The following is a 56,958-nucleotide window of genomic DNA, read 5'->3' as shown; positions in this document are numbered from 1 at the left end:
ACCGGGATCCCCAGCGAATAGATGGCCAAGGCCCGCGCGCGTTTCTCGGGTGGATGGTAATCCGCGATGATCGTGTAGGCCGGGGCGACGCCGCCAGCCTCGCCGATCCCGACCCCGACGCGTGTCAGGAAGAGCTGCATGAAATTGGTCGCCAGACCGCTCAAGGCTGTGAAGCCACTCCAGATCACAAGTGATCCGGTCATGATCCAGGTCCGGTTGAACCGGTCGGCAAACCAGGCGATCGGCACGCCCAGCGTTGAATAAAGCAAGGCGAAGGCGATGCCGCCGAGAAGACCGAGTTGCTCATCGGTGAGGCCCAGGTCTTCCTTGATGGGAATGGCCAGAATGGAAATAATCTGGCGGTCGAGGAAATTGAACGCGTAGACCAGAAACAGGAGCAACATGACCAGTTTGCTGTAACCCGCACTCGGCAATGGGGCCGCTTTCGACCCGGCTGGACTATCCGTCATTGTCTCTCCCCTGACATGGCCCGGTCACATCAAGGTGCCGGCTATCTCGATTAAGGCCAAACCTGAACCCTCATTCATGTTTGGTCAAACCCCAATTCCCTCAATCCTCTGCAGGCCGCAGCGTGCGCGAGTCTTGCTCCGCCTCCCGATGTGCCACACAATTGCCACGAAGCCCAACCGAATAAGGGGAAATAGGGATGAGAAATCTGGTTATTGCCGCTGCGCTCAGCGGTCTGGCCCTCGCCGGCTGCAGCCAACCTGCAGACGAAACCGCCACGATGGCCACCACTGCGGCATTCGAACCCGCCGTCATGGCGACGACCGCAGACATCAATGAAGCCGATTTGCGCTACCGCATTTCAACCCTCGCCGATGACGGGTTTGAAGGTCGCGCACCGGCCGCGCCCGGCGGCATTGCAGCCAGTCAGTGGATCGCCGACGAGATGGCCCGCATCGGCCTCGAGCCCGGCAATCAGGGCAGCTATTTCCAGCCGGTTTCGCTGCTGGAAATCACCCTCGACACGGCGCGCTCCGCGTTTGACGTCTTCTTCAATGGTGAACCGCTCGACCTCGCAATGGGCGATGATGTCGTCTACTGGACCAAGCGCAACCAGCCCGAAGTCTCGGTCGATGCCAGCGATCTGGTTTTCGTAGGCTATGGCGTTGTCGCCCCGGAATATGGCTGGGATGATTATGCCGGCGTCGACGTGACCGGCCGGACCGTGGTGATGCTGATCAATGATCCAGGCTTCGCCAATCCGGACGGCGGCATCTTCAATGGCAGTGCCATGACCTATTATGGCCGCTGGACCTATAAATACGAGGAGGCCGCCCGCCAGGGTGCTGCAGCCGTGATCCTGATCCACCAGACCGCGCCCGCCTCCTATGGCTGGAATGTCATCACCGGGTCCTGGTCTGGCTCCCGCCTCTCCCTCGCCCGCGAACCGGGTGAAGGCACATTTGCCGGCGTCGAAAGCTGGGTCACCGAGGATGTCGCACGGCATTTGTTCGAACTGTCCGGTCTCGACTTCAACACACTGACCGCCAGCGCGGCACAGCCGGGCTTTACGGCCGTTCCAATGACCGGCCTGAGTTCAGCCGGCACGCTGTACAACAGCACGCGGACGATGGATTCGCGCAATGTCGTCGGTGTCGTTCCCGGTACCGAACGGCCCGAAGAATACGTGCTCTATACCGGGCATTGGGACCATATCGGCACCCGCGACGTGCCCGATGGCGAAGACGGCATCTATAACGGTGCGGTCGACAATGCCTCCGGGACCGCGGCCATTCTGGAGATCGGCCAGGCCTTTATCGCCAATCCGCCGGAGCGTTCGGTGATGATCCTTGCGGTAACAGCCGAGGAATCCGGCCTGCTGGGTTCGGCCTATTATGGCGAGCATCCGCTCGTGCCTTACAGCCAGACCGTTGGCGGCATCAATATCGACGCCATCATGCCGAAGGGCCGCTCACGCGATGTGATCGTGGTTGGCTATGGCGCGTCCGAACTGGAGGACATCCTCACCGAAGAGGCTGCCGCCCAGGACCGCTATATTGTTCCGGATCCAAGTCCTGAAGCTGGTTATTTCTACCGCTCCGACCATATCTCGCTCGCCAAGCACGGCCTGCCAATGTTGTATGCCGATGGCGGGATTGACCTGATCGAGGGTGGTCGCGAAGCTGGTGAAGCCATCGCGGCTGATTACGGCGCAAACCGCTATCACGGCCCGGCTGACGAATACTCGGCCGACTGGCAGATGGATGGAATGGTCGAGGATGTGACGCTGCTCTACAATGTCGGCGCCCGCCTGGCCAATTCAGACGCCTGGCCAAACTGGTATGACGGCAATGAGTTCCGCGCCCTGCGCGACGCGCAGCGCACACCGTAGACAGCATCGCCAGAACGGCAAAAAGGGCGACCCCGAGGGTCGCCCTTTTTTTGTGCGCCGTTATGGCAAAATCAGAATGTCTGACGGGTTACGATCTTCTGGCCGCGCTGGTCGAGGCGACGCTGATACTTTTCTTCATCGAGCACCGCGCCGGAATGGACGCAGAACACCGCACGCACCTCGGAGATACGGGGCCAATGAATGAAATCGCACAGCACCGTACGCGGCGCCGCACCATTCGTGAGCTCGACACGCCCGAGGCTCTGGGCAAACACCAGATCGCTGCGGAACATACCCTTGTTGCGCAATGTCTCCAGAGTCTGGGCAAAATCACCCCCCAGGAAACGATCCGCCGGTCGGCCTTCAACTGCCTCGCGGGAGACACCGAATAATTCAAGCGCGCCGGCGGAGACCGCTTTGAACACACCCATTGAATCGGTGACGAATTCGATACCCGGGTTGAGCGTGACGAGATCGATCCAGGTCGGGGCCGGCGCTACGACGAAAGCGTCCTGCACCAGCTCCGCCATGCGGCGTTTGACCCGGTCAGGCGGATCCGATTCACCATTCTCCCAGCGCGAGATCATGGCCTGTGTGACCCCGAGATCGGCCGCGAGCGCCGCCTGTTTCAGACGCTTCGACATCCGGAAATTGCGGATGATCGACGGCCAGTTCACCTTGCTGGAAGACCCGCTGAGATTAATGTCCTGTACCAATTGGGCCCCCCTAGGGCTTGTTTCCCGTTGTGATATTCCAAGCTCCCACCTTCGACACCCCGAAGCCGGGCACATCAAATGGCAATACGCGAGTCGACACGGAGCTCACCCCAGCTTGCGCGCGCGTCTTCGTGAAAATGCCGCCAGATCATCCTGGCCGGGCCTTCGCGAAGTGTCGCAATCAGGCTGACGCAATACCCTCAGCTGCACTTTCAACGGTTTCGCCCATCGCGTCAAAGAATCCCGCTGGCTTCCGCCGCAAAATTTGACCGATCGGCACCCTGCCTTACCGGTTCGAGTCGACAGCAGGGTGGCTGCAGACCCAAATCCCCCTATCCTTTCAGAGCCATGACGTCGAAACATCTGGTTGCGCCTCGGCACTGCATGAAATCAGACCGCCCAACACAACCCGGTAGGCTCGCCCCCCATCAAGCCCGGTCTGTACCGCACGCGACAGAGCCAGTATGGTCTGCGCAAGGACCGCTCCTGCTCGGGACGGTCGGCCAGTCAGCACGGCGTATCATGCCTTGGCAGACGCCGGCCAACAGAGCGCGTTGATGAGCGGGTGTGAGTGATTTTCCGGCCACCTGTTGACGCCGGCATAGACGTGTTCACGCAGGGGGAGATGGGCTTGTCGAAGACGAACCGGGAAACGATTGAACAAGTCTGCGCGCGGTATGGTCACCGGGCCGACGCCCTGATCGAAATTCTGCATGATGTCCAGCGAGCACACGCGTGCGTCAGCGATGAAGCCGCCCGGATTATCGCCGGAAGCCTCAATATCTCCCGAGCCGAAATCCAGGGCGTGCGCAGTTTCTACGCCGACTTCTCGACGACGCCGCGTGCGCCGCAGCGGATCCGGCTGTGCCGGGCCGAGGCCTGTCAGGCGGTCGGAGCCGACCAGCTTGCCGCCGAGCTGGATCGTGCCGGGACGCCGCATGAGGCGGTCTATTGCCTGGGCAATTGCGCCCTCGGTCCCGCCGCACTGATCGGTGAGCGCCTGGTCGGACGGGCAACCCCTGACCGCCTTGCCGCCGCCAGCGCCGGGAGTGGTCAAGATGACTGAGTCCCTTACCCTTTTCCTGTCACGCGATGCTGCGGCCCGTTCGGTCGGGGCCGATGCGGTCGCCCAACGCCTGCAGCAACTCGCTCAGCAGCACGGCACCACCCTCGACCTGGTCCGTACCGGTTCACGCGGCATGCTCTGGCTGGAGCCCTTGATGGAGATCGAGCGCGATGGCGTCCGCCATGGCTTCGGACCGCTCGGGCCAGACGATGTCGAAACCTTGTTCGAGCAGGATTTCGCCGATGACCACCCACTCGCGCTCGGCCCCGTCGAGGCGATGAGCTGGATGCAGGCCCAGACCCGGCTGCTCTACCGCCGCTGCGGCGTTATCGACCCGCTCGATCTGGACGGGTTCGAGCGGATGGGCGGACTTGCCGGCTTGCGGGTCGCGATCGCGCAGAGCGCCACCGACACGATCGAAGCCGTCACCGCCTCCGGCCTGCGTGGCCGCGGCGGCGCAGGCTTCCCGGCCGGGATCAAATGGAAAACCGCCGCCGAGGCGCCCGCCGACCAGAAATATATCTGCTGCAATGCCGATGAAGGCGATAGCGGCACCTTCGCCGACCGGATGCTGATCGAGGGCGATCCCGGCCTGTTGATCGAGGGTATGGTCATCGCCGGCCTCGCGGTCGGTGCGACGCAGGGCTTCATCTATCTGCGCTCGGAATATCCCGATGCCATCGCGACGATGCGCGCTGCCATTGCCGCCTGGGAAGAGCGGGGCTGGCTTGGCGATGATATTCTTGGCTCCGGCAAGCGCTTCCATCTCACCTTGCGCCGCGGCGCAGGCTCCTATGTTTGCGGCGAAGAGAGCGCCATGCTCGAAAGCCTTGAGGGCAAGCGCGGCCAGGTGCGGGTCAAGCCGCCCATCCCGGCCATTTCCGGCCTGTTCGGCAAGCCGACCATCGTCAATAATGTCCTCACCCTGGCCAGCGTGCCCGATATCCTCGCCCATGGCGCCGCCGCCTATCAGGCGCTGGGCAATGAGCGTTCGCGCGGCACCCAGGCGTTTCAGCTGGCCGGCAATGTCAAGCGTGGCGGCCTGTTCGAAGCGCCCTTCGGGCTTTCCCTGCGCGAGCTGATCGAGACCCATGGCGGCGGCACGCTTACGGGACGGCCGATCCGCGCCGTCCAGGTCGGCGGTCCGCTCGGCGCCTATCTGCCGGCCTCCATGCTCGATCTGCCGCTGGAGTACGAGGCTTTCGCCGCGGCCGGTGCCATGCTCGGCCATGGCGGGATTGTCGTGTTTGACGACACTGTCGACATGGCGCGCCAGGCGGAGTTCGCGATGGAATTCTGCGCCGAGGAAAGTTGCGGCAAATGCACGCCTTGCCGGATTGGCTCAGTCCGCGGCGCCGAAACCCTGGCCAAAGTACGGCGCGGGGAGGATGTCGAGGCCAATCTCGCCCTGGTGGAGGAGCTCTGCACCGTGCTTACTGACGGCTCGCTCTGCGCCATGGGCGGGCTGACGCCGATGCCGGTGATGAGCGCGATCCGCCATTTCCGCGAGGACTTCAAATCCGAGCCGCTACAGGTCGATGAAACGGTGGTAGGATAGCGCCATGGGTAGCCGCAAAGCATCAGATTTCGGAACCCCGGCCCAGACTGGCGAACCGAGCGTCAGCCTCGAGATCGACGGCAGACAAGTGTCCGTTCCGGCCGGCACTTCGATCATGAGGGCCGCAGCCCAGACCGAGGCGCGCATTCCCAAGCTCTGTGCCACCGACAGCCTGCAGCCCTTCGGCTCCTGTCGCATGTGTCTTGTCGAGATCGAGGGCCGCAAGGGCACGCCGGCCTCCTGCACCACGCCGGTCGCCGAGGGCCTGAAAGTCACCACCCAGTCGCCGCGCCTGGAAGCCCTGCGCCGCGGCATCATGGAGCTTTACATCTCCGACCATCCGCTCGATTGCCTGACCTGCTCGGCCAATGGTGATTGCGAGCTGCAGGACACGGCCGGCGAAGTGGGTCTGCGCGAAGTGCGCTATGGCTTTGATGGCGAGAACCATCTCGATGAAGGCGTGGATGCCTCCAATCCCTATTTCCAGTTTGACGGTTCGAAATGCATTGTCTGTTCGCGCTGCGTGCGGGCCTGCGACGAAGTCCAGGGCACGCTGGCCCTGACGATCGAGGGCCGCGGCTTCGATTCCAAGGTCACCGCCAGCCTGGGCGAAAACTTCTTCGACAGCGAATGCGTCTCCTGCGGCGCCTGTGTCCAGGCCTGTCCGACCGCGACGCTGATGGAGAAGACCGTCGTCGAGCACGGCCAGCCGCGGCGTGAAGTGAAAACCACCTGTGCCTATTGCGGCGTCGGCTGTTCCTTCATCGCCGAATTGCAGGGCGATGAAGTCGTCCGCATGACGCCGGACCGGGATGGCGGGGCCAATGAAGGCCATTCCTGCGTCAAGGGACGTTTCGCCTGGGGCTATGCCACGCACCAGGAGCGCATGCTCTCGCCAATGGTGCGCGACAACATCACCGATCCCTGGCGCGAATGCAGCTGGGATGAGGCCATCGACTTCGCCGCCACCCGCCTGCGCCGCATCCAGAAGGAACACGGCACCGGCGCGATCGGCGGCATCACCTCCTCACGCTGCACCAATGAAGAGGTTTATGTCGTCCAGAAAATGGTCCGCGCGGCCTTCGGCAATAATAATGTCGACACCTGCGCCCGCGTTTGCCATTCGCCGACCGGCTACGGGCTGAGCGTCACGCTGGGCACTTCGGCGGGGACCCAGGACTTCAAATCGGTCGAACAGGCCGATGTCATTCTGGTGATCGGTGCCAATCCAACCGATGCGCACCCGGTCTTTGCCTCGCGTATGAAACGGCGGCTGCGTTCCGGTGCCCGGCTGATCGTGATCGATCCGCGCCGGATTGATCTGGTGCGCTCGCCGCATGTCGCTGCGGCCCATCATCTCCAGCTACGTCCCGGCACCAATGTCGCCGTTATCAATGCGCTCGCCCATGTCATCGTCACTGAAGGCCTGGTCGATGAGGCCTTTATTGCCGAGCGCTGTGAGGATGAGAGTTTTCGCCGCTGGGCCGAATTCATCAGCGATGCCAGCAATTCACCCGAAGCCGTCGAGGCCGTCAGCGGCGTGCCGGCGCAGGACTTGCGCGATGCGGCCCGGCTCTATGCCACTGGCGGCAATAGCGCGATCTATTACGGACTGGGCGTGACCGAACATTCCCAGGGCTCGTCCATGGTGATGGGCATGGCCAATCTGGCGATGGCGACCGGCAATTTCGGGCGCGAGGGCGTCGGCATCAGCCCGCTGCGCGGTCAGAACAATGTCCAGGGTTCCTGCGATATGGGCTCCTTTCCGCATGAATTCCCGGGCTATCGACATGTCTCTGACGACATTGTGCGCGGTGCCTTCGAACAGTCCTGGGGCCGCGAACTGCTCGCCGAACCGGGCCTGCGCATCCCCAACATGTTCTCCGCAGCGCTCGATGGCTCATTCCGCGGCCTCTATGTCCAGGGCGAGGATATCGCCCAGTCCGATCCCGACAGCCACCATGTGCTGGCCGCCCTGCGGGCGATGGATTGCGTCATCGTGCAGGACCTTTTCGTCAATGAAACGGCGGCCTATGCCCATGTCTTCCTGCCCGGCACCTCCTTCCTGGAAAAGGACGGCACCTTCATCAATGCCGAGCGCCGTATCAATCGCGTCCGCCCGGCCATGCCGGAAAAACAGGGCTTGTCGGAATGGGAGACGGTGTGCCGCCTCTCCACCGCCATGGGCTTTCCCATGCAGTACAATAATGCGGCCGAAATCATGGATGAGATCGCCACCCTGACGCCAACCTTCGCTGGCGTCAGCTTCGACCGGCTCGACAATGGCCCATCGCTGCAATGGCCCTGCAATGACGCCGCGCCCGATGGTACGCCGGTGATGCATGTCGGCAGTTTTGTCCGCGGCAAGGGTCATTTCATGATGACCCAATACGTGCCGACCGAGGAACGCTCCAACCGGCATTTCCCGCTCCTGCTGACGACCGGCCGCATCCTCAGCCAGTATAATGTTGGTGCCCAGACGCGGCGTACGGCCAATTCGAGCTGGCATGACGAGGATTTGCTCGAAATCCATCCGGCCGATGCGCAAATGCGCGGCGTTGCGGATGGCGATATGGTCTCGCTGTCGAGCCGCAAGGGCGCGATCACGGTGCGCGCCACGATCACCGACCGGGTGCCTCCGGGCATTGTCTACACCACGTTCCATCACCCGGAGACAGGTGCCAACGTCGTCACCACCGAGCTGTCAGACTGGGCCACCAGCTGCCCGGAATACAAGGTGACGGCGGTGCAGGTCTCGCCCTCCAACATGCCGTCAGACTGGCAGGCCGAACGCGAGCGCCGCGCTGGCCGTGCTGCGCGCATCATGCCGGCTGCGGAATAGGTCTGTCGCGTGGTGAGCTCCCCCACTCCTGTCAGCCGGCGCGCGACTGTCTATTCCCTGGCCGCGGGTTCGCGTGACTGGGGCATTGCCGAAGAAGTCCCCGTCGAGATCGGTTTCAACGGTACCGCCTGGACCGTGATGATGGCGAGCCCGGCCGATATCGAAGATCTCGCCATCGGACTGGCCCTGACCGAAGGCGCCGTGGCCAGCGGGCGCGATATCGAGGCCGTCGAAATCCGCCAATGGCCCGAAGGCTTCACGGCCGATATCCGCATCCCACCGGATCTGCTGCGCAATGACCGGATACATCGCCGCGCGCTGGATGGCCGCACCGGTTGCGGCCTGTGCGGTGTCGAACAGCTCGCCGATCTGCACGCGCCGCCAGCTGCCCTGCTGCCCGGCCCGACAATCGACGCGAAGGCCATCCGCGCCGCACTCGACGCCCTGCCCGATCACCAGCATCTCAACCGCGAAACCCGCAGCGTTCACGCCGCCGCCTGGTGCCGCCTGGATGGCGAGATTAGCCTCGTCCGTGAGGATGTTGGCCGCCATAACGCCCTCGACAAGCTGGCCGGCGCCCGCCTGCGCGGCGGCGAGCCTGATGATGCCGGCTTTGTCGTGATGAGCAGTCGCTGCAGTTTCGAACTTGTCTTCAAGGCGGCGCGAATGCGCGCCGCCCTGCTCGCGGCCCAGTCAGCCCCGACCGGCCTCGCCCTCGACCTGGCCAGCCAGCTCGCTCTGCCGATTGCGGCGGCCGGCCCTGACGGCGCCATCGTCTTCTTCAGCCCGGAGCCTGCCGATGAATGATGCCAATCTCATCCGGATGGCCCGCCAGATTGCCGACTTCTATGCGCCCTACACCGAGGCCGAGGCGATCGAGGGTGTGGCCGTCCACATCCGGAAATTCTGGGATCCGAGCATGCGTGATCGCCTGATCGCTCTCTCGCAAACCCCCGATGCCGGGCTCAGCCCGACCCTTACTGCCGCGATCACGCGACTCATCGCCCTCAGCTGACACCAGACTGGATCGGATTGCCCTGATGACCACCGATATTGAAATCGCCCGTGCCGCAACCCTGCAGCCCATCACCGAGGTCGCCGCCCGGCTCGGCATTCCCGCCGATGCCATTGCCCAGTACGGCACCGACAAGGCCAAGCTGACGGCGCCCTTCCTCGCCAGTCTGGCGGACAAGCCGGACGGGCATCTCATCCTGGTCACCGCGATCAATCCGACTCCGGCGGGCGAAGGCAAGACCACCACCACGGTCGGGCTTGGCGATGCCCTGAACCGGATCGGCAAGAAGGCCGCGATCTGCATCCGCGAACCTTCGCTGGGCCCCTGTTTCGGAATGAAGGGCGGCGCCGCCGGTGGCGGTCATGCCCAGGTCGTGCCGATGGAAGACATCAATCTCCACTTCACCGGCGATTTCCACGCCATCACCTCGGCGCACAATCTGCTCTCGGCGATGATCGAGAACCATGTCTACTGGGGCAATGCGCTGGAGATCGACCAGCGCCGCATCGTCTGGCGCCGTGTTGTGGACATGAATGATCGCGCCCTGCGCCAGATCACCACCTCACTCGGCGGCGTCACCAACGGCTTCCCGGGCGAATCCGGTTTCGACATCACCGTCGCCTCAGAAGTGATGGCAATCCTCTGCCTGGCGACCGATCTGGAAGACCTGCAGCGCCGGCTCGGCGATATCATCGTCGCCTATCGCCGCGACAAGAGCCCCATCACCTGCCGCGACATCAAGGCGGACGGGGCGATGACGGTGCTGCTGAAGACCGCAATGCAGCCCAATCTCGTCCAGACCCTGGAGAATAACCCCGCCTTTATTCATGGCGGGCCCTTCGCCAATATTGCCCATGGCTGCAATTCCGTGATCGCGACAAAGTCGGCGCTCAAGCTGGCTGACTATGTCGTCACGGAAGCCGGCTTCGGCGCCGATCTGGGGGCCGAGAAATTCTTCGATATCAAGTGCCGCAAGGCCGGTTTGAAGCCGAAGGCCGTCGTGCTCGTCGCGACGATCCGGGCGCTCAAGATGAATGGCGGCGTCGCGAAGGCGGATCTGGCCGGGGAGAATGTCGCGGCGGTAACGGCCGGTTGTGACAATCTGGGCCGCCATATCGAAAACCTCGCCAAATTCGGCGTGCCCGCCATTGTCGCGATCAATCACTTCACCGGTGATACCGAGGCCGAGATCGCGGCCGTCAAATCCTATGTCGCGGGCCTGGGACGTGAGGCCATTATCTGCCGGCACTGGGCCGATGGCGGTGCCGGGGCGGAGGATCTGGCGGCCAAGCTGGTCGAAATGGTCGAGGGCGGCAGCGACCGTTTCAAACCACTCTATCCGGACGATTTGCCGCTCTGGGAAAAAGTCGAGACCATTGCGCGCGAGATCTACCGGGCCGATGGCGTGAGTGCAGACCCGGCGGTGCGCGCCCAGTTGAGCGCCTGGGAGGCGGCCGGTTTCGGGAATTTGCCGGTCTGCATGGCCAAGACACAATACAGCTTCACCACGGATCCGGAACGGCGCGGGGCGCCCGATGGCCACACACTGGAAATCCGCGAAGTCCGCCTCGCAGCCGGTGCCGGCTTCATTGTCGTGATCTGCGGTCAGATCATGACCATGCCCGGCCTGCCGCGGATACCCTCGGCCGAGAATATCGGGCTGGATGAGGCGGGCAATGTGGTCGGCCTTTTCTAGACGGAAGCGCTGACCGCATCCTCGTCCGGGGCGGTGAACTGCAACTCGATATAGCGTGCATAGAGACCGCCACGGGCGAGCAATTCGGTGTGCGTGCCCTGGTCGACAATACGGCCACCCTCGAGGACGACGATGAAATCGGCCTTGCGCACGGTCGCCAGACGGTGGGCGATGACCAGCGTGGTGCGGTTGCGCGACAGGGTCTCGAACGCGGTCTGGATCACCGCCTCGCTTTCGGAATCCAGCGCACTCGTGGCCTCGTCCAGCAACAGGATCGGCGCATCGCGCAGGATCGCCCGGGCAATCGCCAGGCGCTGGCGCTGGCCACCTGAGAGCGTGCGCGCGTTTTCGCCGAGTTGGGTCTGGTAGCCCTCCGGCAGGGCCATAATGAACTCGTCGGCATTGGCCGCCTTGGCGGCTTCGATCACATCCTCGAGCGAGGCCCCGGCGCGGCCGAAGCGGATATTGTCGGCAACGCTGCCGCCAAACAGCGGCGCATTCTGTTGCACGATGGAGAGCGCATTGCGCAGCTCGGTCGGATCGAGCCGGCTGATATCAATACCGTCGACATTCAACTGGCCGGAGGCCGGATCATAAAGCCGCAGCAGGAGCTGGAACATGGTGCTCTTGCCGGCCCCCGATGGGCCGACCAAGGCCACGGTCTGGCCCGGTTCCACCTTCAGGCTGATCCCCTCAAGCGCCAGCGCGTCGGGGCGCGTCGGATAGGCGAAGGAGACATTGTCGAACGCGATCTCCCCGCGTACCGGTGTCGCGAAATGCTCCGGCATTTCCGGCACATCGATATCGGGTTTGGCCGCGAGCAATTCCATCAGGCGCTCGGTCGCACCGGCGGCCCGCATCACTTCGGTATAGGTCTCGGTGAGCATGCCGACGCCCGAAACGGCGACGAAGGCATACATCACAAACTGGGTCATCGCGCCGGGCGTGATGCTGCCGGCCTGGACCTGGACGGCACCAAACCACAAGACCGCGATCAGGCCCGACAGGATCACCGTGAAGATGATCGCCGTCATCCAGGCACGGACCTCGATGCGGGCAAGCGAGACCTTGAACGTGGTCTCGACGGCGTCGGCAAAGCGGCTGCGTTCCTCCGGCTCACGGGTGAAGGCCTGGACGGTCTCGATCGCCTGCAGGCTTTCGCTGGCGCGGGCCGAGGCATCGGCGAGATTGTCCTGGCTGGAGCGCGACAGGCGCTGTACTCGGCGGCCAAACAGCATGATCGGTCCGAGGATGACCGGCCCGAGGGCGAGCACCATCAGGGCCAGCTGCCAGTTGACCACCACCATCAGGATCAGCGCCCCGGTCGTGGTCGCCACAGTGCGCAAGGCAACGGAGACCGAGGAGCCGACCACGGTCTGGATCAGCGTCGTGTCCGTAGTCAGGCGCGAGAGCACTTCGCCGGTGCGCGTGCTGGCGTAGAAGGTGGGGCTCAGGGATAGCAGGTGATCGAACACATTGCGGCGCAGGTCAGCGACGACGCGTTCACCGAGCCGGCTGATGAAATAGAAGCGCATGGCGCTGGCCAGGCCGAGCAGGGCAGCGACGGCAATCCCGGCGAGGAAATAGGCCGACAGGCCGTCGCCAATCGAGAAGGCGCCGCAGATCGCCGAATCCGAGGCGCCGGCAAAACCGCAATCGACGACGAGGCGAAAGGCGCCGGGCAGGATCAGAGTGAGGGTCGAGGCGAGGACGAGAAACAGGGTGAAGGCGGCGAGCAGGCCAGGATAGGCAAGCACATAGGGCAGAAGGCGGCGCAATGGCTGGGCACTGCGGGCCTTTTCCCGATGCGCCGCATCGCGCTCAAGCTCGGAAGCAAAGCTGGAGCCCCGGTCGGTATCGGCGCGATGTTCGGCGGTTTGCGATGTCTCGGCCAAGGGGATCTCCGGGGTCATGGCGGGGGCGTATCAATCTGGTTCCTGCATATAGGATGTTCGGCGCGCGCTTGCACCGGGCGATACCGTGCGGGATCAGTTGGCCGGCTTGCGGGCGACGATGAAAACCGCGACCGCCTTGTCCGGGCGCCATTGATGCTCAAGCTCAAATCCGGCCTGACGCAGGCTCTCCGCCAGCTGGACCTGGGTGAAGACGCGCAGCATAGGCAACAGGCCCAAGGCGCGTCCGATCGGTGCGATCAGACTGAAAAACCACATTTTCTCGCCCAGACAGGCGGTGCTGGAGATAAACACGCCCCCCGGCTTGAGCAGGGAATGGACGCGGGCAATCGCGGCATCGCGGTCCTCCAGCAAGTGCAGAATGCTCAGTCCGAGCACGACGTCGAAACGCCCGGTCGCCGCATCGATATCCTCGAAGCCAACGCGTTCAAAACTGATATTCCCGACCCCGGCCTCAACCGCGCGGCCCCGGGCAATCTCCAGCATTTCGCCGGACAGGTCGGTGGCGTGGATATGTTTGACATGGGGCGCATGGCTGACCGCCGTCATGCCGGTGCCACAGCCAAATTCGAGCACGTCCGAGTCCGGCGTGAAATGCTGACGCGTGATCTCGAGCTTTTTCTGATAGGCCGCCTCATCGCTGATCGGGTCAGTGGCATATTTCTGCGCCAGACGGTCCCAGAAACGCCGGTCATTGTCCGGTTTGCTTGCATCGGTGGGCATGGAATTTCCTCTCTGAAGCCGCCGGAACGGTATGGTCGGATCCTTTGAGCAACCTGTTTACCCATACAAAAACAGAAGGTATATTGTCGAATACTGCGGCTCTGGTATACGTAAATCGATGAACTGGCCCGCCATTGCCTTCGACTGGAATCAGATCCGCGCCTTTCTCGCTACCGTTGAGGAAGGGTCGTTTTCGGCTGCCGCCCGTGCGCTGGGCCAGACCCAGCCAACCCTGAGCCGCCAGATTTCCGCCCTCGAGGACGCGCTCGGCATCACCCTGTTCGAGCGCGGCCATCGCGCCATGGTGCTGACGGAGCCGGGCCGCGCCCTGCTTGAGCCGGTGCGGGCCATGGCCGAGGCGGCGACCCGCATTTCGCTGACGGCGTCCGGCCAGTCCTCGCAGATCGCCGGCCGCGTCACCCTCACCGCCACCGACTCCATGGCGATGCATGTCCTGCCGCCAGTCCTGCTCAAGCTGCGGCAACTGGCACCGGAGATCGAACTCGACATCATCGCCTCCAATGATGTCCGCGACCTGACCCGGCGCGAGGCCGATATTTCGATCCGCCATGCCCGCCCGGAACAGGGTGAGCTGATCGGCCGGCTGCTGTGCCAGACCCGCGCCTGTCTTTATGCCAGCCCGGACTTCCTCGACCGCCATGGCCGCCCGAAATCCGCTGCTGACCTCGCCCGCTATGACTTTATCGGCTTTGACCGCGATGAGCGCTTCCTCGCCGCCCTCCAGGGGATCGGCCTGCCACTCACCGAGCGCAATTTCAAACTCCATACCGCCAGCGGTCCGGTGATGAACGAACTGATCCGCAACGGGCTGGGTATCGGCGTCCTGACCGAAGAATTCGCGGCTCTCAATCCGGGCCTCGAGCGTGTGCTGCCAGGCCTGCCGGTGATCGAGGTCCCGGTCTGGCTGGTCACTCACCGCGAATTGCATACCAGCCGCCGGATCCGGCTGGTTTTCGATCTCCTGGCGCAGGAACTGGCCCGACCAGAACCTGCATAATCCACGCGAAATTGCCCGATTACCGGTGTGGCGGGCACAATCAATTTGATAAGTCCGGCCCCCAACCCTATCTAGAGATCATGGCCAGCGGCATGAGGCGCTGAGCCGGCAAATTCACCCGCCGCCAAACCATTGGCGCCCGCACAGGAGACAGACATGTCACTCAGGATTGGCGATACCGCCCCCGATTTTACCATTGCCACCACCAAGGGCGAAATCAGCCTGCATGAATGGGCCGGCGATAGCTGGGTCTTCTTCTTCAGCCATCCCGCCGATTTCACCCCGGTCTGCACCACCGAAATGGGCCGCACCTCCCAGCTCGCCGATGAGTTCAAGAAGCGCAATACCAAACCGCTGGGCCTGTCGACCGACACTGTCGCCGAACACGTCAAATGGATTGATGACGTCAACGACACCCAGCACACCGATCTGCAATTCCCGATTGTCGCCGACGCCGATCACAAGGTCGCCCAGACCTTTGACATGATCCATCCCGGCGAGAGCACCACGGCCGCCGTGCGTTCGGTCTTCATCATCGATCCGGCCAAGAAAATCCGCCTGATGATGACCTATCCGATGAGCGTTGGCCGCAATTTCGATGAGATCCTGCGGGTCATCGACGCGCTGCAGACCGGTGACAAATACAAGATCGCCACCCCGGCCGACTGGACACCGGGCGACCAAGTCATCATCCCGCCTTCGATCAATGATGATGCCGCCAAGGACATCTTCCCCCAGGGCTGGACCACAGTGCGCCCCTATCTGCGCCTGACCGACATCCCCAAGGGCTGATCACGCACAAGCCGGGGTGGCGGTCTGAGACCTCCGCCCCGGTGCCTGATTATACTTATGCCATAAACGACCGGAATTGACCGCCGAACGCGCCGTCTTCCGCTCCACCGGCACTAATCAAATTCCTTGTCTGCCAGTCTGTCACTCTGCCATCGCGGAGCGCCCAGCTGCGTGCGGCCTATCGATTTTGGCGCTTTTCGGGATGACAGAGCCTGTCATGGAATGGCAGGGTCTGCCATGGCGGAGCTTTGCGCTATCCCGTTCATCATTTCCTGTTGCCGGACGATTTTCATCCCCGGAACTCGTCCTGGGGAATGTGGTCTTTGGAATTCTGCAGGGGGGAAACCGGTCCGGGCGCCGGGTTCCGGCTGCACGGATATTCTCACGAAGCCAACCATGTCAAAGAGCGAAATTCGCCCGATTATAGCGCTGGCTGGCCGGGGGTGGATTAGTTGAGCGCGAGCCCGTGCCCGTGCCCGTGCCCGTGCCCGTCGTGATTGAAACTTCCCGCCTCCAACCAACACACCATTTTCCCCCGGAGGAGCGCAGCGAATTCCGGGGCCGACCGGAGGGCGGCGAGTACTCTCCAGGCTCTGGTAGGCCCCGGAACACCCGCATGCGCGGGTGCAGGCATGTCCGGGGGAAGAGGTTTGGTGATTTGGGAAATGCGGAACGCCGAAACACCCTCACGTGCAAGACGGGCGGCGGCGCCCGGTCCCCGCCATAGACCTCATGCCGAGATTTCGCCAGCCGGGCTCAACGGCGTCAAGGCGCATGCCCGCGAAGCGGCGCCGGAGGCGGCCTTGACGCCGTTGAGCCCGGCTGGCCCACTCGCAGGCAAGAGGTTTTTGGGGTGGTGTTGGCGGGAGGCAGACTTTCTGCGCCCGCAACACACTACCTCTTCACTCTGACAAAGACTGATTTGGAAATGTGTTACGAAAGAAGGCGTCCGGAGCGCCGTCACACCATCCATGCCATTCCGAGCCGGATCATAAGTTGCGCCGCCGCCACAACCGGAAGAACCGAAAATGTGACATGTAGGAATGCCAAATTCATCCCGAGAACCAGGGCCAGCGCGAGGGTCACTGACACGGCGAGAACCATCGCCACCAACAGACAATACGGCAGGACTTTGCGCCAACTTTTGGTGAGCCACAGCAGAGCCCAGGAAATCGATATGTCGGCAAACACGAAAAGCGCCAGCAGCGCAATTTTCCCGATTGACAGGTCTTCTCCGATGACAAAATTGAGCGCCAAGATGTAGATCATTACCATCACGGTCGCGAGACCCAATAGCTGGACCGAGATCGACGTCGCGCTCGACACTGACACCCCCCCTACTTCCACCGCCCCTGCAATTTCGCCAACGCCGCCCGCCCCGGCGTCAACGCCTCATACGGCAGCGCATTCAGCGGTGTCTTCGGCAGATGATTGGCGGCGTGCATGTCGGCCATGTCTTCATTCACATAGAGCAGGCCGGTGCGGATTTCGCCGGAGCGGTCGCCGAGCAATAGCGTCTCGATGGCCTGGGCGCGGTCGCGCGGGTCGTAGTCGTCGTCGGTTTTGCGCAGTTTGAGGATGCCGCCATCATGCATGGTGACGGTGATGGCGCCGCCCTCGCTGGTGTCGGCGGTGATTTCCTCGTGATGGGCGACGAAATCGGTGTGGACCAGCGGGTGGTAGTATTTGAAGGTGTGGGCATAGCTTTTGGTCGAGCCGGCATGGTCATTGAAGGTGACGCAGGGCGAGATGACGTCGATCAGGGCGAAGCCCTTGTGCATCAGGCCGGCCTGGATCAGCGGCACCAGCTGGGACTTGTCGCCGGAAAAGGCGCGCGCGACGAAGCCGGCGCCAAGCGTCAGGGCCTGGACGCAGGGGTCGATCGGCGATTGCTCGTTGGCGATGCCCTTCTTGGACTTGGTGCCGATATCGGCCGAGGCCGAGAACTGGCCTTTGGTGAGGCCGTAGACGCCGTTGTTTTCCAGCACATAGAGCATGTTGAGATTGCGGCGGATCGCGTGGGCGAACTGGCCGAAGCCAATGGAGAGACTGTCTCCATCGCCGGAGATGCCGATATAGTGGAGGTCGCCATTGACCGCATTGGCCCCGGTCGCAACCGAAGGCATCCGGCCATGGACGCAATTGATGCCGTGGGACTGGCCCATGAAATAGGCTGTGGTCTTGGACGAACATCCAATGCCGGAGATCTTGGCGGCGCTGTGCGGCGGCAGATCGAGTTGCCAGAAGGCCTGGACCAGGGCGGCGGTGACGCTGTCATGGCCACAACCGGCACACAGGGTCGACATCGAGCCTTCATAATCGCGCACCGTCAGGTTCAGCTTGTTGCGCGGCAGATGCTTGTCGATCAGGGGTTTGGACATTGAGGTCATGTCAGGCCTCCTCGGCCACGAGGTGTGCGGTGACGCCCTCGATGATGAAAGCGGGATTGGCGGCCATGCCGGCATAATCAAGCACGGGGATGAGCTTGGTCTTGTCGACCGCAGTCTCGTTGATCAGCAGGCCGCGCAGCTGGGCATCACGGTTCTGCTCGACGACGAAAATCTCGTCATGACTGTCCATGAAGGCCTCGACCTCGGCGGAGAAGGGGAAGCCGCGCACCCGCATGTAGTTGAGTTCAATGCCGCGTTCGGCGAGACGGTCGAGCGCCTCGCGCACGGCGCCGTCACAGCCGCCCAGCGAGATGATGGCGCGATTGGTCGGCTTGCTCGCCTCGATGATGACCGGGCCGGGAACCGCATCGGCGGAGTCTTCCCATTTGCGGGTCAGCCGGTCGAGCACTTCCTTGTACTCGGCCGCATCCTCGGTATAGCCGCCCTTCCAGTTATGCCCCGAACCGCGCGTGAAATAGGCGCCTTTCGGATGCACACCGGGCACGGTGCGATAGGGGATATTGTCGCCATCGCGGTCTTCATAGCGATAGTATTTCGGCAATTCTTCCAGCTCGGCCGCGCTCAGGATCTTGCCGCGGTCGGGCTGATAACTGTCATCCCATTCCAGTTCGGGGATCATCCAGTCATTCATGCCGATATCGAGATCGGTCATGAAGAAGACCGGCGTCTGGAAGCGCTCGGCAATGTCAAAGGACTGCACCGCCATCTCGAAGCATTCCGCCGGATTGGCCGGAAACAGCATGATATGCTTGGTATCGCCATGGCTGGCATAGGCACACAGGGTGAGGTCGCACTGCTGGGTGCGCGTCGGCAGGCCGGTTGAAGGCCCGGCGCGCTGGACGTTGAACAACACCACCGGAACTTCGGAATAATAGGCAAAGCCGATAAACTCGCTCATCAGCGAAATGCCGGGCCCGGAGGTCGGCGTGAAGGCGCGGGCGCCGTTCCAGCCGGCACCGACAGCCATGCCGATCGAGGCCAGCTCGTCCTCGGCCTGGATGATGCAGAATTTCTTCTCGCCGGTCTCGGGATCGACGCGGAATTTCTCGCAGAAGGATTTATAGCCATCCATCAGCGAGGTCGACGGCGTGATCGGATACCAGGCGCCAAAGGTCGCACCGGCATAGACACAGCCCAGCGCGGCGGCCGTATTGCCGTCGATCAGGACATTGCCCCGGGTGGCATCCATCGCCTGCACGCGCAGCGGCAGAGGCTCGGGATAGGTCTGCCGGACATAATCCAGGCCGAGATTGATCGCCGTCATATTGGCATCGATCAGCTTGGGCTTGGAGCCGAACATTTCCTCGACCATGGCCTTGATGATGGACACATCAATCCCGGTCAGACCGGCAACCGCGCCGACATAGGCCATATTCTTCATCAGCACGCGGGTGCGGGCATTGTCGAATTTGGCATTGCACAGGCGCGCCAGCGGCACGCCGATCGCGGTGATATCGGTGCGCGCATGCAGTTCGGGGCGCGGCCAGGTGTCGTCATAGAGCAGAAAGCCGCCCGGCGAGACTTCGGCGAGATCGCGCTTATAGGTCTCGGCATTCATCGCAACGACGAGATCGGCCGCGCCCGAGCGCGCCATATACGCGTCCTTGGTGACGCGAATCTCGAACCAGGTCGGCAGACCCTGGATGTTGGATGGAAACAGATTCTTGCCGACCACAGGCACGCCCATGCGGAAGATCGCCTTCATCAAGAGGCCATTGGCGCTGGCCGAACCGGTGCCGTTCACATTGCCAATCTTGATGACAAAATCATTGATGCGGAGATCCGCCATGGTGTCCACGATGTCCTTCATTCTGCCGCCACCCGTCGCGCTTCGTCATCGACATGCGGGATGAGGATGTCGCCGTCCTGCATGTCCCAGGCGGCCGTCGGGCAGCGCTCGGCGCACAGGCCGCAATGCAGGCAGAGGTCCTCGTCCTTGACCATCACGCGGCCGGTATCCTTCAACGGCGCGGAGACATAAAGCGCCTGGTCGAGATTGTCCGCCGGCGCCTTGAGACGGGTGCGCAGCTCGCCCTCATCGCCATTCTCGACGATGGAGAGACAGTCGACCGGGCAGATATCGATACAGGCATCGCACTCCTTGCACAGGGGCGGATCGAACACGGTCTGGACATCGCAATTGAGACAGCGTTGCACCTCGGTGTGGATCTGCTCGGCGGTGTAGCCCATTTCCACTTCGATCTTGCGATTGCCGAGCCGCGCCTTGAGCTCGACCAGCGGCATCACGCCGCGCTGGCCACGCTCGTAATCATTGGAATACATCCACTCATTGACGCCCATCTTGGCCGATTGGAGATTGACGCCGCGCGGCATGCGGGCCGCCAGATCCGTCTTCTCGCAATGCTTGTGGATCGAGATCGCCGCCTGGTGGCCATGCTCGACGGCCCAGATGATATTCTTGGGGCCAAAGGCACTGTCACCGCCGAAGAAGACGCCGGGAATGGTGGATTGATAAGTGGTGGTGTCGACAATGGGCACGCCCCATTTGTCAAACTCCAGACCGATATCGCGCTCGATCCAGGGGAAGGCGTTTTCCTGGCCGATTGCCAGGATGACGTCGTCGCAAGGGATGATGGTGGTGCCGGTATTGCGCGTTGCGGTGATATTGCCGCGCGCATCAAGATCATACTCCATCAGCTCGAATTCCATGCCGACGAGCTTGCCATTCTCGGTCACGAAACGCTTGGGCGAGTGATTGACGAGGATTTCGACATTCTCGTCCTCGGCGTCTTCCAGCTCCCAGGGCGAGGCCTTGAAGAATTCGCGCGGCTTGCGCGCCATCACCTTGACGTCGTCGGCCCCGAGCCGCAGCGAGGAGCGGCAGCAATCCATTGCCGTATTGCCGACGCCGATGATGAGAACCTTTTTGCCGATCTTCTCGATATGCTCGAAAGCGACACTTTCCAGCCAGTCGATCCCGATATGGATATTGGCGTCGGCCTCCTCGCGGCCCTCGATCTTGAGGTCCTTGCCCTTGGGTGCGCCGGAGCCGATGAAGATGGCGTCATAATCCGCCTCGAGCATGGCCTTCATGCTCTCGATACGGTGATTGAGCTTCAGATCGACGCCCATATTGAGGATATAGCCGATCTCTTCATCGAGCACTTCTTCCGGCAGGCGGAAGGAGGGGATGTTGGAAATCATCAGCCCGCCGGGGCGGTGCATGGCTTCGAATATCGTGCACTCATAACCCAGTGGCGCCAGATCATTGGCGACGGTCAGCGAGGCGGGGCCCGCTCCGATCAGCGCGATCTTCCTGCCATTGGTATGGGCCGGTTTTTGCGGCACCAGATGCGAGACCTCGTCGCGATGGTCGGCAGCGACGCGCTTGAGGCGGCAGATCGCGACCGGCTCTTCCTCGACGCGGCCGCGGCGGCAGGCCGGTTCACACGGCCGGTCACAGACACGGCCGAGAATGCCGGGAAACACATTGGAGCGCCGATTGACCATATAGGCCTCGGTAAACTCCCCCTGGGCAATCAACCGGATATACTCCGGGACCGGCGTATGGGCCGGACAGGCCCATTGGCAATCAACAACCTTGTGGAAATAGTCGGGATCGCCGGTATTGGTCGGCTTCATTGCGAGCTTCCCCCCGGGGCATCGCCCCGTTCATGACTGAGGCCCGATGTCTGGCATCCACCCCTTATTGGGAGACATTCTCACATTGTCTTAGCTATTGGGGTCAAGCAGTTTCGCCCGAAAACGGCCCTGCCAAGCGCAGTATGTATGCGGCTGCGACGCGTTCGCAGGCAATGGGGTCATGACCCGTTGTCACTGACCGCGGCCTTGCGCCTGACCCAGGGGGCGGGTGACCACAAGGCCGGCATTCGTTTCGCCCGCCGAATCCATGCTAGCTTCGCGCCTCAATCCGGCGATCAAGGGCCACAGCATGACGAAACCGACCATCATCCTCACCTATGCCCGCTCCCTGATGGCGCTGACTGTTGGACAGTCCCTGCGGCCTATCGCCGGCAAGCTGATCGGCGTCGACAGCGTCGAATGGACGGTGCTGGGTTTTTCCAAACTTTGCGACGATATCCGCCGCGTGCCGGACTCCAATACCGAGCCGGAAGCCTATGTCGAAGCGCTGATCGCGCTGAGCCGGGAATTTCTCGATGAGGGGCCCGTTCTCCTCATGCCCGTCTTTGAGGACGCGCCACTCCTGTCGCTCCACCGCGACCGTTTCCCCGAAGGCGTCACCATTGCGGCGACATCCATGGCCTCGATCGACCAGGTTCACCCCAAGGACCGCCTCGCCCGCTCGGTAGAAAAATGGGGCGTGCCCGCACCGGCGACCGATGTGGTCGAGGCGCCCTGTACCGGCGCGACAGGGGCGTTCCGCAACACGCCGCCGCTGATCATCAAACCGGCGGAGGGCGTGGGCGGGCGCGGCGTCCTGCTGGTGCAAACCGAAGCCGGGCTTGAACACGAACTGGCGACCCGCAGCGGGACGCAATTGCTGCAAGCCATGGTGGAAGGCGAGGATTATTGCGTCACCGCGATGGCTGACGGCAAGACGGCGTTTGCGATCTCGGCCTACCGCAATCTGGAACAATACCCGCCGCACAATGGCGCCGGCGCGCTGCGCGAAACCGTCGAGGCGACGCCCTTCAAGGCTGCGATGGAACGCCTCGCCGAAGCCTCGGGCTGGACCGGCACGCTGCAGGCCGATTTCCGCTGGAGCGGCGATGCGGCCGACACGCCGATGCTGATCGAGATCAATGCCCGGCTCTGGGCCGGCATCACGCATTCGGTGCATTCCGGCGTCGATTACCCGCTCCTGCTCGCCAGACAGGCGCTCGGCGAGCCGATGCCCGAGCCGGGCCAGCCGCAAATCGGCTATCGCTCCAAACTCCCCTTCCTGTGGCTGGCCGGGCTGACCGGGTCGAGCCTGGATGAGGCGGATTATTTCGCCCAGATCGAGGATAGCTGGAACACGCTGGCGCGCTCTGACCTCACCGTGCAGCACCGGATTGCCCGGCTGTGGCGCGACATGACCGATTTCGAAACCCTCAAGGAGGATATCAGCGCCGCCCTGGAGCGTGGCAAGCGCGCGGAGGGCGCGGAGGCCGATATCAGTGTCGAGGAAGCGGGCACGGCAGCGCTCGGTTCGCTTTTCATCCTCTCGCATCTTCTGCGCCATGGCACTTTGCCGGCCGAAGTGAAAAATGACCCCGATTGAGGACATGACGCATCCCGATGCACACCGCAAACCGCTGATCGGCTTCACCGTCGGCACGCAGGGCGATCACGGCGTCGCCTTTCTGCTGCGGCTGGCGATCTGGATGGCCGGTGGCCGCTCGATCCGCCTGACCCGCCTGCCGGACGCGATGGACGGAGCGATGCCCGACGGGCTGATACTGGGCGGCGGGCTCGACATCCACCCGGCACGCTATGCCGGCGATGAGAGCTTCAAGGCACAATTTGATAACGACCGCGATGACCTGGAATGGTGCTGGATGGACTGGGCCGACACCGCCCGCGTGCCGGCCTTCGGCATTTGCCGCGGCCTGCAAATGCTCAACGTCCATGCCGGCGGCGATCTGCACCAGAGCCTCGACCCGGACATCATCGCCACATGGCCGACCAGCACCATCGGTTACATGATTTTCCGCAAACCCATCCGCATCGAGCCCGGCTCGCACCTGGCGGCAGCCACCGGCTCAACCACGCTCGAGGTCAACAGCCTGCACCGCCAGGCCGTGCGAAACCCGGCGCCCGGCTTCACCGTCGTCGCAAGGGAACGCGCCAGCGACGGCATCCAGGGCATCGAGGCCGAGGCGCCGGCGCTGCGCATGGGCGTGCAATACCATCCCGAGCTCTTGCTGCACCAGACGACCGCAAGATCGCTATTCCGTTATTTCGTCGACCGGTGCCGGGGACGTTGAGCGGTGCGGAGGCAGGCCGGCCCATTCCCTCTCGACATTTCCCTGCCGGTCGACCTACCATCCACCGACGCACAGGCTTCAGTCAGAAAAACCAGCAGGAACAGAGAGATGGGACGCGTTTACAAAGCCGATATCCGCCGTGAGACACAGTGTCCGTCCTGCCAGACGGGGTATTATTATTTCGACGAGATCGAGGTGAAAGAGGGCGGCGGCGATTTCGACGCTGATATACGCAAGAAAATCGAGCACGGCGTCGATGTCGTGCCCTGCCCGTCCTGCAAACAGCTCTCGCCCGCCATGCGCAAACAGCACTGGACCAATCTCGCAACCTATCTCGCCGGGCTGGCCGTCTGCCTCGGCATTGCCTGGGCAATCGTCGCGATCTTCGGCTCCAGCGGCGTGGTCATGATCGGCCTGCTCGTCCTTGTCGCCCTGGGAGCGCTGGGCTGCGGCCTTGCCGTCATCTTCTGGCCCTTCGCCCCCTGGGCCAATCGCGACCGCGCCGTCATCCCCGGCCAGGAAGACCAGGCCAGTGAGACGGTGAAAGCGAAAATTGCGGCGTGGGAGACCGGGCGGGATGGTGCGGGCGTCTGACGGCGACGCCGCTTTCTTCCCCGCCCCGGCGGGGAAGCGGGCCCTGCATAGCCTTGGCGAAGCAGGAGCCGATGGGGCCGCAGCCGCAGGCTGCGGGGAGACGTTGGTGTCGGACACCGCCGCGCTGCCGCGCGTCGGCCCCCTCCACCCTCCATAGCCTTCGGCGACGGAGGGTCCCCCTTCCCGGTAAACCGGGAAGGAAAGAGGCATGCCCCTCACAACTCATCCACCGAACTTTCATGATGCCGTGCCTCGGCCTTCAGCCAGGCGATAAAGCTTTGCGCGTCGGCGCTGAGCGGCCGGTTCTTCGCCGTGACGACATGATAGGCCGAACGCACCGGTGAAGCCCCATCCGAGAAGAGCGCAACGAGCCGGCCGGCGGCGAGATCATTCTGGACCAGGGTGCGCTTGGCCAGGGCGACGCCGCGGCCGGCCACGGCGCTGTCGATCACCAGGGCGGACTGGTTGAAGCGCACACCGCCCGACACATCGATACCGCGCACACGCCGCGCCTTGAGCCAGGAGGCCCAGTCGGCGCCGTCGACATCGCTTTCCGGTGAGGCGTCGTGGAGCAGGGTATGGCCGGCCAGATCGCGCGGGCGCACCAGGGGTTTGCCGTCATGGAGCAGATCCGGTGAGCAGACGGGAAGGACTTCCTCGGTCAGCAGGCGTTCCTCATTCAGTGTCATATCGCCGCCCGGACCATAGCGGATCGCCAGATCGGCGGCGCCGGCGGCGAGGTCGACGCGTTCGCTGGCGGCGGAGATCCAGACCTCGATGCCCGGATGCGCGTCCTGGAAACGGTGCAGGCGCGGGGCCAGCCATTTGCCGGCGAAGGAGGGTGAGACCGAGACGGTCAGGCTGCGCTTCATCGCCGGGCGCCGCATCAGGGAGACGGCGCGCTCGAGCATGTCGAAGGCGTCGCTGGCGGTATTGGCGGCGGCGCGTCCGGCATCGGTCAGGGCGAGGCCGCGGCCCTGACGGGTGAAGAGTGGCGTGCCGACATGGTCTTCCAGCAGCCGGATCTGCTGACTGATCGCACCGGGCGTGACGGCGAGTTCGTCGGCCGCGCGGGAGAAGCTTTCAAGCCGCGCGGCGGCCTCGAAGGCGCGCAGGGCATTGAGCGGGGGAAGGCGTGAGGTCTGGGCCATGGGAACTGTTTAGATTTTCTAATCGATAATGGCAATTATCATCGTTTGAATTCGGCCCACCCAATAGAAATATTGCAGGTGTCGCGCCATGAGGGCGCAGGATTGGATTTGTCAGATGCGTGTTTTCCCAGCCTCCATGCCCTTGGAAGGTCGTACGGTGATCGTCACGGGCCATGGCCCGATGGCCGAAGCCAAGGCACGCCTGTTTGTCACCTCCCCGGCCCGGTTGAAGTGGTTCACCGGCCATGGGGCCGATCCTGTACCTGCGGATATTGCCCAGTATGCAACGGTTATGGACCGGGAGCCGATCCGGTCTGACCTTCATGGCGCGATGTTGCTTTTCATTGCCGGCGGTGAGCCGGAGGCGATTGCCGAACTGGCCGCCACGGCCCGCGAACTGGGCGTGCTGGTCAATATCGTCGACTCGCCCGCCGCCTCCGATTTCCAGACCCCGGCGATTGTCGATCGCGACGGCATCGTCATCTCCATCGCTTCGGGCGGTGCCGCGCCGGTCCTGTCGGTCGATATTCGCGCCGCCATCGAAACCCTGATCCCGGCCCGCATCGGCGTGCTGGCCGATCTCGCCCGCGAACTGCGCGGCACGGTGAAGTCCGTGATCAAGCGCTTCGACGACCGCCGCGCCTTCTGGGAGATGGCCCTGCGCGGCAAGGCCCGCGACCTGGCGCTGTCCGGCGACAGGGCCGGCGCCCGCCGCGAAATGATGCGCGCCCTCAATGGCAGCGCCGAACCGGCGACGGGCATTGTCCATCTGGTCGGTGCCGGCCCGGGCGATCCCGACCTGTTGACGCTGAAGGCGGCGCGCCTGCTGCGCGAAGCCGATGTCATCGTGCATGACCGTCTGGTCAGCGCCGGTGTGCTCGATCTGGCTCGCCGCGACGCCATCCGCATCGATGTCGGCAAGACCAAGGGTCACCACCCGGTGCCGCAACAATCCATCGAAGAGACATTGATCGAACACGCCGCCAAAGGCCTGCGCGTCGTTCGCCTCAAGGGCGGCGACCCCTTCATTTTCGGGCGCGGCGGCGAAGAGCTGGAAGCCGTGCGTGCCGCCGGGATCGAGGTCCAGGTAACGCCCGGCATCACCGCCGCCATGGCCTGCGCCGCTTCGGCCGGCATTCCGCTGACCCATCGCGACCATGCCCAATCGGTCACCTTCGCCTCCGGTGTCGTCAAACAGGATGGACCCGATGCGGACTATCGCGCCCTCGCCGCCTCCAACAGCACCGCCGTCTTCTATATGGGCGTCGGTGCGGCGCCCGGGATCCAGAGCAAGATGCTTGCACATGGCCGCGCACCGCAAACACCCATCGCCCTGATCGAGAACGGGTCGAGCGATGGCGAGCGCCGCTTCACCGGTACGCTCGGCGATCTCGCCGGCCTGGTCGTGCGCGAAGCGATCAGCGGCCCGACCATCATCATTATCGGCGAGACGGCGGCCTTTTCCGCCCGCCTGCCCCAGCGTCAGGAGCAATTCGCATGAAAGCCATTACCGCCAATCGCCTCACCGACGGCCGCGTGATCTACCGCACCGCGCAAGGCCAGTGGTCGACCCGTTTCCAGGACGCCCAACCGCTCGACGATTACGCAGCAGAGACCGTGCTCGCCCAGGCCGGGCGCGAATCCGGCATCGCCGTCGGGCCCTATCTGATCGAGCTGGGCGAGCATGCCCCGGCCGGCCAGAAATGGCGCCGCGAAGGCATCCGCATTGACGGGCCGACATCGGGCACGATCCGCCTGATCGAACCCGCAAATCATGATCGGGCCGCCTGATGTATCGCTATGATGAATATGACGCGACGCTGGTGCGCGAACGCATTGGTGAGTTTCGCGACCAGATCGAGCGCCGTCTTGATGGCCGCCTGAGCGAGGACGAGTTCAAGCCGCTGCGGCTGATGAATGGCGTCTATCTCCAGCTGCACGCCTATATGCTGCGCGTCGCCATTCCCTATGGCACGCTCAACAGCGCCCAGGTCCGCACGCTGGCGCGCATCGCCCGCCACTATGATCGCGGCTATGGCCATTTCACCACGCGCACCAATATCCAGTTCAACTGGCCGGCCCTGACCGATGTACCCGCCATTCTCGAAGAGCTGGCTGCGGTCGAGATGCACGCGATCCAGACCTCGGGCAATTGCATCCGCAATACCACCGCCGATCCCTATTCCGGTGCCGCCGCCGACGAGATCGAGGATGGGCGCCCCTGGGCCGAGATCATCCGGCAATGGTCGAGCCTGCACCCGGAATTCACCTTCCTGCCACGCAAGTTCAAGATCGCCGTCAATGGTGCCGCCGAGGATCGCGCCGGTTTGCGGGTCCATGATATCGGCCTGCAAATCGTGCGCGATGCGCTCGGCCAGACCGGTTTTGAAGTCTGGGTCGGGGGCGGTCAGGGCCGCACGCCGCGGCTCGCCGTCAAGACGCGCGACTTCCTCGAGCCGCGCGACCTGCTCAGCTATCTGACCGCCGTGCTGCGCGTCTATAACCAGCATGGCCGCCGCGACAACATGTACAAGGCGCGCATCAAGATCCTGGTCGAGGCGCTGGGCGCCGAGGCCTTCATCGCCGAGGTCGAGGAAGAATTCGAAGCGATCCGCGATAGCGAGCTGCGATTGCCCGACGCGGAGATTGCCCGCATCCGCAGCTTTTTCGGCACGCCCTCGATCCATAATCCTGCGCCCCTGCCCGAGGCCGGCGAGCCGGGCTTTCGTCACTGGCTCAAGCGCAATCGCCGCGCCCACCGGGTCGACGGCCTGTCCAGCATTGTGATCTCGCTGAAACCGATTGGCGGCACGCCCGGCGATGCCACGGACGAACAGCTCGACATCATCGCCGACCTCACGGCCCGCTATGGTCTCGACGAGATCCGCGTCACGCCGGAACAAAACCTCCTCTTGCCGCATGTCCACAATGAGGATCTTCACCCGCTCTGGCTGGCCCTGAAATCCGCCGGCCTGGCGACACCCAATGCCGGGCTCGCGACCGATATCGTCTCCTGCCCCGGCATGGATTATTGCAGCCTCGCCACGGCGCGCTCGATCCCGATTGCCCAGGCGATCGCCAAGCGGCTCGAAGTCGCCGGGCTGAGCGAGGCGGCCGGCGATGTCACGATCAAGGTCGATGGCTGCATCAATGCCTGCGGCCATCACCATGTCGCGAATATCGGCGTGCTCGGCCTCGATAAGCGCGGTGAGGAATATTACCAGATCACGCTGGGCGGCGCCTTCGGCAAGGATGCGGCAATCGGCGGCATCGTCGGCAAGGGCCTGGCAGGCGACGATGTGCCTGACGCCATCGCCCGGATACTCGAAACCTATCTTCAGCTTCGACGCGGAAGCGAGACGTTTATCGACACGCTGCGCCGCACCGGTGCCGACGCGTTCAAGGAGGCCATCTATGTTGCGCAGTGATTTCGCGCCGGAAACCGATCGCAATGCGATGGCGCAACTGGCTTCGGGTGGCGGTGTCGTTGTCGAACTGCCCGGCGATGCCGACTGGCGCGCGGTGGGCGAACAGATCCGCAGCGCGGTCCAGGTCGATATCCGCTTTGCCAGTTTCAAGGACGGGCGCGGCTTCACCCTGGCGACGCAATTGCGCACCCGGCTGCACTATCAGGGCCGTCTGCGCGCCACCGGCGATCTGATCCCGGACCAGGCCCGCTATCTCAAACGCGTCGGCTTTGACGCCATCACCCCGGACCGCAGCGATCTCGCCGCCGACTGGGCGAAGGCCGAGCAGCGCTTTTCGGTCGTCTACCAGCCAGCCAGTGACGCCATCGCGACCATTACGGAGCTGCGCAATCGGGAAGGCGATGATCTCGAGCGGCTCAATGCGCGTTACCGCCAGAGCGATGCGCTGGAAATCCTGCGCGATGCGATCGAGACGACCTGGCGCGGCCGGATTGCCCTGCTCTCCTCCTTTGGAACCGAAGCGGCCGTCAGCCTGCACCTGATCTCCCGGATCGATCCGGCCACCCCGGTCTTCTTTCTCGATACCGGACGTCACTTCGCCCAGACCGAACAATATCTGCGCACCCTGACCGAACGCCTGAATCTGACCAATCTACGCGTCCTTAAACCCGATGCCGCCGAGGCGCGCGAAGAGGATGGTGACGGCTATCTGTGGCAACGCGATGCCGATGCCTGCTGCGCCCTGCGCAAGGTGCGTCCACTGGCGCGGGCGCTGGACGGTTTCGACGCCCTGGTGACCGGTCGCAAGCGCTTCCATGGCGGCGCCCGGACCGAGCTGCCCGTGGTCGAGCGGGTCGCCGACGGCCTGCGGGTCAATCCCCTGGCCAATTGGTCGGCGGAACAGATCCAGGCCTATTTCCAGACGCATGATTTGCCGCGTCACCCATTGGCCGATATGGGGTATAGCTCGATTGGATGCTGGACCTGCACGGCTCCTGCCTATGGCGGCGGCGGTCTGCGCGCGGGGCGCTGGCCCGGCCAGGACAAGACGGAATGCGGCATCCACGCGCCGGCGCAAGGCGCTGCGGTTCGACCAGAAAGAAAATGACCATGGCCTATTCGCATATTCTCGACCTGATTGGCTCCACCCCGCTGATCCGGCTGGACGGCCCATCGGACGCCACCGGCTGCGAGATTCTCGGCAAGGCCGAATTTCTCAATCCGGGCGGTTCGGTGAAGGACCGCGCCGCGCTCAATATCGTGCGTGAAGCGGAAGCCGACGGCACTTTGCGCCCCGGCGGCACGATTGTGGAAGGCACGGCCGGCAATACCGGTATCGGCCTGGCCCTGGTCGGCGGCGCGCTCGGCTATCCGGTCATCATCGTGATGCCGCGCACCCAGAGTGATGAGAAAAAGCAGGCGATCCGCTCTTTCGGCGCGCGCCTGATCGAGGTCGATGCGGCGCCGTTTTCGAGCCCCAATCATTTCGTGCACTATTCCCGGCGTCTCGCCGAAGAACTCAATGCCAGCAATCCGGCCGGCGCGATCTGGGCCAATCAGTTCGACAATCTCGCCAATCGCCGCGCCCACGAAAAATCGACCGGGCCGGAGATCTGGCAGCAGACGGGTGGCCGCATTGACGGCTTCATCTGTGCTGCCGGTACCGGTGGCACTCTCGCGGGCACTGCGGCGAGCCTGCGCAGCTTCAAGCCGGAGATCGCGATCGGCGTCGCCGACCCGGCTGGTGCGGCGCTATACAGCTATTACACCCAAGGTGAGCTGCGCGGCGAAGGCTCCTCCATCACCGAGGGCATTGGCGTCAACCGCATCACCGGCAATCTGGAAGGGCTCAAGATCGACCATGCCTACCGGATCGAGGACGCGGAAATGCTGCCCGTCCTGTATGACCTGGTGCGCCATGAAGGCCTGTCGCTGGGCGGTTCGGCCGGGGTGAATATCGCCGGTGCGATGCGTCTGGCGCGTGATCTGGGACCGGGCAAGACCATCGTCACCATGTTGTGCGATGTCGGTGCGCGCTATGCCGGCAAACTGTTCAACCCGGAATTCCTCGCCAGCCGGGGCTTGCCGATTCCGCCCTGGACCGATACCGAAGCCTCGCCTGCCACGGCCTGATGCCGGCACGCCCCCGACCTGAAATTGCGAAAAAGACGATGACGATGACCGCTCCCGTGCCCGCCACACCTGCTCCGGCAAAGAATGCCGTCTCCGCCAAGCCCGGCCCCTTCACGGTCGAGACGGTGCTGGAGGTCAAGCATTATACCGACCGGCTGTTCTCATTCCGCCTGACGCGCCCGGCCGCCTTCCGCTTCCGCTCCGGCGAATTCGTCATGATCGGGCTGCCCAAGGAAGACGGCAAACCGCTGCTGCGCGCCTATTCCATCGCCAGCCCCTTCTGGGACGAGGCGCTCGACTTCTATTCGATCAAGGTCGCCGACGGCCCGCTGACCTCGCGCCTGCAGCACATCCAGCCCGGCGATGAAGTCCTGCTCGGGCGCAAGCCGACCGGAACCCTGGTGCTCGATGCCCTCAAGCCGGGCAAACGCCTCTATATGATCTCGACCGGCACCGGTATCGCCCCCTTCGCCAGCCTGATCCGTGATCCGGAGACCTATGAGAAGTTCGACGAAGTCATCCTGACCCATACCTGCCGCCAGCTCGACGAGTTGACCTATGGCGAGGAACTGGTGGCCGCGACCAAGCAGGACGAGCTGATCGGCGAAATGGCGCGCGAAAAACTCGTCCACTTCACCTCCGTGACCCGCGATGACGGCCCCGTCAAAGGCCGCGTCACCGACATGATCCGCTCCGGTGAACTGGCGACCCGGCTTGGCGTGCCCGCCCTCGACCCGACGGTTGACCGGGTGATGATTTGCGGCTCGGAAGGCCTGCTCAAGGACGTCAAACAAATCTGCCTCGATGCGAATTTCATCGAGGGCTCGAACGCGGCCCCGGCCGATTTCGTGATCGAGAAGGCCTTTGTTTCCACGGATTGACAACACATAAACATATCTTTATGTGTGAAGTCGCGCCGATTTGATGTTCAGCTTGCGGGCGCGGAATAAATGCGGCTAAAGCGGATCGAATGGGCGTCGGGGTTTCTCCCCCCGGATCTTCCTCGCGCCCGTTCGACCCCAAATTCGGCGCCCGCTTTATTCCGCCAGCGGAATCCAGCATGCCGATCACCCTTGAACGCCCCGTGGACACACCCGTCCATGATATCTCGGCCACGTTTCGTGGCGCCGATGCTTCGTCCCTGCGTGTCAGTGGCCGTCTGACCGGACCGGACGGCGCGCCCGTCTGCCTCGTGCTGGGCGGGATCTCCTCGGACCAGGCCGTCGCGTCGATTGGCCATGAAACCGGCTGGTGGGCGGCCCAGGCGGGACCGGGTTGTGCGCTCGACACCCGTCATCTGCGCATCCTCTCCTTTGACTTTCTCGCCGATCAACTCGCCCCCTTCCCGAGCACGGACGACCAGGCGCGGGCCATTCTGGCGCTGGCAGATGCGGCGGGGATTGAAACCTTCTCGATTGTCGGCGCTTCCTATGGCGGCATGATCGGACTGGCGCTGGCCGTGCGGGCGCCCGAGCGGGTGGAAAAACTCCTGGTCATCAGCGCCTGTCACCGGGCTTCGGCGATGGCCAGGGCCTGGCGTTCAATCCAGCGCGACACGGTCGAGCTGGCCCTGCAATATGGCGATGGCCGCGCCGGGCTCGACCTGGCGCGCCGTCTGGCCATGACCACCTATCGCACCCCGATCGAGCTGGAATCCCGTTTCTATGACCCCGAGCCCGATTGCCGCGACGCCAGCGGCGTGGTCGCCTATCTGGAGGCTCGCGGCCGTGACTTCGCGGCCCGGGTGACACCGCAGCGCTTCCTCGCCCTGTCACGCTCGATGGATGAGCATTGTATCGACCCCGGCCGGCTGGAATGTCCCGTCACCTATCTCGCCGTGACCGAGGACCAGCTGGTGCCGCCAGAGCAGATCGCCGAGGCCGCCCGCTCAACGCCGATGGGCACGCTCAAGCGCATCCATTCGCTCTACGGCCATGATGCCTTCCTGAAGGAAGACGCCGCGATCTCCGCCGCCATCACCCGCTTTCTGGGAGGCTGACATGGCCCGCGACCCCCGCACCGCCGCCATCCGCGCCGGCCTCAATACCGACGCGACATGGAATGCGGTCATCCCGCCCATCTCGCTCTCCACCGCCTACCGGCGCGAAGATCCCGCCGTCCAGCCCGCCTTCGACTATGCCCGCACCGGCAATCCGGGGCGCTCGACCCTGGCCGCAGCCATTGCCGAACTGGAACATGCCGCCGGCGCCGTTGTCACCTGCTCCGGCATGGCCGCGATCGATCTCCTGCTGCACGATCTGCCCTTCGGCGCCCGGGTGATCTGTTCCCACGACGCCTATGGCGGCACCCGACGCCTGCTCGACGCACGCGGCCGGGGCGGACGGTTGATCCCGGTCTATGTCGACACGACAGACATTGATGCCGTCTCCCGCGCGCTGGCCGAACCAACTGCCCTCATGCTGGTGGAAACCCCGTCCAATCCGCGCCTGCGCATCTCGGACCTGCGCGCCTTGTCCAACCTGGCTCACGAAGCCGGTGCCGAGCTGGCAGTCGATAATACCGTGCTGTCGCCCGCCTTGCAGCGCCCGCTGGACTGGGGCGCCGATTATTCCGTCCAGTCGGTGACCAAGCTTCTCAATGGCCATTCCGACATGGTTGGCGGCGTCGTCTGTGTCGCCGATGCCGGCAAGCTGGCCAATCTTGTCTGGTGGAGCAATTGCGCCGGCGTCGGGGCCGCGGCCTTTGACAGCTATCTTGCCCTGCGCGGCCTGCGCACCCTGGCGCTGCGGGCAAAGGCCCAGTGCGAAACCGCCGCCGAAATTGCCGCCTGGCTCGAGGCTGACCCGCGCATCGCGGCCGTCGACTTTCCCGGCCTGCCCGGCCATCCCGGCCATGAACTGGCCAAGCGGCAACAGGACGGGTTCGGGCAATTGATCTCGATCCAGCTGGCCGGCAGCGTCGCCAATGCCCGCGATGTCGTGCAGCGGCTCAAACTCTTCACCCTGGCCCAGTCGCTGGGCGGCGTGGAAAGCCTGGCCAATATCCCGGCCCTGATGACCCATGCCGCCATGACGCCGCAGGCGCGCAGCGATGCCGGCATTTCCGACAGCCTGATCCGCCTCTCGATCGGGCTGGAAGCGCCAGCCGAGCTGATCGGTGATCTCGACAGCGCGCTCGTCCCGTAGCCGGGCCTTTCACTCGGTCACGCCTCGCCTTATACCTTGGACTCCAACGGGTTTGACGATCCGCAATGCGGGCATGGGGTCCTGATGTCGAGACGGAATGAATGGATTGATGCCTTTGCCGGTGTGAAGCTGGTCGTGTTCGGCGATGTCATGCTCGACCGCTATACGTTCGGCGACTGCAACCGCATCTCGCCCGAGGCCCCGGCCCCGGTCTTTCTCGCCCAGAGGGTTGAGGAAATGGTCGGCGGGGCCGGCAATGTGGCACGCAATATCGCCAGCCTCGGCGGCAGGGCGGCCCTGATCGGCGCCATCGGTGATGACAGTGCCGGCCTGGCCCTGATCGCCGCCGCTGACGACACACCCGGTCTCACCCCGCATCTGGCCAGAACCGACATCGCCCGCACCGCGGTGAAGAACCGTTTCGTCGCCAAGAACCAGCAAATGCTGCGGGTCGATGAGGAGGATATTGTCGATCTGCCCGCGGCCAGTATCGAAGCCCTGTTCGCCCATCTCGAACGCGAACTGGACGACGCGGCCGCCCTGATCCTGTCGGATTATGGCAAGGGCGTCCTGTCACGGGCCACGATTGCGCGCGCCGCGGAGATGGCCCGGACGCGCGGCCTGCCGGTGATCACGGACCCCAAATCGCGCGATCTCGCCCGCTATCGCGGGGCCACGGTCATCACCCCCAATGCCAAGGAGGCCGAGGAGGCGACCGGCATCTCCTGCCAGAGCGATGCCGGAGCCGGCGAGGCCGCGGCCCTGATCGCCGCGCAGACCGGATCCCCCGTCGTCGTCATCACGCGCGGTCCGCAGGGCATGACGGTGTGCGCTGCCGATGGCAGTATCCATCACATGCCGACCGCGGCACGCGAGGTGTTCGACGTCTCCGGCGCCGGCGATACCGTCGTCGCGGCACTGGCCCTGGCACTGGCCTGCAAGGCCCCGATCGAGATCGCGGCCGAACTGGCCAATCGCGCGGCCGGGATTGTCGTCGGCAAGGTCGGCACCGCCACGGTCAGCGCTGCCGAACTCCATCGCAGCCTGCATGCCGGCAATACCGGAAGCGGCAAGATCGCCGACCTCGCCGCCGCCGCCAGGGCCTGCCGTGACTGGCAGGCGAGCGGCCAGCGCTGTGTCTTCACCAATGGCTGTTTCGATCTCATCCATCCCGGCCATGTCAGCCTGCTCGCCTTCGCGCGGGCCCAGGGCGACAAGTTGATCGTCGCGATCAATTCGGACGCCTCGGTCAAACGCCTCAAGGGGCCCGATCGCCCGGTCCAGAATGAACATGCCCGCGCGGTCGTAATGGCGGCCCTGCGCGATGTCGATCTGGTGGTGGTGTTTGACGAGGACACGCCGCTCGACGCGATCACCGCAATCCAGCCGGACGTTCTGGTCAAGGGCGCCGATTACAGCGTCGATACGGTGGTGGGCGGCGATGTGGTAACGGCGCGCGGCGGCAGTGTGGTGCTGGCCCCCTTGCTCGACGGTCATTCGACCACCGCCGCCATCGGCCGCGCCGGCCGCAATGCCGATGCGTGAGCCCTTTCTCGTCCTGCTCGACCGTGATGGCACCATCAATATCGACCGGCATTATCTCGGCGACCCGGCGGGTCTGGAATTCCTGCCCGGCGCCCTCGACGGCCTGACCGCATTGCGCGATGCCGGCGCTGTTCTCGCCATTGTCACCAATCAGTCCGGCATTGGCCGTGGCATGTTCGACCGCGAACAGGCCGACACCGTCAATGACCATCTCCTCGCCATGCTCGGCGCCCACGGTGTCGAGATCGCCCATGTCGCACTGTGCCCGCATGCCCCCGACGAGGGCTGCGATTGCCGCAAACCGGCGCCGGGTCTGGCAGTGGAAGCGGCAGCCGCCACCGGCCTGCCATTGGCGCAGGCCTGGGTGATCGGTGACAAGTCCAGCGATACCGGCCTGGCCGACGCGGTCGGCGCACGCGGCATCCTGATCACGGCTGACCGGCTGGCCTCCCCGGCGGAACATTTCACGGCAAGGGATCTGGTCGAGGCAGCGGCGATAATTCTGGCCGAACAATAACTCACCCCCGTCACGGTCCGCACGAAAACCGCTACGCGGCTCGACGCTGGAGGTTTGAGGGGGTCACTTCGTCTTGGGAGATGTGTGAGACGCCGCCGATTGCCGGAATTGTTGCAGGTTCATCGGGCATCCGGCCGGGATGACCAGCTGTTGTCTGAAGGGGGATTAGGCGTAGCGCTTGAGCGCACGCGCCGCCCTTCCGTCACCACCCAGTCCAGCGGCTGATCAAACTCATCCACCGGCACCGCCGCCACCCACTGCGCTTCATAGGCCAGCCCTACCGCCACAGGAGCGCCACAAGCGCGAAGCCCCGCGAGCGTGCGATCATAATAGCCCTTCCCGAAACCAAGCCGATTGCCGTCGGGATCGATCGCCAGCAGGGGCACCAGGAGGATATCCGGGACAAGCTGCGGCGCGTTTTCCCTGGGCTCCATCAGACCGAAAGCACGGCGCTGCAGCGGATCGCCGGACCGCCATTCGCGAAATTCCAGGGGGTGGCCCGCCCCGATAACGACCGGCAGGGCGAGACAGGCGCCCCGCGCCTCCAGCGCCGCCATCAACGGCCGCGGATCCATCTCGCCGGGCAGCGGCCAATAGGCCGAGACAACCGATCCGGGGGTGACAAGCTCAAACGGGAAGTGCTCAACCAGCCGCTCGCCGGCGTCCGGTGCGGCCTCATGGGCGCTTTGGCGCGCCACCAGGGCGCGCCGTCGCAAATCAGACTTGAGAGCCTGCAAATTCATGTGGCGGCTCCACCTGCGCCGGCAAGGCATGTAAATCCCCACTGACCCGACGGTGCAGGTGGGCGCCGCATACAGAGGACCAGGGTCCCTAGCAGAGGCAGCTCCCTCGTGGTGATGTACGGTCCGTGGGATTTATGCCCCATCGCACGCTGCAGATAACCGCCACCCCCTATGTGAGGCCTAACGGGGTCCGGCTCAAGTGCGGGCGTCTGCAAATCGGATCTTCTGCTCAGGCGCCGGCGTTTCACCGGCATCGAGATCGCGTTCGGGAAAGTCCAGGCTGGCCGCCAGCGCCTCGAGCCGCTGGGCCGCCTTGAGCAGGTGATCGGCCAGATGCTGGCGCTCCTCGCCATACTCGCTATCGGAGCCCTGGGTCTCGGACTGCAGCTGTTTGAGCTGGGCTTCCAGCGTCTCGATGCGGCGTTCGGCGTCTTTCAGCTCGTCGACCACAATCAGCGACGCCATCACGGCCAGGCGCAGATCACCGATCTGCCCGACCTGTTCGGCCATCACCGTGACCTTGCTGTCGAGATAGCCGCCCAGCTCGCGCAGATAGGCCTCCTGGCCTTCTTCGCAGCCGATTGTATAGACCCGACCATTGAGCGTGACCGCCACCTTGGACATAGCCGACTAGACCTCCTCGTCTACATACAGACGCAATTCGCCGATCGCCCGGTCGAGCGCCTCCGACGTCTCCTGCGCAACCTGTTGCAGGGCCTGCTCGCGCGCCTTGGCTGTATCAAGCGCATCGGCGAGGCGGGCCCGGTCATCATCGCTGTCGCGCGCACCAATCGCGGCGGACTCGGCGCGTTCGACGCGGCCACGCAATTTCTTGGTTTGCCCCTCAATACGCGCCAATGCCCCGTTGAGCCGTGTCACGGCCGCCAGCAAGGGATCATCAGCGGAATTGGCTTGCGACGTCATGCCCCTAAAATCCGCTGCGTTGCGTCAAAGTTCAAGTGTTCTCTCAAGTTTGTCGCCCCGCGCCTTGACTCTGGTGATCAATGCCCGGTTTTGTCGCACCCGATCGGGGCGAAAGCGAGGCCAATATCCGCAGCCAGACACCCGGTGCAAGCCCGGATGATAGCGTTGACCCGGCCCGGCATCCGCGCCAAACAGTGAAACCGTGTTCCGCCGCATCTTCAGGTCAGAAATTTCGATGTATAGCCTGCCCGACTGGGCCTTTTACCCGATCGCAGCCCTGGTCGCCGCCGGAATGGTGGCGGGTGCCCTGAGCTATGGCGATAATTCTGTTCGCTCGCCCGAGGAAATCCTGTCTGACGGGATCCTGTTCGAGGGCGACAGTCTCAACGCCATCACGACCGGCAATGGCCTGACCGCCCGCATCCTGCGTGAGGGCGAGGAAACATTCGCCCGCATCGACGCCGTACGCGGCCCGTTTGACGGTATCCAGTCGGCCGGCGCCTTCTTCACCCTGACACCCGGCGAAGTCCAGGCAATCCAGGGCCGGCGCGTCCGCCTGCGCTTCACCGTCCGCACCGCGCCGGAATTTGGCGCGCCGGGGGTGAGGCTCAATTTCTTCGCCCCGGGCGTGGGGCAGACGGCCGGCGAACATGTTGAAACCGGCGATCAGTTCGAGACCTTCACCCTTGAAGCCGCGTCCTCGGCATGCAGCTGGGAATTCGGCTATATCGGTCTGTGGCCGGACTGGGGTTTCGAGCGCAATACGATCGATCTCGAGCGCGTCGAACTGACCGCACTGGATCGTCTGCCCGATTGCCCCGACAGCTAGTCTGACGGGCCGGGCCGAGCGGCTGAGATCGGCCGTACATCTGGCGCACGCGTCAGCAGACGGGCCGGATTCCAGCTCATCGCACGCGCAATCTTCCATGCACTGGTCACACGGCCGCGCTGGATTTCCCGGCGCGAGGCCATCATCTCATGGCGCCCCTTGAGGGCATCGCCCAGAGCGCGGCCGAACACGGTGAATTGTCCGAAGCGCGCCGCCGAGAGCCAGAGCAGGAGGGTGATGCCGGCATGCAGCGGGCTCAACACCCAGAACAGCCATCCCGGCGTATTCTTCAGGAAAACCCAGAGCCGGTTGCGCACCCCGTAATAGGTCGCGAATTCCGACCGCCGTCCCGATGACGCGTAGCCGAGATGTTCCACCGCCGCATCGCGCAATTGCACCGCCCGATAGCCCTGGAGTTTCGCCCGGTAGGCCAGGTCGACATCCTCGTTATAGCAGAAGAACCGCTCGTCGAATCCGCCCAGCGCGTCAAACACCCAGCGGCGCCAGAAGGCCGCCGCGCCGCAGATCGCGAAGACCTCGCCATCATCAGGCAAAAGGGCGACGGGGCGCATATAGCCGGCCCGATAGGCCAGGCCGGTCGCATGATAGACATCTCCGACACCATCGAGCAGGCCGGGATAATTGGCCGCATACTGGGTTGAGCCGAACAGCGAGATATCCGGATAGCGATCCGCGGCGATGAGGAATTGCTCCAGCCAGTCCGGCCGGGCAAAGGCATCGGGGTTGAGCAGGGCCAGCCATTCGCAATCGGCCATTTCGGCGAGCCGGTTATTGCCGCCGGCAAAACCGAGATTGTCCTCGCTTGCAACGAAATTCACCCAGTCAGGCAGCATCGCCGGGTCGATCCGTTCATCCACCGGCGACCCGTTCTCGAGCACGAAGACCTGGCGCGGCATCACGGTTTGCGCGGCCAGCGCGGCGATGCACTGATCCAGCGTCGCGCGGCTGCGATAGGCGACAATCAGCACCGCGACATCCGCGACCGGCCGGTCCAATCCCGTATCAGAAAGTGTCATTTGGCGAGTCCGCACAATGGGCCAGGGTCACGAGAGGGCACCGTTACCACTCTTGCCCGCCCAGGCCCAGTATCCCGTTGCGCGCAGGGCCGGCGCAAGGGCCCGAAAATGCAGGCCGGGGCTTGGATTGTGCCCGCGATACGCTACGACTGCCGGGACAGGACGCAATGGCGGGAATTGGGGGACAATTGAGCGCCAGCATCATTGATTTTGCGCTGATTACCATGCTCGCCCTGGCGCTTCTGTCGGGCCGTGTCGGCACCACGCGCGCCTTCGCCGGCTTCATTATCGGTATCATCATCACCGGGCGGGTCAGCTTCAACGATGCCGTCACGGCGATCACCTCCCCGGCCATCATCGCGGTGACCAGCCTGGTGATTGTCGCCGTCGCGCTGACCAAAATCCCCGGCATCGGCCAGGCCCTGTTCGGCCGCGCCCGGCTGGGCATGCATGCCAGCCTGATCCGCTTTCTCGGCCTGACCGGCCTGGTTTCCGCCTTCACGCCCAATACGGCCGTGGTCGGGGCCTTCATGGGGCCGGCCAGCCGCCATCCGAGCCTGCCGGCCCACGCCCTGCTGCTGCCGCTCTCCTATATGGCGCTGGCCGGCGGCATGCTGACCCCGTTCGGGACCAGTGCGAGCCTGATGGTGGTCGGCGAGGCCGCGCGCCACGGACTGAATCTCAACGTGCTTGATTTCGCTCTGCCCGGCGCCATGGTCGCCCTGGCCGTGTTCGCCGCCCTGGTACTGGCCGCACCGATGATCCTGAAACGGCCCGAAGGCGCGAGCGATGCAGACAAGGCGGTCTATTATGTCGAAGCGCGGGTCAATCCCGGCTCCAGACTGATTGGCCGCAATGTCGGCGAGAACCAGCTTCGCCATCTGCAAGGCTTCTTCCTCGCCGAAATTGTCCGGCAGGAGCGCATCATCTCGCCGGTCAGCCCGAGCCAGTCGATCGAGGAAGGGGATCGCCTCATCTTTGTTGGCGATTTTGCCCATGTCGGCGAATTGCATGCGATCAATGGCCTGTCGATCGATGGTTCCTCGCAGCCCAATGCCCTGGGCGCGATGTTTCACGCCGTGATCGCGCACAATTCCATACTGGTCGGGCGAACCCTGAAGGAAGCCGATTTTCGCGCCCGCTTTGATGCCTCGGTGCTCGCGGTCCGGCGCGGCGAGGAAAGCCTGTCCGGCAAGCTTGGCGAAATCCGGCTCAAGACCGGCGACAGCCTGATCCTGGCCGCCGGGCCCGATTTCCGTTCGCGCGAGAATTTGCGCACCAATCTGCATATTCTTGATGTCGAGGACCCCGGCCAGGTCCCGCTCAACGGGCGCAATAGCGCCCTGCTCTGCGGCGCCTTCGCGATTTTCATTATTGTCGCGATCCTCCAGCTCATACCTTTCGCGCTGGCCGCCTTTCTCATGGCCGCACTCTGCATCCTGTCCGGCTGGATCTCGCCGCGCGAGACCAAACGGATTTTCCCGTTCGAACTCGTCATCATCCTGTGGGGCGCTGTCCTGCTCAGCCAGGTCATCCAGCAATCGGGGGCATCGGCCGTGCTGGCCGATTTCATCGCGCACCAGGTCGGGGGCCTGCCTCACTGGGCTGCCCTCGCGGCCATCTTCATGCTGGCCTGGTTCATGACCGAATTATTCTCCAATGCCAGCGCCGCACTGATCACCCTGCCGGTCGCCCTGGGCACGGCGCTCCAGCTCTCCCTGCCGGCCGAGGCCTTTGTCCTCGCCACGGCATTCGGCGCCAGTGCGAGCTTCCTTCTGCCCTTTGGCTACCAGACCCATCTGATGGTGCTGACGCCGGGCGAATACCGGCTTTCCCACTTTCTGCGTCTTGGCAGCGTCGTGCTCATCGCCTACGCCATTGCCGCTATCGCCACGCTGTCCATCCTGCATTTCTGATCACTTCCGGAGTTCCCATGTCCTTGATTGACGACAAAAACGCCCTCGCCTTTGAATTCGGCCGCCTCTGCAGCGAAGCCGGACTGGCGATCATGGAAATCTATAATTCCGACTTCGCCGCGCGCGACAAGGATGATGCCTCACCGGTCACCGACGCCGATGAAGTCGCCGAAAAAATCATTCTAGCCGGACTGGAAAAGCTGCTGCCGGGCATTCCCGTTCTGGCCGAGGAGAGCTTTTCGGCCGGTTTCCGGCCCGATGTCGGCTCGACCTTTGTCCTGGTGGACCCGGTCGATGGCACCAAGGAATTCATCAACAAGAATGGCGAATTCACCGTCAATATCGCGCTGATCGAGAACCGCGTCCCGACCGCTGGCTGCGTCTACGCGCCGGCCCGTGACCGCATCTATATCGGCGGCACCAAGGCCTGGGCCGGTCCCTTGAAAGCGGGCGACGCCATCGTCGCGGACAAGCTCGCACCGATCAGCACGCGGGCACAGCCGGCTGGCGGTCTGACGGGCGTGATGAGCCGCTCGCACGCCGATGCCGAGACCCTGGCCTTCGCCGATGCCGCCGGCGTGACCGAGCGCACCTCCGCCGGTTCCTCGCTCAAATTCTGCCTCATCGCCGAAGGGCTGGCGGATGTCTATCCACGCTTCGGCCCGACGCGCGAGTGGGATACCGGGGCCGGCCATGCCGTGCTCAATGCTGCAGGCGGCGCCGTGCTTCTGCCCGACGGCGAGCCCTTCCTCTACGCCAAGACCGAAACCGAATTCCTCAATGGCGCCTTCGTCGCCTGGGGTGTGCGGCCCTGAGGGCGCACCGGACAGACAGACAAAGAAAAGGCCGGGCACAACGCCCGGCCTTTTTTATGCGATGCTGGCTGGACAGATATCAGCCCAGCCGGCCGGTTTCGCGCAGATAGGCCACGACCTGATCGGCGGCATCCTCGGCTGAAATCTCACTCGTATCGATGCGAAGCTCCGGATTTTCCGGCGCTTCATAGGGGCTGTCGAAACCGGTGAAATTCTTGATCTCGCCGGCCTTGGCCTTCTTGTAGAGCCCCTTCGGGTCGCGCTGGATGCAGACCTCGAGCGGGGTGTCGACGAAGACCTCGATGAATTCATTGGCCTCCACCAGCTCGCGCACCATTTGCCGCTCCGAGCGGAAGGGCGAAATGAAGGAACAGGTCACCAGAAGGCCAGCCTCGACAAACAAGCGCCCGACCTCCCCGATCCGGCGAATATTCTCGACCCGGTCTTCATCGGTGAAGCCGAGATCGCGGTTGAGGCCGTGACGGACATTGTCGCCATCGAGCGAATAGGTGTGATGGCCGGCGAGCGCCAGCTTCTGTTCGACCAGATTGGCGACGGTTGATTTACCGGCGCCGGACAGTCCGGTGAACCACAGGACAGCGGGCTTTTGCGCCTTGATCTGGGAGCGCGCCGCCTTGGTCACCGTCATCGCGTGATGATGGATGTTCGAAGCCCGGCGCAGGCCGAACTCGATCATGCCGGCCCCGACCGTCTGGTTGGTGAAGCGGTCGATCAGGATGAAGGCGCCCATATCGCGGATCTTGTGATAGGGGTCGAAGGCAATCGGCTGCGCCGTCGAGACATTGCACATGCCGATGCCGTTCATTTCCAGCTTGCGGCAGGGCTGTTTCTCATAGGTGTTGACGTCGACGCGATGGCGCAGCGAGGAGATCGTCGCCGGCGTGGTCGCGGTGCCAATCTTCAGCAGATAGGAGCGCCCGGGCAGGAGGTCATCCTGGTTCATCCACAGGATTTCGGCCGCGAACTGGTCGGACACCTCAGGCCGCTCTTCGGCCGCGCACAGTACATCCCCGCGCGAAATATCCATCTCGTGATTGAGTACGAGGGTAACGGAATCGCCGGCCACCGCCTCATCGAGATCACCATCGGCGGTGACGATACGGCTGACATTGGCGGCGGTACCCGATTTTGCCACGATGATCGCATCACCCGGCTTGATCGAACCGGACACAACGACACCGGAATAACCGCGGAAATTGAGATTGGGCCGGTTGACCCACTGAACCGGCATCCGGAAGGGTTCGTTCTCGATATCTGCGGAGATATCGAGTTCTTCCAGGTGTTCGATCAGCGTCGGGCCGGTATGCCAGGACATGGACTCGCTGCGCATGGTGACGTTTTCGCCATAGCGCGCAGACATCGGGATCGGCGTGATAGTTTCGAAGCCGAGATCTTCGGCGCTCTTCATGTATTCGGCCACGATCTCATGGAAACGGCCGCGCGAATGCTCGACGAGATCCATCTTGTTGACCGCCAGCACGATGTGGCGAATGCCCATCATCCGCGCGATATAGGTATGGCGCAGGGTCTGGATGAGCACGCCCTTGCGCGCGTCGATCATCATCACGGCGACATCGGCGGTCGAGGCACCGGTCGCCATATTGCGGGTATATTGTTCGTGGCCCGGCGTGTCGGCGACGACGAATTTGCGCTTCTCGGTGGCGAAATAGCGATAGGCGACATCAATCGTGATGCCCTGCTCGCGTTCCGCTTCGAGCCCATCGAGCAGCAAGGCGAAATCAATCTCCTCACCGACCGTGCCGTGCTTGCGGCTGTCGCGTGCCAGAACGGAGAGCTGGTCTTCAAACAGAAGCTTGGAATCGTAGAGCAGGCGCCCGATCAGGGTCGACTTGCCGTCATCGACGGAACCGCAGGTCAAAAAGCGCAGGACACCATGGCCGCCAGACTGGGTCAGGCGTTCCATCACTGCGGCGCGGGTTTCTTGGTTTTCCATCAGAAATAACCCTCGCGCTTCTTCTTCTCCATCGAACCGGACTCATCATGATCGATCAGTCGGCCCGAGCGTTCCGAAGTGCTGGCGGTCAGCATCTCGATCACGATTTCCTCAAGAGTGGTGGCGCCGGATTCGACCGCCCCGGTAAGCGGGTAGCAGCCGAGTGTCCGGAACCGGACCAGGCGCAGATCGGCGGTCTCGCCTTCAGCGAGGCGCATGCGCTCATCATCGACCATGATCAGCTGGCCATCGCGTTCGACGACCGGCCGGTGAGCCGCGAAATAGAGCGGGACGATCGGGATGTCCTCTTCGAGGATGTATTGCCAGATATCGAGCTCGGTCCAGTTGGACAGCGGGAAGACGCGGATCGATTCACCTTGCTTGATCTTGGTATTATAATTGCGCCACAGCTCGGGCCGCTGGTTTTTCGGATCCCAGCCATGATTGCCGTCGCGGAAGGAAAAAATCCGCTCCTTGGCGCGCGATTTTTCCTCGTCTCGGCGTGCGCCGCCGAAGGCCGCATCATATTTGTGCCGGGTCATCGCGCTGCGCAGCGCTTCGGTCTTCATCACCTGGGTGTGCAGATTGGAACCGTGATCGAACGGGTTGATGCCGCGATCAACACCGTCCTGATTGATCTCGACCCGGATTTCCAGACCCAGCTCGGCCGCGATCGCGTCGCGGAAAGTGATCATGTCGCGAAACTTGAATGTGCTGTCGACATGCTGCAGCGGGAATGGCGGCAGTGAGGGGTAGAAGGCCTTCATCGCCAGGTGCAGCATGACGGCGGAATCCTTGCCGACCGAATACAGCATCACCGGACGCTCGAACTCGGCCGCGACCTCGCGCATGATGTGCATGCTTTCGGATTCCAGCGCCTTGAGGTGGGCCGACAGCGGGCGTTCCCGGTGCCGGGCGCTCTGAAATCGCTGCGCATAGGCGCGGACGCTCTCCTGGATCGTACTCATCATGTCCTCACTGGCCGATACGCTCTAAATGCAGGAAGAAGCCGGGCGCGCACCGTATCAGCGCGATTTAGGACAGGTAGCGCGTAAATACCACCCGTTAGCGCGATCAAATGCAAACCGATTCAGGTGCCGCCGCTCAGGAATGGGCGGCGGGATAGCTCAATACAGCTTCGATCACCTGATCGATATGCGCATCCGACATGTCCGGGTGCATCGGCAGCGACACGACCCGGTGCGCAGCCGCTTCAGTCACAGGCAAACCGCCCGGCGCCACCGGGTAAGGCGCATAGGGCTCATGCAGATGCAGCGGGATCGGATAATAGATCGCGCTCGGCACGCCCTTCGCCGCGAGATGGGCGCGGAAGCCGTCGCGATCAGCCACTTCAATCGTATATTGGGCCCAGGTCGACTGGGCATTATCGGGCACGCGTGGCCAGTTGACCTGGTTGCCAAACCCGGCGGCATAGCGATCGGCAACGCGCTGGCGCATCTCGATTTCCTCGCCGAAAACGCGCAGTTTTTCGATCAGGACGGCGGCCTGGATGGTATCGAGGCGGGAATTGAGGCCGATGCGCGCATATTCATAGCGCTCCTTGCCCTCACCATGCACGCGGACCGATTTCATCAGGTCATAGAGCGCGTCATCCTTGCACAGGACCGCACCGCCATCGCCGTAACAGCCCAGCGGTTTGGCCGGGTAAAAGCTGACGGTGAGTACATCGGCCCAGTGCAGCGAGGACTGGCCATCGAGCGTGCAGCCAAAGCCCTGGGCGCCGTCGGCGATGAGTTTCAGATCGTGCGCACGCGCCAGTTTCGCCAGCGCCGGGTAATCAGCCGGCTGGCCGAACAAATCGACAGCGATCACCGCGCGCGGGGTCAGTTCGCCCTTGGCAATCACGGCATCAATCGCGGCCGCCAGGCTGGCCGGTGACATGTTGTAGGTGTCGGGATCAATATCGACATAGACCGGCGATGCGCCCGCCAGCACCACCACTTCGGCGGTCGAGGCAAAGGTGAAGCTCGGCACGAAGACAGCGTCGCCGGGCCCGATACCCCAGGCCATGAGCGGGATCAGGATGGCATCGGTACCATTGGCGCAGGACAGGGCACGGCCCTCGCCATTGAAGCGCGCCAGACCGGCTTCCAGCTCGGCCACTTCCGGGCCGAGAATGTAGCGGCCATCGTCCAGGACCTTGGCAATGGCGGCATCGATACGGGCGCCGATGCGTCCACGCTGGGCCTTGAGGTCGATGAAGGGGATCATGTCGGTCATGGGGCTTCCCGAATTTGGATAATGCGTGAGCGCTGATCGCCACACGCCATGGAGACTGAGCGCCCTATAGACCGCGCCACCGCACCGATAAAGTCACGAAAGGTTTCGCTATTCTACCGTCACGGATTTGGCCAGATTGCGCGGCTGATCGACATCGGTGCCTTTGTGGACCGCCACGTAATAGGCCAGCAATTGCACCGCCACGGCGGCCACCAATGGCGCTGCCAGGCCTTCGGCCCGTGGCAGGGTGATGATGGCGCTCGCCTCGCCGTCCAGCGCGGCCGCGCCGAGATCATCGGTGATCGCGATCACCCGGGCACCGCGTGCACGCACTTCCTGGATCGAGGAGCGGGTCTTGGTGAAGAGCTCGTCATAGGGCGCGATCACGATCACCGCCACATCATCCTCGATCAGTGCGATCGGGCCGTGCTTGAGCTCGCCGGCGGCATAGCCCTCAGCGTGGATATAGCTGATTTCCTTGAGCTTGAGTGCGCCCTCCATCGCCATCGGGAAGAATTCATTGCGGCCGAGATAGAGCACGATCGAGGCCTGGGCGAGTTCACCGGCGAGGTGATTGATCTGGTCCTCGATCCGCAGCGCCTGCGCCATCAGGCCGGGAATACCCATCAGACGGGTGACATGGCTGGCCTGTTCGGCCGCATCAATCCGGCCGCGCTGAACTCCGGCAAGCACAGCCAATGCCGCCAGCGAACCGAGCTGGCAGGTGAAGGCCTTGGTCGAGGCGACCCCGATTTCCGGCCCGGCCATGGTCGGGGCCACGATATCGGCTTCACGCGCCATGGTGGAGAGTGGTGAATTGACCAGCACGATCGTCGTCAGCCCGGCCGCCTTGCACATCCGCATTGCTTCGAGCGTGTCGGCGGTCTCGCCGGACTGGGAGATGAAGAGCGCCACGTCATTGGGCATGAAGGCGGGTTTGCGGTAGCGGAATTCGGAGGCGATATCGACTTCGACCGGCAATCCGGCCAGTGCCTCGAACCAGTATTCGGCGATCTGGCCGGCATAGGAGGCGGTGCCGCAGCCGACAATCAACAGCCGTGAAGCCGCGGAGAAATCAATCCCCTCGCGTGGGCGAACCTCGCCGGCGACCGGGTCCAGATAGCCGCTGAGCGTATGGCCGACGACTTCCGGCTGCTCGTAGATTTCCTTCTGCATGAAGTGGCGATAATTGCCCTTTTCCGCGAGGACGAGCGAGGTCGGAGCCGGAGCCGCCGGACGCTCGACCCGCTGGCCTGCCGTATCAAAGACCTCGACCTGGTTCGGGCGAACGATCACGGCATCGCCCTCATGCAGATAGATGACGGTCTGGGCCGCACCGGTAATCGCCATGATGTCCGAAGCGAGGAAACCGCTCGACGGCCCGGTCGCGGCCACCAGGGGCGCGCCGCGGCAGGCGCCCAGCAAGAGGTCGGGTTCGCCCTCGATAATGGCTGCAAAAGCGAAGGCGCCTTCGAGCTTGCCCAGCGTTGCCAGCAGGGCCGTGCGCGGATCGCCGGTGCTGGCAATCGCGGAATCGAGCAGGTGGGCGAGCACTTCGGTGTCGGTTTCGCTGGAAAAATCGCGGCCCTGTGCCGCGAGATCAACGCGCAGGTTTTTGTAATTCTCGATGATGCCATTATGCACCAGCGTCACCCGGCCCGCCGTGTGCGGGTGTGCATTCTCGCGCGTCGCCGCACCATGGGTTGCCCAACGCGTATGGGCGATCCCGGTCTGGCCGATGATCTCATCCGTCAGTTCGGCGCCCAGATTGGCCACCTTGCCAGCCGCCCGGGCGCGCCGGACGGTGCCGGAGCTGTCCATCATCGCCACGCCGGCGGAATCATAGCCGCGATATTCCAGCCGATGGAGGCCTTCCATCAATATGTCCCGGGCCTTGAGATTACCGGTTACGCCAACAATTCCGCACATGCACCGTTTCTCCTGACTAAACCGGGTCCGCCCCGCTCAACCTTCTTCGCACAAGCTGGTCGATATCGACAACTCAATCCCCGGCGCCCGAAATTCAGCGCGCGCCGTCTGCCCGTTCGCGATCGGCAGCGCCGGGGCAAGGCCACCCGTTGCGAACGGAACCGCTGCAGCCACGGTCCAGCCGGTGTCGCCAAACACACTCAATATATCCGCGACAGCCCCGAGCGCGCCATCCAGCAGCCGCGTTGCGGCCCCGTCCGATGACTGGTCGCCGACCTGCAGGCTGACCCGCGCCGGCGACAGCCGATCCAGTTGATCAGGCGGCAAGCGCTCCCCGATCACCAATGCGCCGGCGGCGCAGCAATCGGCGAGCAACCATCCCACACCGGTCTTCGGCAACCCCATGATCGGGGTTGCAGGCACTTCCAGGCCAATGGCAACCCAGCTCAGGGCGGCGCGGAGCTCGTCTTCGCTCCGACGTCCGCTCTGCGGCGCAAACGGGGTGGTAAAGGCGAGCAGGATTTCCGGCTCGACTACCGGATTGACCAGGCCCGGAGGCAAGGCCTGCCCGGCATGAAGCTGTTGATCGGCGCGCAGCGGACCGGCATAGGCTCGCGAAACCGAAAAGGCGGTGCGTGTCGCCTGGGTGGTACCGCCCAGCTTGAAGGCCGCGGCACTGGCCGGGTCGCAATTTCGCGCCGCAATCGCATAGCCCGCCTCAAGGCCGAGCGGCCCGAAACGCGCCAGCGGATCGAACGGCTGGCGCCCGGCACGCGCGGCGCCAAGCGCCTGCGCGATCAGCTGTGGGTCAAAGGGTCCAGAGCTTGCCATTATCCGCATGCACGCTGACGGGCTTGTCCATTGAATCTCCGACGATCGAGACCCGGCCACCAGCCGCCTCGACCAGCGCACATCCGGCTGCAACATCCCAGAACATGATGGAGTCCTCGAAATAGGCATCCGCAGCACCCCGGGCGACATAGGCCAGCGAGGTTGCGGCGGATCCGATCATCCGGACTTTTTTCCAGCACGCGAAACCGGCGGCGAAGGCGCCGAGGGCTTCGGCGCTGAAATCACGGTTGATCGCGAGCCCGGTGAACAGGATCGAGTCCTGCGTACGGGTGTGACCGGCGACGCTGACGGGCTCGCCATTGAGGCGCGTGCCCAGGCCGATCGCGCCGCTATAAAGGCGGTCGCTGAGGAATTCATAGATGACACCCGCGACCGGTCGGCCATTCTCGACCCAGGCGATCGAGACGCTGCACAGATCGATATTCCGGTTGTAATTCGCCGAACCATCGAGCGGATCGACGACCCAGACCTTGTCGCCCGCCTCGGCCGTCCAGCCGGTTTCCTCGGACAGGATCGGCGCGGGCATCAGGGCTGTCAGACGGTCAATGATCAGGCGTTCAGCGGCACGATCGGCATTCAGCTTGATGTCCCGCCCCTCGGAACGCTCGACACCCTCAAAGGCTCCGCCCCCCTTACGCAAGGCCTGACCGGCTGCACGAGCCGCATCTTCGGCGGCCGCGAGGATGGCGCGCAGGTCGCCGGACGCCGCCATCAGGATGCCTTTTCGAGATCGTTGAGCAGGTTTTGCGCCGCGTCGAGTTCCATCTGGATACGCCCCTCCAGGGAGTAGGAACCGATATGCGGGGTCAGCAAGGCCTGATCAAATTCGAGCAGCTTGCCCTTATAGGGTTCTTGCGGATGCGCATCCGCCCAGATACCGGCCACCCGGCCATCGGCGAGTGCCGCGAACAGGGCATCATAATCGATCAGTTCGCCGCGCGCCGCATTGAGCAGGAACATGCCCGGCTTCATACGCCCGAAGCCCGCCGCATCGATGATGCAGGTCTCGCCACTGGCATGCAGGGCGATGGCATCAGCGCCTTCCAGGGCCTGTTCCAGCGAGACCACCGGCGCCGAGACGCTGGCCGCGTCGACAAACGGGTCGACAATCTGGATCTTTGCGCCGAGCGCGGAGAAAAGCTCGCCGGTTTTCCGGCCGATCCGGCCATAGCCGACAATGGCAATCGTCAGATCGCGCAATTGGCGGCCCATGCGCTTGTCCCACTCGCCGGTCCGCATGGCGCGGTCCATGGCCGAGGTCTGGCGCAGAAGATTCATCAAACAGCCGACCGTCAGCTCGGCGACAGCGAGGGTCGGCCCGTCCGGTGTGCTGGAGACATGAATGCCGAGAGCCTGGGCCGCGGGCATGTCCACATTCGACATGCCGGAGCCGACACGGGAGAGAGCCTTCAGTTCGGATTGCTCGAGAACACCGCGATCAAGAGGCTCAAGGCCGGCGATCAGACCCTTGATCCCCGGCAGCAGACCCAGCAACTCCTCGCGCGTCAGACGCCGTTTGAACGGATTGTCGACGATCTCATAGCCGGCCGCTTGCAACAGGTCGACGGGCGCCGGGCTTGCGGCGCCGAAGCTCGACGGTCCAAGGAGGATCTTGCCTTTGGTCATGATGTGCTTCTGCCTTCAGGGTAAAAGAATAAATCAGCCGACCTTGCGGGCGAGCACGCGCGCGAAGGATGAAAATCGGTGTTGCTGCAACAGGCGTTGCAGATCGGTCTTGAAGTCCTCGCCACCATGTTTGAGTGCGTGGGTCCAGAAATCGAGCGGATCATCCGAGGGCGCACCATCGGCGAAGGCCTGTTCGAGGACTTCAACATCAAGCCGTCCCGGGGTCGAGAACTCGACCACTTCGAAGCCGAACAGGGCGAGTTGTTCGGTGAGGGCAGGAACCGAATAGAGCGTCAACCGGTCGAGGGCGATGAAGCTGGCGGCCTTGGGCCCCAGAACCCGGTATTCCAGCCCGCTGGCCATGCTGGTGGTGATCGCCAGGAAACCACCGGGCGCGACCAGTTCCGACCACAGCGCGAGGCGGCGTTCCGGATCGGCAACCCGCTCCAGCGAGCCCATGTCGAACACCAGGTCGAAAGCGGCGGCGCTGAGTTCCGATGCCGCCACCTCCACCGCACCTTCCGGCGCCGGCTGACCCGAGACGCGCTCGGTCAGGACCATCTGGCCGAGCCGCCCATTGGCGTTCAGCGAGGTGGCGAGCCCGGTTTCATCATTGCCAACCAAAGCGGTGCGCGGTTCGGTGAGGCCGTATTCGTCAATCACTTCCTGGGCCCAGCGAACGATCGGCGCATGAATCGCCTGACGTTGCTTCTCCGAAAACCGCTGACCGAAATAATCGCGGCGCCAACGGGCGGCCTCGCCATCGCGGGCCAGGCGGTCCAGCTCTTCCTGCACCGGGACCGGCGAGGCGAAGATCGAGCCGCAATCGGGACAGTGATGGAAGCTCAGACCATCAGACATGAAAGCCGGGCCCGGCTTGCAGGACCGGGTCGGCGTGGCGCGGCCAACCCAGCGCGTCGACGGGTTTTGCAGCAGGTGGGCCGCTTCAGCCCGGCGCAATTCCTCGTAACGCTTGGCGACCTGGTCCGGGCGGACCTCGGCGAGGCGCATTTCGTCGATCAGAACCGAAGTTTTCATGCCGATTGCTCACACTCGCCGGACTGGTTCCAGCTCTTGTCGGCGCCATAAATGGCGAAGACCGTTTCCATCGCATCCACGGCCTGCTGCACGGTGCCGATCTTGATGGCGTCGCCGGCCAGGGCGCAGGTCACGAATTCCGTCATTTCCTTTTCCCAGGAGCGGTCATCGGCGAAGAAGCTGATCACCTCCTCGGGATTGGGCAGCGGATAGCCGTTCTCGTCAAACGTATTGCGCGCGACGATCAGGGTCTCCTTGCCGTAACTCATGGTGGAGGAAAGAATGCCCTCAAGGGTCAGAAACCCCTTCTCGAGGAAGATCTCGAGGCGGAAGGTATGGCGCCACTGGGTGGCCGAAGAGTGGATGACACCGACCTGTCCCTCATCATTGCGCAACAGGGCGAAGGCATTGTCCTCGACCGGGATATTCCAGTACTGGCTGGTCACGAAACTCTTCACTTCCGTGAACGTGCCACAGAAATCATGGAAGAGATCGATCATGTGGATGCCCTGATCCAGCAGGATCCCGCCACCGGAGCGGCTGGGCTCATTGCGCCAGTTCTTGTCAAATTCAGGGCCGCCGGCCTTGCCGTAGACGCCCCGCATCCAGAGGATTTTACCAAGGCTTTGCGAGGAAACCAGGCGGCGCGCCTGCTCCACGGATTCATGATAGCGGTGATTGAAGCCGAATTTGACGATCAGCTCGGGATGCTGCAGCGACGCATCGCGAATGCGGTGCACATCCTGGGGATTGCGCCCCGGGGGCTTCTCGCAGAAGACGTGAATGCCCTTGGCCAGTGCCGCCACCGCGACGGTCGGGATCAGCTCATTGGTACAACTGATAACGACAGCATCAATGTCTTCCTCGAGCAGTTTTTCCCAGTCGGTGTGACGGCTGACACCCTGCTGGTCAGACATATCGGCATAGGGGTCGGCCAGCGCAACGACACGTGCATCGCTGCGCGCATCAAGTGTCGCCTTGCGGATTCGCCCCATCTTGCCGAATCCGACGACCCCGATCTTCAATACCATTACCTTGTCCTTCCAGGACGTCAGGCCAGACGCGCCCGCTCGCTCAGCCGCCGAATTGCGGGCCGTCGCCGAGATGGCTCAGCAAGGCCTCCGCAATATCCAAGTCTTCCTGCGTCTTGATGACATGCCCGGACCAGCGATCCAAGGGCATTATGCCCACACGCCCGGCATAGGTCGCACACCGGCCAGCGTCTTGCGCCTCAAGAAAAATCGATGGTGTCCAGCTGGTCAGACTCCAGGTGATACGCTGCAGGGCGCGCAAATCCTGAGAATTGGTCTTGGAATCGAATGTGAAATTCACCGGCTCGCCGGCTATGGCACACTCGATCTGCTCCTCGACACAACTGAGCACGGTATCCAGCTCACCCGCCTCGGCAAATTCGACAAACCGGCGGATATGGTCGGCCGAAGCCAACGGGGCGATGGAGTGAACCTGATAGAGCCGCTCGCTTGGATGAGCGCGCATGAACTCACCAACGAAATCCTCGCTGGTCGCATCATGTCCGCCCAGCCAGTCCGGGCGCTCGTGAAACTCGGCACCCTCGGCGATCGCGTGGTCGCGGAATTCCACATTCTCCGAATTGACGATGATCCGGTCAAAACACCCGGCCGCCTGGCACCGCCGAACCGCCCGGCGGATCAGCGGAATACCCGCCAGTGGTGCGAGATTCTTTTTCTTGAGCCGCTGGCTGCCCATACGGGCCGGGATCATGGCAATAAGGGTCACGTGACGACTTCAATCTGCGAAGAGCTACTTAAAAAACAACGCGCTGCACCCGTGGGAATAATGGTCAGCCGTTCGCCGCGGGGGCGATGCGCTGACCGGGGCCGACATCGTCAGTCGGACTTTTGTTGCTTCACGAGCTGAAGGCATTTGGCGTATGTATTCATGATCCATTTTTTGCTGGCGGAGTTTTCACCACCGGCCAGGGAAACGCCTTCGATGGCAGCCATGTGCAACATCAGCGCGTAGGCGACAGCTTCAGGGCAGCCCAGATTATTGGATTCCATGCTCATGAAGTTCCCTTTCGAGGATTAGAAGTGATCGATTATGGATAATCGTGACTTGTTAGCGCAAAACGGCTCAAAATCAACAGAGTTAATCGCCGCCAACCCCCTCATTTCGACGCCCCGGCAGAGCCGCGGGCGGGATGAAGCGGGACAGGAATAACTACGCCTCAGCTTCGAGCAACACATCCCTGAAATGCTCGTACAAGCGAATATCCAGGGGATTTTTCCCGGCCAGGATCCGTGTCGCCTCGGCGACACGATCTTCATCCACATCGAATTCGGAGAATTGCTTCGAGACATTGGCGTGAGGCACTTCGAGATCGGAGAAACCGGTGACCCGGGCGATCACACGCATGGTGCAACTCATCTCCTCGGTGATCCCGACCACCAGCTTGTCACGATTGAGCAGCGCGACAGCATCGTCGAATGAACCCCCGCCAAAGCGGCGCGTATAATATTCAGATAGCTGGCGATCGAGCGCATCATCCTGCGCAAATTCAAGCAGATCCATCTTTGAAATCCGCTTGTAGAGCGCGTGGGACTTCTTGTTGCGGACGAAGCGGTACAGCGACATGCCACGCTGCACCGGGTGCCTCAGCATGGTGACAATCCTCAGGGCGCGTCCGTCAGATTGCCGCAGCGATTCAATCTGCTTGTTGTGAAAATTGGCGCAGATCCAGCTCAGCTTGCCGGTATCCGTGACGGCCAGCGTCTCGTCGATCTTGGCCTTGTCCGGATGAATGATATCCAGAAATCGTTCTTCGCCGACATTCCGCAGGAGGGACTTCTTGAACGCGGTCCCTGCAGTCTTTGGAATATGATTGAAAAGGTGAAGGTAATCGCGATCGGCGCTCATCTATCTTCCTCGTGGCAATGCGGTAAGGCCGGCCAGGCGCTGCCCCCGCCTGCGATTTGGTCTGGTCGGTGCCGGCCAGCCGCAGCTCGGTCTTGATGCGGACTGCCCGACAGGGCTGCCCCCAATGAGACTTCAGGACGGGCCTTTCAGGCGACCCGAAACATCCGCCACACTTGAGGGCCGCAGCCCTGCACCGGCAATCAGATATCGTATTCCAGGCGGGCCAGTGGTCGTGCGAAAATTTCGTTCAGCTTCGCAATCGTTTCAGGCGCCAGCTTCTCCTTGTGGTCGCCGGGAACCGCCTTGCGCTTGTGCGCCGTCACATCCTCACTACCGTCCAGATCGAATTGCGCGGCGCGCTTCTTCATTTGCTTGGCAATGAAGGCCTTGCGGTTCTTCAGCGGGAATGGCTCAAGGAATTTCGGCAGCCAGCCTTCAAAATCAAGCACCATCTCCTCGTATCGGGAGAAGGTCACATTCTCCTGGCCGAGCATCTTGTCGATATAGAAGTTATAGCGCTCCAGATACTGCGGCGCTCTAAACAGAACGTAATTATCGATACCCTTGTCGAGCTCACTCAAGGAGTCGTTCGAAGGGTTGAATCCCTCACTACTACGGCGGTGCGTGTATTTATGTGAGAAAAACAGGGAAACCAGAACGTCTCTGGGGTCCCGGAGATGAAGCACGACTTTGGAATCTTCGAAATCAAGCGGCAAAAATGCATATCTCAGCGTGCCGATCAAACCGTCTACTTTTAGCTTGCTTGGATCCAGTTCGAGTTCTTTCTCGCGCGGGAAGCCTGGATGTTTAGGGGCGTGCAGCTCCAGTCCAGTCCCGATTGCGAGGTCTCGCATCAAGGCATCAATAAATCTCGACGCCGCTTTGTGCGTCGTGAATACATAATAACTCTTGACGTCCTCCATACCAGCCATTCGAACTCTCCAATTGATTGATTCACCGACAAGTTTATCTGCATAAAATTAAATGATCAATCGACCCGGCGGGCTGTTAGCCGCTGGATTCAGCGCGCCAGCGCGCCGCCCCGAAACTCTCAGGCTCACCCGGGCGCGCGAGCCACTCACAGCGCCCGCGAACAGGCCGCGTCGGCATGTATTTCGACGCGCGGACGGCCGGAACAGGCGCGCGCGAAGGGCGAAACCGGCCGGCCCGACAGAGCCTCGCGCACGGCCCAGGCCTTCGATTCCCCGCAAGCCACGACCAGGAGTGAACGCGCCGAGCGCAGGACCGGCATCGTAACCGATATCCTGAAATCACCGGACGGCGCCTCGCCAACGGTCACCGTGTCCCTGGCCTCCAATGCGTCGGTGCCGGGGAAGAGCGAGGCAACATGGCCATCGGGGCCAAGGCCAACCAGGGCCATGTCGAAGGCGTGCGCGCCACCAAAATACTGCAGGCGCCGGGCATAGGCCTGCGCAGCGACGGCTGGCGCCAGCTCGCCCGACATGGCGCGGACATCGGCGGCATTCCAGACGTGTCCGAGATGCTTGCGGGCGCTGCCGGCATTGCTGTCCGGATGCGAAATGGGGACACAACGCTCATCGATCCAGAACAGGCGCAGCCGTTCGGGTGCAAAACCGCG

The 56,958-nt window shown here is 63.3% G+C and carries 52 protein-coding genes and 1 other RNA gene (2 of these 53 running past the window's edge); 25 read left to right on the top strand and 28 right to left on the bottom strand.

The window, feature by feature from the left end:
• Positions 1-470 carry the start of a spinster family MFS transporter gene (locus BLT42_RS06525; RefSeq protein WP_091768662.1) on the bottom strand. 1,249 nt of this gene lie to the left of the window's left edge, so 470 of the gene's 1,719 nt are visible here — the first part of the coding sequence; it begins with the start codon at positions 468-470; its stop codon lies beyond the left edge, outside the window.
• Positions 471-667: 197 nt separating this feature from the next.
• Here BLT42_RS06525 and BLT42_RS06520 point away from each other — a divergent pair, with 197 nt between their 5' ends.
• Positions 668-2,359 carry a M28 family metallopeptidase gene (locus BLT42_RS06520; RefSeq protein ID WP_091768659.1) on the top strand — a complete coding sequence of 564 codons (1,692 nt, stop codon included), beginning with the start codon at positions 668-670 and terminating at the stop codon, positions 2,357-2,359.
• A 71-nt stretch (positions 2,360-2,430) separates the two neighbouring features.
• On the opposite strand, the gene BLT42_RS06515 is transcribed toward BLT42_RS06520, so the two are convergent.
• On the bottom strand, positions 2,431-3,075 hold the full coding sequence (locus tag BLT42_RS06515; protein WP_176780282.1) for a helix-turn-helix domain-containing protein: 645 nt from the start codon (positions 3,073-3,075) through the stop codon (positions 2,431-2,433).
• A 631-nt stretch (positions 3,076-3,706) separates the two neighbouring features.
• Here BLT42_RS06515 and BLT42_RS06510 point away from each other — a divergent pair.
• Genes BLT42_RS06510 through BLT42_RS06485 form a run of 6 tightly spaced genes read left to right on the top strand, consistent with a single transcriptional unit; the run spans position 3,707 to position 11,252 of the window.
• Positions 3,707-4,141 (top strand): NADH-quinone oxidoreductase subunit NuoE family protein, encoded by a 435-nt coding sequence (locus BLT42_RS06510; protein ID WP_233342358.1) that lies wholly within the window; start codon positions 3,707-3,709, stop codon positions 4,139-4,141.
• Positions 4,134-5,699 carry a formate dehydrogenase beta subunit gene (locus BLT42_RS06505; RefSeq protein ID WP_091768649.1) on the top strand — a complete coding sequence of 522 codons (1,566 nt, stop codon included), beginning with the start codon at positions 4,134-4,136 and terminating at the stop codon, positions 5,697-5,699. Before BLT42_RS06510 ends, BLT42_RS06505 begins: the two co-directional genes overlap by 8 nt.
• A gap of 4 nt (positions 5,700-5,703) precedes the next feature.
• Positions 5,704-8,541, top strand: a complete 2,838-nt coding sequence (gene fdhF, locus BLT42_RS06500; protein ID WP_091768646.1) for a formate dehydrogenase subunit alpha — start codon at positions 5,704-5,706, stop codon at positions 8,539-8,541.
• Between the two features lie 9 nt (positions 8,542-8,550).
• Positions 8,551-9,348 carry a formate dehydrogenase accessory sulfurtransferase FdhD gene (fdhD, locus tag BLT42_RS06495; RefSeq protein WP_233342357.1) on the top strand — a complete coding sequence of 266 codons (798 nt, stop codon included), beginning with the start codon at positions 8,551-8,553 and terminating at the stop codon, positions 9,346-9,348.
• On the top strand, positions 9,341-9,556 hold the full coding sequence (locus tag BLT42_RS06490; RefSeq protein WP_091768643.1) for a formate dehydrogenase subunit delta: 216 nt from the start codon (positions 9,341-9,343) through the stop codon (positions 9,554-9,556). The genes fdhD and BLT42_RS06490 overlap by 8 nt, the downstream gene beginning before the upstream one ends.
• Before the next feature lie 25 nt (positions 9,557-9,581).
• Positions 9,582-11,252, top strand: a complete 1,671-nt coding sequence (locus BLT42_RS06485) for a formate--tetrahydrofolate ligase (RefSeq protein WP_091768639.1) — start codon at positions 9,582-9,584, stop codon at positions 11,250-11,252.
• On the opposite strand, the gene BLT42_RS06480 is transcribed toward BLT42_RS06485, so the two are convergent.
• Entirely contained in the window at positions 11,249-13,165 is a 1,917-nt protein-coding gene (locus tag BLT42_RS06480; protein ID WP_091768636.1) for an ABC transporter transmembrane domain-containing protein, read from the bottom strand. The two genes, BLT42_RS06485 and BLT42_RS06480, sit on opposite strands and share 4 nt — an antisense overlap.
• Positions 13,166-13,240: 75 nt before the next feature.
• A complete protein-coding gene (locus tag BLT42_RS06475; RefSeq protein ID WP_091768634.1) occupies positions 13,241-13,888 on the bottom strand; it encodes a class I SAM-dependent methyltransferase in 648 nt (215 codons plus the stop codon).
• Positions 13,889-14,006: 118 nt separating this feature from the next.
• Here BLT42_RS06475 and BLT42_RS06470 point away from each other — a divergent pair, with 118 nt between their 5' ends.
• Together BLT42_RS06470 and BLT42_RS06465 are read left to right on the top strand one after the other, a co-directional pair.
• The gene (locus BLT42_RS06470; RefSeq protein ID WP_091768631.1) at positions 14,007-14,906 is read left to right on the top strand and encodes a LysR family transcriptional regulator; all 900 of its coding nucleotides are present in this window, start codon (positions 14,007-14,009) and stop codon (positions 14,904-14,906) included.
• A 156-nt stretch (positions 14,907-15,062) separates the two neighbouring features.
• Positions 15,063-15,698, top strand: coding sequence for a peroxiredoxin (locus tag BLT42_RS06465; RefSeq protein WP_091768629.1), 636 nt, complete (start codon positions 15,063-15,065; stop codon positions 15,696-15,698).
• A 960-nt stretch (positions 15,699-16,658) separates the two neighbouring features.
• Here the strand turns inward: BLT42_RS06465 and BLT42_RS06460 are convergent.
• Genes BLT42_RS06460 through BLT42_RS06445 form a run of 4 tightly spaced genes read right to left on the bottom strand, consistent with a single transcriptional unit; the run spans position 16,659 to position 21,712 of the window.
• Positions 16,659-17,024, bottom strand: a complete 366-nt coding sequence (locus tag BLT42_RS06460; RefSeq protein ID WP_143024067.1) for a hypothetical protein — start codon at positions 17,022-17,024, stop codon at positions 16,659-16,661.
• Positions 17,025-17,035: 11 nt separating this feature from the next.
• Positions 17,036-18,088, bottom strand: coding sequence for a 2-oxoacid:ferredoxin oxidoreductase subunit beta (locus BLT42_RS06455; protein WP_091768625.1), 1,053 nt, complete (start codon positions 18,086-18,088; stop codon positions 17,036-17,038).
• A gap of 1 nt (position 18,089) precedes the next feature.
• On the bottom strand, positions 18,090-19,919 hold the full coding sequence (locus tag BLT42_RS06450) for a 2-oxoacid:acceptor oxidoreductase subunit alpha (RefSeq protein ID WP_091768622.1): 1,830 nt from the start codon (positions 19,917-19,919) through the stop codon (positions 18,090-18,092).
• Positions 19,916-21,712, bottom strand: a complete 1,797-nt coding sequence (locus BLT42_RS06445; RefSeq protein WP_091768619.1) for an FAD-dependent oxidoreductase — start codon at positions 21,710-21,712, stop codon at positions 19,916-19,918. Before BLT42_RS06445 ends, BLT42_RS06450 begins: the two co-directional genes overlap by 4 nt.
• Before the next feature lie 268 nt (positions 21,713-21,980).
• On the opposite strand from BLT42_RS06445, the gene BLT42_RS06440 reads away from it, so the two are divergent.
• The 3 genes from BLT42_RS06440 (at position 21,981) to BLT42_RS06430 (ending at position 24,615) form a co-directional block, all read left to right on the top strand.
• On the top strand, positions 21,981-23,315 hold the full coding sequence (locus tag BLT42_RS06440) for an ATP-grasp domain-containing protein (RefSeq protein ID WP_091768616.1): 1,335 nt from the start codon (positions 21,981-21,983) through the stop codon (positions 23,313-23,315).
• Positions 23,302-24,021 carry a gamma-glutamyl-gamma-aminobutyrate hydrolase family protein gene (locus BLT42_RS06435; protein ID WP_091768613.1) on the top strand — a complete coding sequence of 240 codons (720 nt, stop codon included), beginning with the start codon at positions 23,302-23,304 and terminating at the stop codon, positions 24,019-24,021. Before BLT42_RS06440 ends, BLT42_RS06435 begins: the two co-directional genes overlap by 14 nt.
• Before the next feature lie 108 nt (positions 24,022-24,129).
• The gene (locus tag BLT42_RS06430; RefSeq protein ID WP_091768610.1) at positions 24,130-24,615 is read left to right on the top strand and encodes a hypothetical protein; all 486 of its coding nucleotides are present in this window, start codon (positions 24,130-24,132) and stop codon (positions 24,613-24,615) included.
• Positions 24,616-24,830: 215 nt separating this feature from the next.
• On the opposite strand, the gene gcvA is transcribed toward BLT42_RS06430, so the two are convergent.
• The gene (gene gcvA, locus BLT42_RS06425) at positions 24,831-25,766 is read right to left on the bottom strand and encodes a transcriptional regulator GcvA (protein WP_091768607.1); all 936 of its coding nucleotides are present in this window, start codon (positions 25,764-25,766) and stop codon (positions 24,831-24,833) included.
• Between the two features lie 115 nt (positions 25,767-25,881).
• Here gcvA and cysG point away from each other — a divergent pair, with 115 nt between their 5' ends.
• From cysG to BLT42_RS06375, 10 genes are all read left to right on the top strand, one after another.
• Positions 25,882-27,267, top strand: a complete 1,386-nt coding sequence (gene cysG, locus BLT42_RS06420) for a siroheme synthase CysG (protein WP_091768604.1) — start codon at positions 25,882-25,884, stop codon at positions 27,265-27,267.
• A complete protein-coding gene (locus tag BLT42_RS06415) occupies positions 27,264-27,557 on the top strand; it encodes a DUF2849 domain-containing protein (protein ID WP_091768601.1) in 294 nt (97 codons plus the stop codon). The genes cysG and BLT42_RS06415 overlap by 4 nt, the downstream gene beginning before the upstream one ends.
• Complete coding sequence (locus BLT42_RS06410; RefSeq protein WP_091768598.1) at positions 27,557-29,194, top strand: nitrite/sulfite reductase; 1,638 nt, start codon at positions 27,557-27,559, stop codon at positions 29,192-29,194. Before BLT42_RS06415 ends, BLT42_RS06410 begins: the two co-directional genes overlap by 1 nt.
• A complete protein-coding gene (locus BLT42_RS06405; RefSeq protein ID WP_091768595.1) occupies positions 29,181-30,302 on the top strand; it encodes a phosphoadenylyl-sulfate reductase in 1,122 nt (373 codons plus the stop codon). Before BLT42_RS06410 ends, BLT42_RS06405 begins: the two co-directional genes overlap by 14 nt.
• Positions 30,303-30,304: 2 nt before the next feature.
• Entirely contained in the window at positions 30,305-31,327 is a 1,023-nt protein-coding gene (locus BLT42_RS06400) for a cysteine synthase A (RefSeq protein WP_267887696.1), read from the top strand.
• Between the two features lie 38 nt (positions 31,328-31,365).
• The gene (locus tag BLT42_RS06395; protein WP_091768589.1) at positions 31,366-32,208 is read left to right on the top strand and encodes a ferredoxin--NADP reductase; all 843 of its coding nucleotides are present in this window, start codon (positions 31,366-31,368) and stop codon (positions 32,206-32,208) included.
• 179 nt (positions 32,209-32,387) lie between these two features.
• Positions 32,388-33,326, top strand: coding sequence for a homoserine O-succinyltransferase MetX (gene metX / locus BLT42_RS06390; protein ID WP_324609750.1), 939 nt, complete (start codon positions 32,388-32,390; stop codon positions 33,324-33,326).
• Between the two features lies 1 nt (position 33,327).
• Complete coding sequence (locus BLT42_RS06385; RefSeq protein ID WP_091768583.1) at positions 33,328-34,473, top strand: trans-sulfuration enzyme family protein; 1,146 nt, start codon at positions 33,328-33,330, stop codon at positions 34,471-34,473.
• Between the two features lie 84 nt (positions 34,474-34,557).
• A complete protein-coding gene (gene rfaE1, locus BLT42_RS06380) occupies positions 34,558-36,018 on the top strand; it encodes a D-glycero-beta-D-manno-heptose-7-phosphate kinase (protein WP_091768580.1) in 1,461 nt (486 codons plus the stop codon).
• A complete protein-coding gene (locus BLT42_RS06375; RefSeq protein ID WP_233342356.1) occupies positions 36,011-36,535 on the top strand; it encodes a D-glycero-alpha-D-manno-heptose-1,7-bisphosphate 7-phosphatase in 525 nt (174 codons plus the stop codon). The genes rfaE1 and BLT42_RS06375 overlap by 8 nt, the downstream gene beginning before the upstream one ends.
• Positions 36,536-36,654: 119 nt before the next feature.
• Here BLT42_RS06375 and BLT42_RS06370 read toward each other — a convergent pair whose 3' ends face one another.
• The 4 genes from BLT42_RS06370 to BLT42_RS06360 form a co-directional block, all read right to left on the bottom strand.
• Entirely contained in the window at positions 36,655-37,278 is a 624-nt protein-coding gene (locus BLT42_RS06370; protein WP_091768574.1) for a 5-formyltetrahydrofolate cyclo-ligase, read from the bottom strand.
• A 2-nt stretch (positions 37,279-37,280) separates the two neighbouring features.
• Positions 37,281-37,439: non-coding RNA, 6S RNA (gene ssrS, locus BLT42_RS15375), on the bottom strand.
• 34 nt (positions 37,440-37,473) lie between these two features.
• On the bottom strand, positions 37,474-37,902 hold the full coding sequence (locus BLT42_RS06365) for a cell division protein ZapA (protein ID WP_091768571.1): 429 nt from the start codon (positions 37,900-37,902) through the stop codon (positions 37,474-37,476).
• A 6-nt stretch (positions 37,903-37,908) separates the two neighbouring features.
• On the bottom strand, positions 37,909-38,202 hold the full coding sequence (locus BLT42_RS06360; RefSeq protein ID WP_091768568.1) for a DUF4164 family protein: 294 nt from the start codon (positions 38,200-38,202) through the stop codon (positions 37,909-37,911).
• A 235-nt stretch (positions 38,203-38,437) separates the two neighbouring features.
• Between BLT42_RS06360 and BLT42_RS06355 the strand changes: the two genes are divergently transcribed.
• Entirely contained in the window at positions 38,438-39,031 is a 594-nt protein-coding gene (locus BLT42_RS06355; protein WP_091768565.1) for a hypothetical protein, read from the top strand.
• Here BLT42_RS06355 and BLT42_RS06350 read toward each other — a convergent pair.
• Positions 39,028-40,068, bottom strand: coding sequence for a glycosyltransferase family 2 protein (locus BLT42_RS06350; RefSeq protein ID WP_091768562.1), 1,041 nt, complete (start codon positions 40,066-40,068; stop codon positions 39,028-39,030). The two genes, BLT42_RS06355 and BLT42_RS06350, sit on opposite strands and share 4 nt — an antisense overlap.
• Positions 40,069-40,235: 167 nt before the next feature.
• Between BLT42_RS06350 and BLT42_RS06345 the strand changes: the two genes are divergently transcribed.
• Together BLT42_RS06345 and cysQ are read left to right on the top strand one after the other, a co-directional pair.
• A complete protein-coding gene (locus tag BLT42_RS06345; RefSeq protein ID WP_091768559.1) occupies positions 40,236-41,984 on the top strand; it encodes an SLC13 family permease in 1,749 nt (582 codons plus the stop codon).
• A gap of 17 nt (positions 41,985-42,001) precedes the next feature.
• Positions 42,002-42,799, top strand: coding sequence for a 3'(2'),5'-bisphosphate nucleotidase CysQ (gene cysQ, locus BLT42_RS06340; RefSeq protein WP_176780279.1), 798 nt, complete (start codon positions 42,002-42,004; stop codon positions 42,797-42,799).
• A 79-nt stretch (positions 42,800-42,878) separates the two neighbouring features.
• Here the strand turns inward: cysQ and cysN are convergent, their stop codons facing one another.
• The 14 genes from cysN to pgl form a co-directional block, all read right to left on the bottom strand.
• Positions 42,879-44,774, bottom strand: coding sequence for a sulfate adenylyltransferase subunit CysN (gene cysN, locus BLT42_RS06335; protein ID WP_091768556.1), 1,896 nt, complete (start codon positions 44,772-44,774; stop codon positions 42,879-42,881).
• Positions 44,774-45,742, bottom strand: a complete 969-nt coding sequence (cysD, locus tag BLT42_RS06330) for a sulfate adenylyltransferase subunit CysD (protein ID WP_091768681.1) — start codon at positions 45,740-45,742, stop codon at positions 44,774-44,776. The genes cysN and cysD overlap by 1 nt, the downstream gene beginning before the upstream one ends.
• Before the next feature lie 136 nt (positions 45,743-45,878).
• Complete coding sequence (locus BLT42_RS06325) at positions 45,879-47,015, bottom strand: DegT/DnrJ/EryC1/StrS family aminotransferase (RefSeq protein WP_091768553.1); 1,137 nt, start codon at positions 47,013-47,015, stop codon at positions 45,879-45,881.
• A 108-nt stretch (positions 47,016-47,123) separates the two neighbouring features.
• Positions 47,124-48,944 (bottom strand): glutamine--fructose-6-phosphate transaminase (isomerizing), encoded by a 1,821-nt coding sequence (gene glmS / locus BLT42_RS06320; RefSeq protein WP_091768550.1) that lies wholly within the window; start codon positions 48,942-48,944, stop codon positions 47,124-47,126.
• A 36-nt stretch (positions 48,945-48,980) separates the two neighbouring features.
• On the bottom strand, positions 48,981-49,775 hold the full coding sequence (locus BLT42_RS06315) for a hypothetical protein (protein ID WP_091768547.1): 795 nt from the start codon (positions 49,773-49,775) through the stop codon (positions 48,981-48,983).
• Complete coding sequence (locus BLT42_RS06310; protein WP_091768544.1) at positions 49,753-50,508, bottom strand: inositol monophosphatase family protein; 756 nt, start codon at positions 50,506-50,508, stop codon at positions 49,753-49,755. The genes BLT42_RS06315 and BLT42_RS06310 overlap by 23 nt, the downstream gene beginning before the upstream one ends.
• Positions 50,508-51,422: an NAD(P)-dependent oxidoreductase gene (locus BLT42_RS06305; RefSeq protein ID WP_091768541.1), complete on the bottom strand. Its 915-nt coding sequence runs from the start codon at positions 51,420-51,422 to the stop codon at positions 50,508-50,510. Before BLT42_RS06305 ends, BLT42_RS06310 begins: the two co-directional genes overlap by 1 nt.
• 33 nt (positions 51,423-51,455) lie before the next feature.
• Complete coding sequence (locus BLT42_RS06300) at positions 51,456-52,460, bottom strand: methyltransferase domain-containing protein (RefSeq protein WP_091768538.1); 1,005 nt, start codon at positions 52,458-52,460, stop codon at positions 51,456-51,458.
• Positions 52,457-53,491 (bottom strand): Gfo/Idh/MocA family protein, encoded by a 1,035-nt coding sequence (locus tag BLT42_RS06295; protein ID WP_091768536.1) that lies wholly within the window; start codon positions 53,489-53,491, stop codon positions 52,457-52,459. Before BLT42_RS06295 ends, BLT42_RS06300 begins: the two co-directional genes overlap by 4 nt.
• Positions 53,492-53,534: 43 nt before the next feature.
• Positions 53,535-54,218, bottom strand: coding sequence for an acylneuraminate cytidylyltransferase family protein (locus BLT42_RS06290; RefSeq protein ID WP_233342355.1), 684 nt, complete (start codon positions 54,216-54,218; stop codon positions 53,535-53,537).
• Between the two features lie 110 nt (positions 54,219-54,328).
• Positions 54,329-54,508 (bottom strand): hypothetical protein, encoded by a 180-nt coding sequence (locus tag BLT42_RS06285; protein ID WP_091768528.1) that lies wholly within the window; start codon positions 54,506-54,508, stop codon positions 54,329-54,331.
• Positions 54,509-54,662: 154 nt separating this feature from the next.
• The gene (locus BLT42_RS06280; RefSeq protein WP_091768522.1) at positions 54,663-55,358 is read right to left on the bottom strand and encodes a sulfotransferase family 2 domain-containing protein; all 696 of its coding nucleotides are present in this window, start codon (positions 55,356-55,358) and stop codon (positions 54,663-54,665) included.
• Between the two features lie 200 nt (positions 55,359-55,558).
• Positions 55,559-56,290 (bottom strand): sulfotransferase domain-containing protein, encoded by a 732-nt coding sequence (locus BLT42_RS06275; RefSeq protein WP_091768518.1) that lies wholly within the window; start codon positions 56,288-56,290, stop codon positions 55,559-55,561.
• A gap of 146 nt (positions 56,291-56,436) precedes the next feature.
• A protein-coding gene (gene pgl, locus BLT42_RS06270; protein ID WP_091768515.1) for a 6-phosphogluconolactonase crosses the window boundary here: on the bottom strand, positions 56,437-56,958 show its 3' portion. It continues 165 nt past the right edge of the window; only the last 522 of its 687 coding nucleotides appear in the window; the start codon falls outside the window, past its right edge — the gene reads right to left on this strand; its stop codon occupies positions 56,437-56,439.

Source organism: Maricaulis salignorans (assembly GCF_900103475.1).
In the GTDB taxonomy this organism is placed as follows: Bacteria; Pseudomonadota; Alphaproteobacteria; order Caulobacterales; family Maricaulaceae; genus Maricaulis; species Maricaulis salignorans.
The sequence above is the reverse complement of the archived record's forward strand: the minus strand, read 5'-3'. Positions and strand labels throughout refer to the sequence as shown.

What these genes read in the sequence shown, in the direction of transcription:
- BLT42_RS06520 (WP_091768659.1), top strand. Translation starts at nt 668, where the DNA reads ATGAGAAATCTGGTTATTGCCGCTGCGCTCAGCGGTCTGGCCCTCGCC.
- BLT42_RS06505 (WP_091768649.1), top strand. Translation starts at nt 4,134, where the DNA reads ATGACTGAGTCCCTTACCCTTTTCCTGTCACGCGATGCTGCGGCCCGT.
- fdhF (WP_091768646.1), top strand. Translation starts at nt 5,704, where the DNA reads ATGGGTAGCCGCAAAGCATCAGATTTCGGAACCCCGGCCCAGACTGGC.
- BLT42_RS06490 (WP_091768643.1), top strand. Translation starts at nt 9,341, where the DNA reads ATGAATGATGCCAATCTCATCCGGATGGCCCGCCAGATTGCCGACTTC.
- BLT42_RS06485 (WP_091768639.1), top strand. Translation starts at nt 9,582, where the DNA reads ATGACCACCGATATTGAAATCGCCCGTGCCGCAACCCTGCAGCCCATC.
- BLT42_RS06480 (WP_091768636.1), bottom strand. Translation starts at nt 13,165, where the DNA reads ATGACCCCGGAGATCCCCTTGGCCGAGACATCGCAAACCGCCGAACAT.
- BLT42_RS06475 (WP_091768634.1), bottom strand. Translation starts at nt 13,888, where the DNA reads ATGCCCACCGATGCAAGCAAACCGGACAATGACCGGCGTTTCTGGGAC.
- BLT42_RS06470 (WP_091768631.1), top strand. Translation starts at nt 14,007, where the DNA reads ATGAACTGGCCCGCCATTGCCTTCGACTGGAATCAGATCCGCGCCTTT.
- BLT42_RS06465 (WP_091768629.1), top strand. Translation starts at nt 15,063, where the DNA reads ATGTCACTCAGGATTGGCGATACCGCCCCCGATTTTACCATTGCCACC.
- BLT42_RS06455 (WP_091768625.1), bottom strand. Translation starts at nt 18,088, where the DNA reads ATGACCTCAATGTCCAAACCCCTGATCGACAAGCATCTGCCGCGCAAC.
- BLT42_RS06450 (WP_091768622.1), bottom strand. Translation starts at nt 19,919, where the DNA reads ATGAAGGACATCGTGGACACCATGGCGGATCTCCGCATCAATGATTTT.
- BLT42_RS06445 (WP_091768619.1), bottom strand. Translation starts at nt 21,712, where the DNA reads ATGAAGCCGACCAATACCGGCGATCCCGACTATTTCCACAAGGTTGTT.
- BLT42_RS06440 (WP_091768616.1), top strand. Translation starts at nt 21,981, where the DNA reads ATGCTAGCTTCGCGCCTCAATCCGGCGATCAAGGGCCACAGCATGACG.
- BLT42_RS06435 (WP_091768613.1), top strand. Translation starts at nt 23,302, where the DNA reads ATGACCCCGATTGAGGACATGACGCATCCCGATGCACACCGCAAACCG.
- BLT42_RS06430 (WP_091768610.1), top strand. Translation starts at nt 24,130, where the DNA reads ATGGGACGCGTTTACAAAGCCGATATCCGCCGTGAGACACAGTGTCCG.
- gcvA (WP_091768607.1), bottom strand. Translation starts at nt 25,766, where the DNA reads ATGGCCCAGACCTCACGCCTTCCCCCGCTCAATGCCCTGCGCGCCTTC.
- cysG (WP_091768604.1), top strand. Translation starts at nt 25,882, where the DNA reads ATGCGTGTTTTCCCAGCCTCCATGCCCTTGGAAGGTCGTACGGTGATC.
- BLT42_RS06415 (WP_091768601.1), top strand. Translation starts at nt 27,264, where the DNA reads ATGAAAGCCATTACCGCCAATCGCCTCACCGACGGCCGCGTGATCTAC.
- BLT42_RS06410 (WP_091768598.1), top strand. Translation starts at nt 27,557, where the DNA reads ATGTATCGCTATGATGAATATGACGCGACGCTGGTGCGCGAACGCATT.
- BLT42_RS06405 (WP_091768595.1), top strand. Translation starts at nt 29,181, where the DNA reads ATGTTGCGCAGTGATTTCGCGCCGGAAACCGATCGCAATGCGATGGCG.
- BLT42_RS06400 (WP_267887696.1), top strand. Translation starts at nt 30,305, where the DNA reads ATGGCCTATTCGCATATTCTCGACCTGATTGGCTCCACCCCGCTGATC.
- BLT42_RS06395 (WP_091768589.1), top strand. Translation starts at nt 31,366, where the DNA reads ATGACGATGACCGCTCCCGTGCCCGCCACACCTGCTCCGGCAAAGAAT.
- metX (WP_324609750.1), top strand. Translation starts at nt 32,388, where the DNA reads ATGCCGATCACCCTTGAACGCCCCGTGGACACACCCGTCCATGATATC.
- BLT42_RS06385 (WP_091768583.1), top strand. Translation starts at nt 33,328, where the DNA reads ATGGCCCGCGACCCCCGCACCGCCGCCATCCGCGCCGGCCTCAATACC.
- rfaE1 (WP_091768580.1), top strand. Translation starts at nt 34,558, where the DNA reads ATGTCGAGACGGAATGAATGGATTGATGCCTTTGCCGGTGTGAAGCTG.
- BLT42_RS06375 (WP_233342356.1), top strand. Translation starts at nt 36,011, where the DNA reads ATGCGTGAGCCCTTTCTCGTCCTGCTCGACCGTGATGGCACCATCAAT.
- BLT42_RS06370 (WP_091768574.1), bottom strand. Translation starts at nt 37,278, where the DNA reads ATGAATTTGCAGGCTCTCAAGTCTGATTTGCGACGGCGCGCCCTGGTG.
- BLT42_RS06365 (WP_091768571.1), bottom strand. Translation starts at nt 37,902, where the DNA reads ATGTCCAAGGTGGCGGTCACGCTCAATGGTCGGGTCTATACAATCGGC.
- BLT42_RS06360 (WP_091768568.1), bottom strand. Translation starts at nt 38,202, where the DNA reads ATGACGTCGCAAGCCAATTCCGCTGATGATCCCTTGCTGGCGGCCGTG.
- BLT42_RS06355 (WP_091768565.1), top strand. Translation starts at nt 38,438, where the DNA reads ATGTATAGCCTGCCCGACTGGGCCTTTTACCCGATCGCAGCCCTGGTC.
- BLT42_RS06350 (WP_091768562.1), bottom strand. Translation starts at nt 40,068, where the DNA reads ATGACACTTTCTGATACGGGATTGGACCGGCCGGTCGCGGATGTCGCG.
- BLT42_RS06345 (WP_091768559.1), top strand. Translation starts at nt 40,236, where the DNA reads ATGGCGGGAATTGGGGGACAATTGAGCGCCAGCATCATTGATTTTGCG.
- cysQ (WP_176780279.1), top strand. Translation starts at nt 42,002, where the DNA reads ATGTCCTTGATTGACGACAAAAACGCCCTCGCCTTTGAATTCGGCCGC.
- cysN (WP_091768556.1), bottom strand. Translation starts at nt 44,774, where the DNA reads ATGGAAAACCAAGAAACCCGCGCCGCAGTGATGGAACGCCTGACCCAG.
- cysD (WP_091768681.1), bottom strand. Translation starts at nt 45,742, where the DNA reads ATGAGTACGATCCAGGAGAGCGTCCGCGCCTATGCGCAGCGATTTCAG.
- BLT42_RS06325 (WP_091768553.1), bottom strand. Translation starts at nt 47,015, where the DNA reads ATGACCGACATGATCCCCTTCATCGACCTCAAGGCCCAGCGTGGACGC.
- glmS (WP_091768550.1), bottom strand. Translation starts at nt 48,944, where the DNA reads ATGTGCGGAATTGTTGGCGTAACCGGTAATCTCAAGGCCCGGGACATA.
- BLT42_RS06315 (WP_091768547.1), bottom strand. Translation starts at nt 49,775, where the DNA reads ATGGCAAGCTCTGGACCCTTTGACCCACAGCTGATCGCGCAGGCGCTT.
- BLT42_RS06310 (WP_091768544.1), bottom strand. Translation starts at nt 50,508, where the DNA reads ATGGCGGCGTCCGGCGACCTGCGCGCCATCCTCGCGGCCGCCGAAGAT.
- BLT42_RS06305 (WP_091768541.1), bottom strand. Translation starts at nt 51,422, where the DNA reads ATGACCAAAGGCAAGATCCTCCTTGGACCGTCGAGCTTCGGCGCCGCA.
- BLT42_RS06300 (WP_091768538.1), bottom strand. Translation starts at nt 52,460, where the DNA reads ATGAAAACTTCGGTTCTGATCGACGAAATGCGCCTCGCCGAGGTCCGC.
- BLT42_RS06295 (WP_091768536.1), bottom strand. Translation starts at nt 53,491, where the DNA reads ATGGTATTGAAGATCGGGGTCGTCGGATTCGGCAAGATGGGGCGAATC.
- BLT42_RS06285 (WP_091768528.1), bottom strand. Translation starts at nt 54,508, where the DNA reads ATGAGCATGGAATCCAATAATCTGGGCTGCCCTGAAGCTGTCGCCTAC.
- BLT42_RS06280 (WP_091768522.1), bottom strand. Translation starts at nt 55,358, where the DNA reads ATGAGCGCCGATCGCGATTACCTTCACCTTTTCAATCATATTCCAAAG.
- BLT42_RS06275 (WP_091768518.1), bottom strand. Translation starts at nt 56,290, where the DNA reads ATGGCTGGTATGGAGGACGTCAAGAGTTATTATGTATTCACGACGCAC.